Annotated in this window: 48 protein-coding genes and 1 pseudogene (2 of these 49 only partly in view); 19 read left to right on the top strand and 30 right to left on the bottom strand. The window is 61.0% G+C overall.

Annotated elements, in window-relative coordinates; all coding sequences use genetic code 11:
- The 4 genes from leuB to leuC form a co-directional block, all read right to left on the bottom strand.
- Nucleotides 1-619, bottom strand: partial view of a 3-isopropylmalate dehydrogenase gene (gene leuB, locus AYM40_RS22145; protein ID WP_063498413.1) — the 5' portion only. 449 nt of this gene lie to the left of the window's left edge; 619 of the gene's 1068 nt are visible here — the first part of the coding sequence; the start codon lies at nucleotides 617-619; its stop codon lies beyond the left edge, outside the window.
- A 78-nt stretch (nucleotides 620-697) separates the two neighbouring features.
- Complete coding sequence (gene leuD, locus AYM40_RS22140; RefSeq protein WP_063498412.1) at nucleotides 698-1351, bottom strand: 3-isopropylmalate dehydratase small subunit; 654 nt, start codon at nucleotides 1349-1351, stop codon at nucleotides 698-700.
- 86 nt (nucleotides 1352-1437) lie between these two features.
- Nucleotides 1438-1596: an entericidin A/B family lipoprotein gene (locus AYM40_RS22135; protein ID WP_028196115.1), complete on the bottom strand. Its 159-nt coding sequence runs from the start codon at nucleotides 1594-1596 to the stop codon at nucleotides 1438-1440.
- 6 nt (nucleotides 1597-1602) lie between these two features.
- The gene (leuC, locus tag AYM40_RS22130) at nucleotides 1603-3012 is read right to left on the bottom strand and encodes a 3-isopropylmalate dehydratase large subunit (protein ID WP_063498411.1); all 1410 of its coding nucleotides are present in this window, start codon (nucleotides 3010-3012) and stop codon (nucleotides 1603-1605) included.
- A 179-nt stretch (nucleotides 3013-3191) separates the two neighbouring features.
- On the opposite strand from leuC, the gene AYM40_RS22125 reads away from it, so the two are divergent.
- Nucleotides 3192-3386: a hypothetical protein gene (locus tag AYM40_RS22125; protein ID WP_063498410.1), complete on the top strand. Its 195-nt coding sequence runs from the start codon at nucleotides 3192-3194 to the stop codon at nucleotides 3384-3386.
- A 407-nt stretch (nucleotides 3387-3793) separates the two neighbouring features.
- Here the strand turns inward: AYM40_RS22125 and gltA are convergent, their stop codons facing one another.
- The 7 genes from gltA to AYM40_RS22090 form a co-directional block, all read right to left on the bottom strand.
- Entirely contained in the window at nucleotides 3794-5095 is a 1302-nt protein-coding gene (gene gltA / locus AYM40_RS22120) for a citrate synthase (RefSeq protein WP_063498409.1), read from the bottom strand.
- 92 nt (nucleotides 5096-5187) lie between these two features.
- Nucleotides 5188-5463 (bottom strand): succinate dehydrogenase assembly factor 2, encoded by a 276-nt coding sequence (locus AYM40_RS22115; RefSeq protein WP_063498408.1) that lies wholly within the window; start codon nucleotides 5461-5463, stop codon nucleotides 5188-5190.
- A gap of 84 nt (nucleotides 5464-5547) precedes the next feature.
- A complete protein-coding gene (locus tag AYM40_RS22110; protein WP_054034792.1) occupies nucleotides 5548-6252 on the bottom strand; it encodes a succinate dehydrogenase iron-sulfur subunit in 705 nt (234 codons plus the stop codon).
- A gap of 24 nt (nucleotides 6253-6276) precedes the next feature.
- Nucleotides 6277-8052: a succinate dehydrogenase flavoprotein subunit gene (gene sdhA, locus AYM40_RS22105; protein WP_063498407.1), complete on the bottom strand. Its 1776-nt coding sequence runs from the start codon at nucleotides 8050-8052 to the stop codon at nucleotides 6277-6279.
- A 4-nt stretch (nucleotides 8053-8056) separates the two neighbouring features.
- Nucleotides 8057-8425 carry a succinate dehydrogenase, hydrophobic membrane anchor protein gene (gene sdhD, locus AYM40_RS22100; protein ID WP_063498406.1) on the bottom strand — a complete coding sequence of 123 codons (369 nt, stop codon included), beginning with the start codon at nucleotides 8423-8425 and terminating at the stop codon, nucleotides 8057-8059.
- 3 nt (nucleotides 8426-8428) lie between these two features.
- Complete coding sequence (gene sdhC / locus AYM40_RS22095; protein WP_063498405.1) at nucleotides 8429-8845, bottom strand: succinate dehydrogenase, cytochrome b556 subunit; 417 nt, start codon at nucleotides 8843-8845, stop codon at nucleotides 8429-8431.
- 123 nt (nucleotides 8846-8968) lie between these two features.
- Entirely contained in the window at nucleotides 8969-9769 is an 801-nt protein-coding gene (locus AYM40_RS22090; RefSeq protein WP_063500623.1) for a GntR family transcriptional regulator, read from the bottom strand.
- 515 nt (nucleotides 9770-10284) lie between these two features.
- On the opposite strand from AYM40_RS22090, the gene AYM40_RS22085 reads away from it, so the two are divergent.
- The 6 genes from AYM40_RS22085 to acnA all read left to right on the top strand — a co-directional run bounded on the left by AYM40_RS22085 (nucleotide 10285) and on the right by acnA (nucleotide 18724).
- Nucleotides 10285-11268 carry a malate dehydrogenase gene (locus tag AYM40_RS22085; protein ID WP_063498404.1) on the top strand — a complete coding sequence of 328 codons (984 nt, stop codon included), beginning with the start codon at nucleotides 10285-10287 and terminating at the stop codon, nucleotides 11266-11268.
- Nucleotides 11269-11497: 229 nt separating this feature from the next.
- Nucleotides 11498-12511 carry an HpcH/HpaI aldolase/citrate lyase family protein gene (locus AYM40_RS22080; RefSeq protein ID WP_063500622.1) on the top strand — a complete coding sequence of 338 codons (1014 nt, stop codon included), beginning with the start codon at nucleotides 11498-11500 and terminating at the stop codon, nucleotides 12509-12511.
- Between the two features lie 163 nt (nucleotides 12512-12674).
- Entirely contained in the window at nucleotides 12675-13862 is a 1188-nt protein-coding gene (gene prpC, locus AYM40_RS22075) for a bifunctional 2-methylcitrate synthase/citrate synthase (protein ID WP_063498403.1), read from the top strand.
- A 105-nt stretch (nucleotides 13863-13967) separates the two neighbouring features.
- Nucleotides 13968-14483 carry a hypothetical protein gene (locus tag AYM40_RS22070; protein ID WP_063498402.1) on the top strand — a complete coding sequence of 172 codons (516 nt, stop codon included), beginning with the start codon at nucleotides 13968-13970 and terminating at the stop codon, nucleotides 14481-14483.
- 25 nt (nucleotides 14484-14508) lie between these two features.
- Entirely contained in the window at nucleotides 14509-15960 is a 1452-nt protein-coding gene (locus tag AYM40_RS22065; RefSeq protein WP_063498401.1) for a bifunctional 2-methylcitrate dehydratase/aconitate hydratase, read from the top strand.
- Between the two features lie 46 nt (nucleotides 15961-16006).
- Nucleotides 16007-18724, top strand: a complete 2718-nt coding sequence (gene acnA, locus AYM40_RS22060) for an aconitate hydratase AcnA (RefSeq protein ID WP_063498400.1) — start codon at nucleotides 16007-16009, stop codon at nucleotides 18722-18724.
- A 233-nt stretch (nucleotides 18725-18957) separates the two neighbouring features.
- Here acnA and AYM40_RS22055 read toward each other — a convergent pair whose 3' ends face one another.
- From AYM40_RS22055 to AYM40_RS22030, 6 genes are all read right to left on the bottom strand, one after another.
- Nucleotides 18958-19818 carry a prolyl hydroxylase family protein gene (locus AYM40_RS22055; protein ID WP_063500621.1) on the bottom strand — a complete coding sequence of 287 codons (861 nt, stop codon included), beginning with the start codon at nucleotides 19816-19818 and terminating at the stop codon, nucleotides 18958-18960.
- A gap of 273 nt (nucleotides 19819-20091) precedes the next feature.
- Nucleotides 20092-21726 (bottom strand): methyltransferase regulatory domain-containing protein, encoded by a 1635-nt coding sequence (locus AYM40_RS22050; RefSeq protein ID WP_063498399.1) that lies wholly within the window; start codon nucleotides 21724-21726, stop codon nucleotides 20092-20094.
- Nucleotides 21727-21764: 38 nt separating this feature from the next.
- The gene (locus tag AYM40_RS22045) at nucleotides 21765-22868 is read right to left on the bottom strand and encodes a hypothetical protein (protein WP_063498398.1); all 1104 of its coding nucleotides are present in this window, start codon (nucleotides 22866-22868) and stop codon (nucleotides 21765-21767) included.
- Nucleotides 22865-24571 carry a sensor histidine kinase gene (locus AYM40_RS38825; protein WP_158515307.1) on the bottom strand — a complete coding sequence of 569 codons (1707 nt, stop codon included), beginning with the start codon at nucleotides 24569-24571 and terminating at the stop codon, nucleotides 22865-22867. Before AYM40_RS38825 ends, AYM40_RS22045 begins: the two co-directional genes overlap by 4 nt.
- A gap of 18 nt (nucleotides 24572-24589) precedes the next feature.
- Entirely contained in the window at nucleotides 24590-25219 is a 630-nt protein-coding gene (locus AYM40_RS22035; RefSeq protein WP_063498397.1) for a response regulator transcription factor, read from the bottom strand.
- A gap of 114 nt (nucleotides 25220-25333) precedes the next feature.
- Nucleotides 25334-26380 (bottom strand): OmpA family protein, encoded by a 1047-nt coding sequence (locus AYM40_RS22030; RefSeq protein ID WP_063498396.1) that lies wholly within the window; start codon nucleotides 26378-26380, stop codon nucleotides 25334-25336.
- Nucleotides 26381-26557: 177 nt separating this feature from the next.
- On the opposite strand from AYM40_RS22030, the gene AYM40_RS22025 reads away from it, so the two are divergent.
- From AYM40_RS22025 to AYM40_RS22000, 6 genes are all read left to right on the top strand, one after another.
- Nucleotides 26558-27328: a TetR/AcrR family transcriptional regulator gene (locus AYM40_RS22025; protein ID WP_063498395.1), complete on the top strand. Its 771-nt coding sequence runs from the start codon at nucleotides 26558-26560 to the stop codon at nucleotides 27326-27328.
- Entirely contained in the window at nucleotides 27325-28284 is a 960-nt protein-coding gene (locus tag AYM40_RS22020) for an HlyD family secretion protein (protein WP_063498394.1), read from the top strand. The genes AYM40_RS22025 and AYM40_RS22020 overlap by 4 nt, the downstream gene beginning before the upstream one ends.
- Nucleotides 28281-29234 (top strand): ABC transporter ATP-binding protein, encoded by a 954-nt coding sequence (locus tag AYM40_RS22015; protein ID WP_063498393.1) that lies wholly within the window; start codon nucleotides 28281-28283, stop codon nucleotides 29232-29234. The genes AYM40_RS22020 and AYM40_RS22015 overlap by 4 nt, the downstream gene beginning before the upstream one ends.
- Nucleotides 29231-30373, top strand: coding sequence for an ABC transporter permease (locus AYM40_RS22010; RefSeq protein ID WP_063498392.1), 1143 nt, complete (start codon nucleotides 29231-29233; stop codon nucleotides 30371-30373). The genes AYM40_RS22015 and AYM40_RS22010 overlap by 4 nt, the downstream gene beginning before the upstream one ends.
- 12 nt (nucleotides 30374-30385) lie before the next feature.
- Nucleotides 30386-31837 carry an efflux transporter outer membrane subunit gene (locus AYM40_RS22005; RefSeq protein WP_063498391.1) on the top strand — a complete coding sequence of 484 codons (1452 nt, stop codon included), beginning with the start codon at nucleotides 30386-30388 and terminating at the stop codon, nucleotides 31835-31837.
- Between the two features lie 346 nt (nucleotides 31838-32183).
- Nucleotides 32184-33794 (top strand): tetratricopeptide repeat protein, encoded by a 1611-nt coding sequence (locus AYM40_RS22000; RefSeq protein ID WP_063498390.1) that lies wholly within the window; start codon nucleotides 32184-32186, stop codon nucleotides 33792-33794.
- Between the two features lie 23 nt (nucleotides 33795-33817).
- Here the strand turns inward: AYM40_RS22000 and AYM40_RS21995 are convergent, their stop codons facing one another.
- The 4 genes from AYM40_RS21995 to AYM40_RS21980 all read right to left on the bottom strand — a co-directional run bounded on the left by AYM40_RS21995 (nucleotide 33818) and on the right by AYM40_RS21980 (nucleotide 38538).
- Nucleotides 33818-34657 (bottom strand): ABC transporter permease, encoded by an 840-nt coding sequence (locus tag AYM40_RS21995; RefSeq protein ID WP_063498389.1) that lies wholly within the window; start codon nucleotides 34655-34657, stop codon nucleotides 33818-33820.
- 24 nt (nucleotides 34658-34681) lie between these two features.
- The gene (locus AYM40_RS21990) at nucleotides 34682-35950 is read right to left on the bottom strand and encodes an ABC transporter permease (protein ID WP_181448468.1); all 1269 of its coding nucleotides are present in this window, start codon (nucleotides 35948-35950) and stop codon (nucleotides 34682-34684) included.
- Nucleotides 35951-36266: 316 nt separating this feature from the next.
- Entirely contained in the window at nucleotides 36267-37316 is a 1050-nt protein-coding gene (locus AYM40_RS21985; RefSeq protein WP_063498387.1) for an ABC transporter substrate-binding protein, read from the bottom strand.
- A gap of 124 nt (nucleotides 37317-37440) precedes the next feature.
- Complete coding sequence (locus tag AYM40_RS21980) at nucleotides 37441-38538, bottom strand: ABC transporter ATP-binding protein (protein WP_063498386.1); 1098 nt, start codon at nucleotides 38536-38538, stop codon at nucleotides 37441-37443.
- A gap of 129 nt (nucleotides 38539-38667) precedes the next feature.
- Between AYM40_RS21980 and AYM40_RS21975 the strand changes: the two genes are divergently transcribed.
- Complete coding sequence (locus tag AYM40_RS21975; protein ID WP_063498385.1) at nucleotides 38668-40221, top strand: PLP-dependent aminotransferase family protein; 1554 nt, start codon at nucleotides 38668-38670, stop codon at nucleotides 40219-40221.
- A gap of 5 nt (nucleotides 40222-40226) precedes the next feature.
- Here the strand turns inward: AYM40_RS21975 and AYM40_RS21970 are convergent, their stop codons facing one another.
- Both AYM40_RS21970 and AYM40_RS21965 read right to left on the bottom strand, forming a co-directional pair.
- Entirely contained in the window at nucleotides 40227-44036 is a 3810-nt protein-coding gene (locus AYM40_RS21970; protein WP_063498384.1) for a DUF748 domain-containing protein, read from the bottom strand.
- Between the two features lie 303 nt (nucleotides 44037-44339).
- Nucleotides 44340-45764, bottom strand: a complete 1425-nt coding sequence (locus AYM40_RS21965; protein ID WP_063498383.1) for a DUF1254 domain-containing protein — start codon at nucleotides 45762-45764, stop codon at nucleotides 44340-44342.
- Nucleotides 45765-46058: 294 nt separating this feature from the next.
- Between AYM40_RS21965 and AYM40_RS21960 the strand changes: the two genes are divergently transcribed.
- Nucleotides 46059-46754, top strand: coding sequence for an FMN-binding negative transcriptional regulator (locus AYM40_RS21960; RefSeq protein ID WP_063498382.1), 696 nt, complete (start codon nucleotides 46059-46061; stop codon nucleotides 46752-46754).
- Between the two features lie 329 nt (nucleotides 46755-47083).
- Nucleotides 47084-49501 (top strand): heavy metal translocating P-type ATPase, encoded by a 2418-nt coding sequence (locus tag AYM40_RS21955; protein WP_236721057.1) that lies wholly within the window; start codon nucleotides 47084-47086, stop codon nucleotides 49499-49501.
- Between the two features lie 57 nt (nucleotides 49502-49558).
- Here the strand turns inward: AYM40_RS21955 and AYM40_RS21950 are convergent, their stop codons facing one another.
- The gene (locus AYM40_RS21950; protein ID WP_063498380.1) at nucleotides 49559-50212 is read right to left on the bottom strand and encodes a glutathione S-transferase family protein; all 654 of its coding nucleotides are present in this window, start codon (nucleotides 50210-50212) and stop codon (nucleotides 49559-49561) included.
- A 219-nt stretch (nucleotides 50213-50431) separates the two neighbouring features.
- On the opposite strand from AYM40_RS21950, the gene AYM40_RS21945 reads away from it, so the two are divergent.
- Complete coding sequence (locus tag AYM40_RS21945) at nucleotides 50432-51904, top strand: polyhydroxyalkanoate depolymerase (protein ID WP_063498379.1); 1473 nt, start codon at nucleotides 50432-50434, stop codon at nucleotides 51902-51904.
- Nucleotides 51905-51951: 47 nt separating this feature from the next.
- Here AYM40_RS21945 and AYM40_RS21940 read toward each other — a convergent pair whose 3' ends face one another.
- Both AYM40_RS21940 and AYM40_RS42595 read right to left on the bottom strand, forming a co-directional pair.
- A complete protein-coding gene (locus AYM40_RS21940) occupies nucleotides 51952-52386 on the bottom strand; it encodes a cupin domain-containing protein (protein WP_063498378.1) in 435 nt (144 codons plus the stop codon).
- A gap of 160 nt (nucleotides 52387-52546) precedes the next feature.
- Nucleotides 52547-52704 (bottom strand): annotated as a pseudogene (locus AYM40_RS42595) (flavin reductase family protein); the annotation flags it as partial.
- Nucleotides 52705-52964: 260 nt separating this feature from the next.
- On the opposite strand from AYM40_RS42595, the gene AYM40_RS21935 reads away from it, so the two are divergent.
- A complete protein-coding gene (locus AYM40_RS21935; RefSeq protein ID WP_063498377.1) occupies nucleotides 52965-53360 on the top strand; it encodes a helix-turn-helix transcriptional regulator in 396 nt (131 codons plus the stop codon).
- A complete protein-coding gene (locus AYM40_RS21930; RefSeq protein ID WP_201788184.1) occupies nucleotides 53360-54730 on the top strand; it encodes a type II toxin-antitoxin system HipA family toxin in 1371 nt (456 codons plus the stop codon). The genes AYM40_RS21935 and AYM40_RS21930 overlap by 1 nt, the downstream gene beginning before the upstream one ends.
- A 5-nt stretch (nucleotides 54731-54735) precedes the next feature.
- On the opposite strand, the gene AYM40_RS21925 is transcribed toward AYM40_RS21930, so the two are convergent.
- From AYM40_RS21925 to AYM40_RS21915, 4 genes are all read right to left on the bottom strand, one after another.
- Entirely contained in the window at nucleotides 54736-55689 is a 954-nt protein-coding gene (locus tag AYM40_RS21925; RefSeq protein WP_181448453.1) for a 3-hydroxyacyl-CoA dehydrogenase family protein, read from the bottom strand.
- A gap of 109 nt (nucleotides 55690-55798) precedes the next feature.
- The gene (locus AYM40_RS21920; RefSeq protein WP_063498375.1) at nucleotides 55799-56110 is read right to left on the bottom strand and encodes a hypothetical protein; all 312 of its coding nucleotides are present in this window, start codon (nucleotides 56108-56110) and stop codon (nucleotides 55799-55801) included.
- Between the two features lie 435 nt (nucleotides 56111-56545).
- Entirely contained in the window at nucleotides 56546-56704 is a 159-nt protein-coding gene (locus AYM40_RS41960; RefSeq protein WP_181448452.1) for a hypothetical protein, read from the bottom strand.
- A gap of 286 nt (nucleotides 56705-56990) precedes the next feature.
- Nucleotides 56991-57671, bottom strand: the 3' portion of a protein-coding gene (locus AYM40_RS21915) for a hypothetical protein (RefSeq protein ID WP_063500618.1). The gene runs 678 nt beyond the window's last position; 681 of the gene's 1359 nt are visible here — the last part of the coding sequence; its start codon lies beyond the right edge, outside the window; its stop codon occupies nucleotides 56991-56993.

Raw genomic sequence — 57671 nt, 5'->3', positions numbered from 1 at the left:
CGTCGATCATCACGTCGCGCCAGAACTGCGACGTTTCGAGCACATTGGCCTTGTCCACGCTCGTCAGCTTCTTCTGGCGCTTTTGCGCAGCCTGAAACGCGACATGCGCAATACGGCGCACTTCGGGTTCCGAATAACGCATCGTGTCGAAGCCTTCCTTCGCGCCTTCGAACAGCCCATCCGGCGACGAACGCACGCCGCGCGGCGCGCCGAAGTAGATGTCGCCGTTCAGTTCGCGCACGATCAGGATGTCGAGACCCGAAACGATTTCTTCCTTCAACGACGAAGCGCCCGTCAGTTGCGGATAGCAGATTGCCGGGCGGAAGTTCGCGAACAATTGCAGGTGCTTGCGCAGACCGAGAATGGCCTGCTCCGGGCGCAGTGCGCGTTCGAGCGAGTCGTACTTCCAGTCGCCAACAGCACCGAACAGGATCGCATCGGCTTCTTTCGCCAGCGCCAGCGTCGAATCGGGCAGCGGATGGCCCTTTGCTTCGTAGCCCGCGCCGCCAACCGGCGCTTGTTCGAGTTCGAACTTTTCGCCGAGTACGTTCAGTACCTTGACGGCTTCCTTGACGATTTCGGGACCGATGCCATCGCCCGGCAAGACTGCGATCTTCATGCGAATTTCCTTGATGATTTTCTTCGAGACTTTTGAGCGTGAATCAACGAGCCACCGGGCTCGTGGGCCTGTAAGCCCTTACCCGACGATGCGGTGATTCAACCACGGCTGCTTCGCGATCCGCTCGGCTTCGAACTGGCGAATCTTGTCAGCGTGACGCAGGGTGAGGCCGATATCGTCGAAGCCATTCAGCAGGCAGTACTTGCGGAAGCCCGCGACTTCAAACGGATACTCAGCGCCGCCGTCCGACGTGCGCACGACTTGCGCCTCAAGGTCGATGGTCAGCTTGAAGCCGTTGAACGCGTAGGTTTCGTTGAACAGGTGATCGACTTGCTGTTCGGTCAGCACGATCGGCAGCAGGCCGTTCTTGAAGCAGTTGTTGTAGAAGATATCGGCGAAGCTCGACGCAATGATCGCGCGGAAGCCATATTGCTGCAGCGCCCACGGTGCATGCTCACGCGAGCTGCCGCAACCGAAGTTCTTGCGCGCCAGCAGCACCGACGCGCCCTGATAGCGCGGCTGATTCAGCACGAAATCCGGATTCAGCGGACGCTTCGAGTTGTCCTGGCCCGGCTCGCCGTGGTCGAGGTAACGCCATTCGTCGAACGCGTTCGGACCGAAGCCCGTGCGCTTGATCGACTTCAGAAATTGCTTCGGAATAATCGCGTCCGTGTCGACGTTCTCGCGATCGAGCGGCGCCACGACGCCGGTGTGTACGATGAATTTATCCATGACGCTTGCGCCTGTTTCAAGACCGGGCGATGCGCGTGGCGGCCGGAAAGCCGCTCGCCGCATCGCCGGCAAAAATCAAAAACCGCTCATTTGTCAGCGTGATTGCTGATCGAATTGCCGAGGTGCGACATGTCCTCGCCGAATCCGTGCACCGTATTGCAGCCGGCCAGACCGAGCAACAGCCCGGCCAGGGTCCCGAGTGCGAAGCGGCGCAATAGAGTGGTGCGATTCATGTTCTTCATCATGCGTATTTATCCAAGCTTGCGAATATCGACGAAATGCCCTTCGATAGCCGCGGCGGCAGCCATCGCGGGGCTCACGAGGTGGGTACGGCCACCGGCGCCCTGACGACCTTCGAAATTACGATTCGACGTGGACGCGCAACGCTCGCCCGGATCCAACCGGTCGGCGTTCATGGCGAGACACATCGAGCAACCGGGCTCACGCCATTCGAAACCGGCATCGGTAAAGACCTTGTCGAGGCCTTCGCGTTCCGCTTGCGCCTTCACCAGACCCGAACCCGGCACGACCATGGCCAGACGGATGTTCGGTGCGACGCGGCGGCCGAGCTTCTTCACGACGTATGCCGCAGCGCGAATGTCTTCAATGCGCGCGTTGGTGCACGACCCGATGAATATTTTATCCGGCTTGATGGATTCGATCGGTGCATTCGGTTCGAGCGCCATGTACTTCAGCGCGCGTTCCATTGCATCGCGCTTGACCGGGTCTTTTTCGCGTTCCGGATCCGGCACGCGGCCGTCTACGGCCGTGACCATTTCCGGCGACGTGCCCCACGTGACTTGCGGCACGATTTCCGCGGCGTTCAACTCGACCACGCGGTCGAATTGCGCGCCTTCGTCCGACTTGAACTGCTTCCAGTACTCGACCGCGTGATCCCACTCGACGCCTGACGGCGAGAAGGGACGGCCTTTCAAATATTCGATCGTGGTGTCGTCCACGGCGACCATGCCGGCGCGCGCGCCTGCTTCGATCGCCATGTTGCAAACCGTCATGCGGCCTTCCATGGACAGCGCGCGAATCGTCGAACCGCCGAATTCGATCGCGTAGCCGGTGCCGCCCGCCGTGCCGATCTTGCCGATGATCGCGAGCACGATGTCTTTCGCGGTACAACCACGCGGCAACGGACCTTCGACCTTCACCAGCATGTTCTCGCTCTTCTTCTGCAAGAGCGTTTGCGTAGCCAGCACGTGTTCGACTTCCGACGTGCCGATGCCGTGCGCCAGCGCGCCGAACGCGCCGTGCGTGGACGTGTGCGAGTCGCCGCAGACGATGGTCATGCCCGGCAGCGTAGCGCCCTGTTCCGGCCCGATGATGTGCACGATGCCCTGGCGCAGGTCGTTCATCTTGAACTGCGTGATGCCGTAGGCGTCGCAGTTCGAGTCGAGCGTGTCGACTTGCAGCTTGGAGACTGGATCGGCAATGCCGTGGCTGCGATCCGTGGTAGGGACGTTGTGATCCGACACCGCCAGATTCGCGCTGATACGCCACACCGGACGCTCAGCCAGTTTCAGGCCTTCGAACGCTTGAGGGCTGGTGACTTCGTGCAGCAGGTGACGGTCGATATAGAGAATCGTCGTGCCGTCTTCTTCCGTATGGACCACGTGTGTGTTCCACAATTTGTCGTAGAGAGTCTGTGCCATGGTATGCGGGGTAGTAATGACTGCGGGCTGACTGTGTCGGTCGATTATGCCACGCAGAACCCCGCCCAGGGCCCTTCAATCACGGAGAAAACCGATAAAAAACAGGGAGTTGGGTGGTAGTGACGATACCTGTATGGGAGTTACCCGGCAAGAATAGATGGAGCAATGCGAAGCTTGAAATGCGACTCTTCGCCCGGGAATTTCTGACCGTTGGCACCCGCGAACAAGCGATTCAACTTCGCCAAGCCTTTGTATTCGCGGTGTGTTTGGCCTTCTCCGAGAGCAACCGCGAGCTGGTAAAAAAATTTGCGAGAAAGAGGGATTTCGAACAAAAAACTTGTTGGAATACAAAAAAAACGTCGAACTGCGCCTGAACGACAAATTTTCGCCAGTGCGACTGGCAGCACCTCAGCGTAAAAAAATCTTCGGCCACGGTCAACTTCAACGGCCTTGGTTCAATGCGTTATTGCGCAACGGTCGCACGCACACCAACGATTACTCAACTCCTCGAGTCAGACGTTCTCACGCGCGCGCGCGAGTTCATGGCGTCACTGCCAGCAGGAATGCAAGACCGGGCGCTCAGCTGGGCATATTTCCACGAGACACAAGACAACACTTAGTTCGCAGCTTGCGGGCTTCGTCCTCAACGCCTGGCGCTCGAGATCTAACGCCGCAAGACAAAACGCCCCAACAGTGAACCCGTTGGGGCGTTTCTTATCAGCTGATTCCGCATTGGCTCGCAGCAATCATCACACTACGAACCACACAGACTCGAACCCGATCAACGTTGCGCAATCGGCTTCGCTTCACGCGGCGTATCGCCGACGAACAGCTGACGCGGACGGCCAATCTTCTGTTCCGGATCGGCGATCATTTCGTTCCACTGTGCAATCCAGCCGACCGTACGTGCCATCGCGAAGATACACGTGAACATCGACGTCGGGATGCCCAGCGCGCGCTGCACGATGCCCGAGTAGAAGTCGACGTTCGGGTACAGCTTGCGCGACACGAAGTATTCGTCTTCCAGCGCGATCTTTTCCAGTGCCATGGCCAGCTTGAACAGCGGGTCGTCGTGCAGGCCCAGCTCTTCCAGCACTTCGTGGCAGGTTTCGCGCATCAGCTTCGCACGCGGATCGTAGTTCTTGTAGACGCGGTGACCAAAGCCCATCAGCTTCACGCCCGAGTTCTTGTCCTTCACCTGCTTGATGAACTCAGGAATGTTGTCGACCGAGCCGATTTCTTCCAGCATGTTCAGTGCGGCTTCGTTCGCACCACCGTGCGCCGGGCCCCACAGGCAAGCGATACCGGCCGCGATACACGCGAACGGGTTAGCGCCCGACGAACCCGCCAGACGAACCGTCGACGTCGACGCATTCTGTTCGTGGTCAGCGTGCAGGATCAGGATACGGTCGAGCGCGCGCACCAGCACGTCGTTGACCTTGTACTCTTCGCACGGGTTCGAGAACATCATGTGCATGAAGTTCGCGCTGTACGACAGGTCGTTCTTCGGGTACGCAAACGGCTGACCGATGCTGTACTTGTACGCCATCGCGACGAGCGTAGGCAGCTTCGCGATCATGCGAATGGCCGACACTTCACGGTGACGCGGATTGTTGATGTCGAGCGAGTCGTGGTAGAACGCCGACAGCGCGCCGACTGCAGCGACCAGAATCGCCATCGGGTGCGCGTCGCGACGGAAGCCACGGAAGAAGAAGTGCATTTGCTCATGCACCATCGTGTGCTTCGTGACGGTGTTCACGAACTCGTCTTTCTGCTGCGCGTTCGGCAGTTCGCCCTTCAGCAGCAGATAGCAGGTTTCGAGGAAGTCGGCGTTTTGCGCGAGGTTGTCGATCGGGTAGCCGCGATACAGCAGCTCGCCCTTGTCACCGTCGATGTACGTGATCGCCGAATTGCACGCCGCCGTCGACATAAAGCCCGGGTCGTACGTGAACTTGCCGGTCTGGCCGTACAGTTTGCGGATGTCGATCACGTCCGGGCCGAGAGTGCCCTTATAAATCGGCATTTCAACGCTCGGCGAATTGTCGCTGAACGATAGCGTGGCTTTAACATCTGACGGGGTCATAGCACATCCTCAATCGAAGTATGGAAACAGGGTTTCGATAATTTGCACGCCTGGGAACAACGGACAAGCGGCGCCCAAAAAGTTCGCGGCGCTCAAGCGTTGCGCAACAGCGCCAGCACCCGGATCACATCCGGGTCGGCAAGGTCGCCTTCCGGTTCCTTGCGCGCGAGCAGCAAGTCCATCAGGTCGTTATCGCTAAGCTCGAGCAGGCGCGTGAGAGCGCCTACATCGGCATCGCTGAGGTCATGCTCATATCGGCCGAAAAAACGTTCAAAGATCAGATCGTTTTCCAGCAGGCCCCGCCGCGCGCGCCAGCGAAGGCGCGCGCGGCGGAGAGGGTCGGACTGATGCGATGTTTCGTTGTTCATGTCAGTACGCGCCGGGCCGCTCCCAAGCGCACTGACCGCCCCCCTTGGGGGCAGCGAACGATAGGGAGCGCGGGGTGGTTCATATCAAACAGCGCGGCGAACCATCAATTCCTTGATCTTGCCAATCGCCTTGGTCGGGTTCAGGCCCTTCGGGCAGACGTCGACGCAATTCATGATGGTATGGCAACGGAACAGACGGTACGGATCTTCCAGGTTGTCAAGGCGCTCACCCGTCGCTTCATCACGGCTGTCCGCGATGAAACGATAGGCTTGCAACAGGCCAGCCGGGCCGACGAACTTGTCCGGATTCCACCAGAAGCTCGGGCACGACGTGGAGCAGCTAGCACACAGGATACATTCGTACAGGCCGTCGAGTTCGTCGCGTTCTTCCGGCGACTGCAGACGTTCCTTTTCCGGCGGCGGCGTATCGTTGATCAGGTACGGCTTGATCGAGTGATACTGATTGAAGAACTGCGTGAAGTCGCAGATCAGGTCGCGCACGACGGGCAGGCCCGGCAACGGACGCAGCACGATCTTTTGCGGCAGGTCGTTCATGTTCTGCAAGCAGGCCAGACCATTCTTGCCATTGATGTTCATTGCGTCCGAACCGCACACGCCTTCGCGGCACGAACGGCGGAACGACAAGGTTTCGTCCATCGCCTTCAGCTTGAGCAGCGCGTCGAGCAGCATCCGTTCGTGCGAGTCGATTTCGATCTCGTACGTTTGCATGCGCGGCGCCGCGTCCTTATCCGGATCGTAGCGGTAAATTTCAAATGTACGCTTAGCCATTTCTGAATTCCTTTGACTTGTGCCTTAGAAGGTACGCGCTTTCGGCGGTACCGATTCGACCGTCAGCGGTTGCATCTGAACCGGCTTGTAGTCGAGGCGATCGCCTTCGCTAAACCACAGCGTATGGCGCAGCCAGTTTTCGTCGTCGCGATGTTCGAAGTCGTCTTGCGCGTGCGCGCCGCGGCTTTCCTTGCGCGCTTCGGCGGAAACCATCGTGGCGCGTGCCACTTCGATCAGGTTCTCCACTTCCAACGCTTCAATACGTGCCGTGTTGAACACCTTCGACTTGTCTTTCAGGTAGATGTTGTCCACACGTGCAGCTACTTCGCGAATCCGCTCGACGCCTTCGGCCAGCAGCTTCGACGTGCGGAACACGCCGGCGTGCGCCTGCATCGTGGAACGGATGTCGGCCGCAACGGTTTGCGAGTATTCGCCCGACGTGGATTTGTCCAGCTTGTTCAGACGAGCCAGCGAGAAATCGCCCGCGTCGGCCGGCAGCGGCTTGTGCTCCTTGATGTCCTTCACGTGCTTGACGATGTGGTTGCCGGCCGCACGGCCGAACACTACCAGGTCGAGCAGCGAGTTCGTGCCGAGACGGTTTGCGCCGTGCACCGACACGCACGAGCATTCGCCCACTGCGTAGAAACCGTTGACGACTTCTTTGTGATCCCGCGACGTGCCAACAACCTGGCCGTTGATGTTCGTCGGGATACCACCCATCTGATAGTGGATGGTCGGCACAACCGGAATCGGCTCTTTAATACAGTCGACGTTCGCGAACTTCATGGCGATTTCGCGGATCGACGGCAGACGCTTCATGATCGTCTCGGCGCCGATGTGCGACAGGTCGAGCAGCACGTGATCCTTGTTCGGACCCACACCACGGCCTTCCTTGATTTCCTGGTCCATCGAACGCGAGACGAAGTCGCGCGGCGCCAGGTCTTTCAGCGTCGGCGCGTAGCGTTCCATGAAACGCTCGCCGTTCGAGTTACGCAAAATGCCGCCTTCGCCGCGCACGCCTTCGGTAATCAGCACGCCCGCGCCGGCCACGCCGGTGGGATGGAATTGCCAGAATTCCATGTCTTGCAGCGCGATGCCCGAGCGCGCAGCCATGCCGAGGCCGTCACCGGTGTTGATGAACGCGTTCGTGGATGCCGCGAAGATCCGGCCCGCGCCGCCCGTAGCGAACAGCGTGGTCTTGCCTTCGAGGATATAAACGTCGCCGGTTTCCATTTCCAGCGCGGTCACGCCGAGCACGTCGCCGTCGGCGTCGCGGATCAGGTCCAGCGCCATCCATTCGACGAAGAACTGCGTCTTGGCAGCCACGTTTTGCTGATACAGCGTGTGCAGCAGCGCGTGACCGGTACGGTCAGCCGCCGCGCAAGCGCGTTGCACCGGCTTTTCGCCATAGTTGGCGGTGTGGCCGCCGAACGGGCGTTGGTAAATCGTGCCGTCAGCGTTGCGGTCGAACGGCATGCCGAAGTGTTCGAGCTCGTACACGGCATTCGGTGCTTCACGGCACATGAACTCGATCGCGTCCTGGTCGCCGAGCCAGTCGGAACCCTTGATCGTGTCGTAGAAGTGATAGTGCCAGTTGTCTTCGCTCATGTTGCCGAGCGATGCGCCGATGCCGCCTTGGGCAGCCACCGTGTGCGAACGCGTCGGGAACACCTTGGACAGCACGCAAACCGACAGACCGGCACGCGCGAGTTGCAGCGAAGCGCGCATCCCCGAGCCGCCTGCGCCGACGATAACCACGTCAAACTTGCGACGCGGCAGAGAATTTTTGATTGCAGCCATTCTTTTACACTCTCCAGAGAATCTGCGCAGCGTAGCCCGCACAGGCGAGCAGCCAGACGATCGTCAGCGCTTGAAGAAACAGACGCATGCCAACGGGCTTCACATAGTCCATCCAGATGTCGCGGATACCCACCCACGCGTGATAGAACAGCGACAGCAGCGTGACAAACGTGGCGAGCTTCATCCATTGCGTCGCAAAGATCGACGCCCAGCCGTCATATGAGAAATCGCGCGCGCCGAAGAACCACGCGAGCAGGATCACCGTGTAGACCGCCATGATGCAGGCGGTAATGCGCTGGGCGAGCCAGTCGCGCAGACCGTAGTGCGCGCCGACGACGAGACGCTTCGGACCGATTCGGTTGTTAGCTGCCATTTTTTAGAATGCTCCGAAGAGTTTGAGCGCAAAAGCAATCGTCAGAAGCGACGAGACGACCAGAACGACGATCGACGTTTGCTTGCCCTTTTCCTTGGTGACCGCGCTGTGGTTGGTGTCCATCACCAGGTGGCGGATGCCGGCGCAGAAGTGAAACAGAAAGGCCCACGCGAGAACGAGCGTGATGAGCTTGACGATGATGTTGGAAAGGAAACCTTTGAAGACTTCGAAACTCAGTTCGGAAGTCAGGCTCTGATCAAAGAGGTACAGCAGGAACGGAAGAAAAACAAAAAGCAGACCACCGCTCAAGCGGTGCAAGATCGACACTCGCCCCGCTAGCGGAAGACGGTATGCCGTCAAAATCTGCCCGATACCGATGTTCCGGAATTCCGGCCTCGGTTTTTTTACGGTTTCAGCCATGCTAGACCCCTACTATGTAGTCACACTAATCCGCAATTTTAGCGCCTTTTTATATCGCGCTGCAGCGAAAACCACCACAGGTCCTTTACAGCGTGCGCGATAAAGGCGCCTTCTTCATCCGACTCAGCTCAAATCGTTCTGATAGTAATACCCGGTTGTGACATACCAACCACGGCGCACCTCAACCGGCCGGTCTCCATATGTATAGGAGACGCGCTCCACCGAGAGAAGTGGAAAACCCGCCGGCACATGCAACAGGTCAGCCACTGAAGGCTCAGCCGCGACCGCGCGGATCTTCTCCGTTGCGCGAATCATGCGGGTGCCGAATTCAGTCTCGAACATCGCGTAGAGGGGACCTTTATACTCCGACAGCCGCTCGAGCGTGAGTCCGCGGAACACCGCGCCGGGCAGCCAGATTTCGTCGAGTACGGTGACTTCGCCGTCGAACTGCAGCAAGCGCTTGATCAGCACCACCGGATCGGCAGGCTTCAGATCGAGTTGCCGGGCGATGTCAGCCGAAGCGCGCAAGCGCCGGCATTCAAGCAGGCGGCTGACGTGCGGGTGCTCCGCGCCGTCATCGGCCAGCAATCTGAGGAAGCGAAATTGGGCGCGGTCTTCGTTGTGCGTTGCAACAAAAGTACCCTTGCCCTGGCGGCGCACCAGCAGATTGTCGGCGGCAAGCTCGTCGATCGCTTTGCGCACTGTTCCCTGACTGACCTTGTATCTTGCCGCCAATTCGACTTCACTAGGAATGATCTCGCCAGGTTTCCACTCGCCGGTTTCGAGGCTCTGCGTAATCAAGCCCTTGATCTGCTGATACAAAGGACTGAAAGTGGGCGACGTGGCGGGCATGGCAGCGGATACACCTTCGCCCGCGGCCACCTGGCCGGTCGGATTCGCGGTGTTCGCCTGGTTCGAAGTCATCCACATATTTCATCATAAAGGGCCCGCCCGCGTCTAGGGTTTCCCCCGCAATAGATATGTCTTATATAAGACATAAGATAATGTTGACTTTGCGCCTAACGGCTCCTACACTCCTTGTCGAGCAAGGGTTTGCGGGTTTTCCGGCGACTGTTTTGCACTACGCAATGCAGCGCCGCAGCGCACCGGCAGCCACTCTGCACCATGCTGTTCCCACGCAGTCCAGGTTTCGATTCGCCGCCATTCGTTGGCCAGACGCTTGCCGAAACGCGCTGTTTGCAGGAGCCCGCGCCGTGCAGCGGCTACCCGGCGCCAACATGCCTCGCTCCCCGCTCTCTCAAGCAGAGCAGTACAGGTTTCCGGCATGGCGGTCTTGCCGTAGCGCGCCGTACAGCCTCGGCACATTCCGAGGCTGTACGCGAACAGTGAATTCCGCCGTGTTTCACAACGCTTCGTTGAAGGCGCATATAGAATGGCGTTTTCCCTAGCGTCTAACGCATCGTCCTGGAGATTTCTCAATGGCTAAGCCCGCAAAGCGCGTTGCCGTCACCGGCGCCGCAGGTCAAATCGCTTACTCCCTACTGTTCCGCATCGCCAATGGCGACCTGCTCGGTAAGGATCAGCCGGTTATCCTGCAACTGCTCGACCTGCCGCAAGCGCAAGGCGCCGTCAAAGGCGTCGTGATGGAACTGGATGATTGCGCATTCCCGCTGCTGTCGGGTGTCGTGATCACTGACGACCCGAAGGTTGCATTCAAGGATGCAGACGTTGCCCTGCTGGTCGGCGCACGTCCGCGTTCGAAAGGCATGGAGCGTAAGGATTTGCTGTCGGCAAACGCCGAAATCTTCACGGTTCAGGGCAAGGCGCTGAACGAAGTCGCCAGCCGCGACGTGAAGGTGCTGGTGGTCGGCAACCCGGCCAACACCAACGCATACATCGCGATGAAGTCGGCGCCGGATCTGCCGAAGAAGAACTTCACCGCCATGCTGCGCCTCGACCACAACCGCGCGCTGTCGCAACTGGCGGCCAAGTCGGGCAAGCCGGTCGCTTCGATCGAAAAACTGGCTGTGTGGGGCAACCACTCGCCGACCATGTACCCGGATTTCCGCGTTGCAACAGCAGAAGGTCAGGACCTGACCAAGCTGATCAACGACGAAGAGTGGAACCGCAACACGTTCATCCCGACCGTCGGCAAGCGCGGTGCGGCGATCATCGAGGCACGCGGCCTGTCGTCGGCAGCGTCGGCAGCGAACGCGGCGATCGACCACGTGCGTGACTGGGTGCTCGGCACGAACGGCAAGTGGGTCACCATGGGTATCCCGTCGGACGGTTCGTATGGTATTCCGGAAGACATCATCTACGGTGTGCCGGTTACGTGCGAAAACGGCGAGTACAAGCGTGTTGAAGGTCTGGCAATCGACGCGTTCTCGCGCGAAAAGATGGACGGCACGCTGAACGAGCTGCTGGAAGAACGCGACGGCGTTCAACACCTGCTCGGCTAAGCGCCTTTGATGCAGACGAACCGGAACTCCGTAGCTTTATCGCAGCGGGTTCCGGTTTTTTACGTGCGAATGCAGGTACGTCGCTCCATTTTGCAGTTCACTCTGCAATTTGTCGTGCCAGTATCCGCATCTGATTCGAACGCGCTTTGCGCGGCTGCCTGACCATGGCCGAACAGAGCGGATCCGCATCAGATTTCCCTAACGACCACCCACGCCCTTGACGCCGAAGATGCGCGCCCTCACACCCGCCGAAGTGCTGTTTGACGGCGAAGTGCCGCCCGCTGTGCTGCCTGCCTGCGATCACTACGCCGGCAGCGAGAAGCTGATGCTGAAATCACTCGCATTGCAGCAGCAACTTGGCCCGGTGTTCGACATCACACTTGATTGTGAAGACGGCGCACAGGTCGGTCGCGAAGCCGAACATGCGGAGCTGGTCGCGTCGCTGCTTGGCAGCGAGCATGACCGCTTCGGCCGCGTCGGCGTGCGGATTCACGACTTCGATCACGCGCACTGGCGTGACGACGTCCGCCTCATTCTGCGCGCTGCAAAGCGAGCGCCTGCTTACATCACCCTCCCGAAGATCCGCAACGTCGCCGATGCTGCCGAAATGGTCGCGTTCATCGAAGCGACGCGTTGCGAGCTCGGCATTGCGCAGCCGGTGCCGGTGCAATTGCTGGTCGAAACGCATGGCGCGCTGACGCGCGTGTTCGATCTGGCGGCGCTCCCCGGCGTCGAGGCGCTGAGCTTCGGCCTGATGGACTTCGTTTCCGCACACGATGGCGCGATTCCCGATACCGCCATGCGCTCGCCCGGTCAGTTCGATCACCCGCTCGTCCGGCGCGCGAAGCTTGAGATTTCGGCGGCCTGCCATGCGTATGGCAAGGTGCCGTCGCATAACGTCAGCACGGAAGTGCGCGACATGAGTGTGGTCGCGAACGACGCCGCCCGCGCCCGCAACGAGTTCGGCTACACGCGCATGTGGAGCATCCACCCGGCGCAGATCGAGGCGATCGTGGCCGCGTTTGCACCGCGCGACGAAGAAATCGTCACCGCTACCGAAATTCTGCTGGCCGCGCAGTCCGCGCAATGGGGACCGACGCGCCATCACGACACGCTGCACGACCGGGCGAGCTATCGCTATTACTGGTCGGTGCTGCGTCGCGCTCAATCCACTGGCCGCGCCGTCCCGCAAGACGCCGCGCCGCTCTTCACGAAAGTGGGCACTAACGGGCAAGCTGCATGATGAGCATGATGGTCAACGCAGCCGCCGGCGTGGCGGCGCTGAACGGCACCCTCGCGTGGAGCCGTGCAAGCGAATCACAGCAGCGTCTCGCGCAGCGGGGAACAGACGTCGAATGCGCGGTTCAATCAGAAGCAACGAGCAGGCACAAAGGAGATTGCGGGAGATGAGCGAGACGACGCAAACCGCCGGTGCACAAGGCGAGAACGATCCTAAAAGCGGCTTCAAACCGAAGAAATCCGTTGCCCTGTCCGGCGTGACGGCTGGCAATACCGCGCTGTGCACGGTCGGCAAGACCGGCAACGATCTGCACTACCGCGGCTACGACATTCTCGACATCGCCGGTGCATGCGAATTCGAAGAGATCGCGTATCTGCTGGTCCACGAAAAGCTGCCGACGCAAGCCGAACTGACCGCCTACAAGACCAGGCTCAAGGCGCTGCGCGGTCTGCCCGCGAACGTCAAAGCCGCGCTGGAATGGATTCCGGCCGCCGCGCACCCGATGGACGTGATGCGCACCGGCGTGTCGGTGCTCGGCACGGTGCTGCCGGAGAAAGACGACCACAACCTGCCGGGCGCACGCGACATCGCCGACAAGCTGATGGCCTCACTCGGGTCGATGCTGCTGTACTGGTACCACTACTCGCACAACGGCAAGCGCATCGAAGTCGAAACCGACGACGATTCGATCGGCGGCCACTTCCTGCACCTGCTGCACGGCGTGGAACCGTCGAAAGAATGGGTCGACGCGATGCATGTGTCGCTGAACCTGTACGCCGAGCATGAATTCAACGCCTCGACGTTCACCGGCCGCGTGATCGCGGGTACGGGCTCGGACATCTACTCGGCGATCACCGGCGCAATTGGCGCGCTGCGCGGCCCGAAGCACGGCGGCGCGAACGAAGTTGCGTTTGAAATCCAGTCGCGCTATCAGACGCCTGACGAAGCCGAAGCCGATATCCGCAAGCGTGTTGAAAACAAGGAAGTGGTGATCGGTTTCGGTCACCCGGTGTACACGATTTCCGATCCGCGCAACAAGGTCATCAAGGAAGTCGCGAAGAAGCTCTCGAAGGAAGCGGGCAACCTGAAGCTGTTCAACATCGCCGAACGACTTGAAACAGTGATGGCAGATGTGAAAAAGATGTTTCCAAATCTCGACTGGTTTAGCGCGGTGTCGTATCACATGATGGGCGTGCCGACGGCGATGTTCACCCCGCTGTTCGTGATCGCCCGCACTGCAGGCTGGAGCGCGCACATCATCGAGCAGCGGATCGACAACAAGATCATCCGTCCGAGCGCAAATTACACCGGTCCCGAGAATTTGAGGTACGTGCCGCTAAATAGGAGAAAATAGCGGTCGCTGTGCGCTTTCATAGCGCGTGCAGTTCAACCCTCGCGGTCGCCAGGACCGGTAGCCCGCGTACTGTTCAACTGAAATTAGATAGAAAGGTTCTCCACCATGAAAAAGCTGATGATCGCCGCCGTGATTGGCGCCCTGTCCACGACGATGCTGACCGTCGCGACTGACGCCGCTGCGCAGACGGCGACCACCGCCACCACGACCACGAAGCCGGCTGCCAAGGCTGTGGCGAAGCGCCCGCAGCCGAAGCGCCTGATCAAGCGCAAGTCGAATCCGGCCAAGGAAGCGAAGGTCGATCCGGTGCCGGAAGGCTCGGAAAAGTGGTCATGCGACGAAGGTCTCGCATTCGACCTGAAGGGCGACATGAAGCGTGACCAGATCGTCACGGTTCACTGGGCGAACAAAAACTACAATCTGCCGCGCGAAACGACCACCACGGGCGCAGACCGTTTCCACGACGCCGCATCGGGCATGGACCTGGTCGTGATCCCGACGAAGGCGATGTTGTTCTCGGATAAGGACAGCTCACGTCTGGCCGACGAGTGCAAGACGGCAGCCATGGGGCAAGGCGCACCGGCTCCGACGCAATCGAACGCGGTCAACAAGACCAACTAATCCGTTACATCAGGAAGGCACCCCGATGTCCGCTCCGATTTCCAACGTGCGACCCGACCCGGACCCAGTCCTGGTCGATATCGTCGACTACGCGCTGGACTATCAGATCGACAGCACGGTCGCGCTGGACACTGCGCGTAACTGCCTGATCGATACGCTCGGTTGCGGACTCGAGGCGCTCACCTACCCGGCCTGCACCAAGCTGTTGGGACCGATCGTGCCCGGCACGATCGTCCCCAACGGCGCGAAGGTGCCGGGCACGTCGTTCCAGCTGGACCCGGTTCAGGCCGCCTTCAACATCGGCGCGATGATCCGCTGGCTGGACTTCAACGACACATGGCTGGCTGCCGAATGGGGCCACCCGTCGGATAACCTCGGCGGAATTCTGGCGACGGCCGACTGGCTCTCGCGCAGTGCCATCGCAGCGGGCAAACAGCCGCTGACGATGAAAGACGTGTTGATCGGCATGATCAAGGCGCACGAAATTCAAGGCTGTATCGCGCTCGAGAACTCGTTCAACAAGGTCGGACTCGATCATGTGCTGCTGGTAAAGCTGGCGTCGACCGCGGTGGTCGGCCAGTTGATCGGCTTGACGCGCGACGAACTGATTAACGCGGTATCGCAGGCGTTTGTCGATGGGCACGCGTTGCGCACGTACCGCCACGCGCCGAATACCGGCTCGCGCAAGTCATGGGCCGCTGGCGATGCAACGTCGCGCGCCGTGCGGCTCGCGCTGATTTCGAAGACCGGCGAGATGGGCTATCCGTCGGTGCTGACCGCGAAGACGTGGGGCTTCTACGACGTGCTATTCAACGGCAACGCGTTCTGGTTCCAGCGTCCATACGGCTCGTACGTGATGGAAAACGTGCTGTTCAAGATCTCGTTTCCGGCTGAATTCCATGCGCAGACGGCGGTGGAAGCGGCGATGACTTTGCACGCGCAACTCGCCGCAGCAGGCAAACGCGTGGAAGACATCAAGAAGATCACGATCCGCACGCACGAAGCCGCGATCCGCATCATCGACAAGAAAGGCCCCCTGAACAACCCGGCCGACCGCGATCATTGCATTCAGTACATGATCGCCGTGCCGTTGATCCATGGCCGTCTGACGGCCGCGGATTATGAAGATTCGATCGCGCAGGATGCGCGTATCGATGTGCTGCGCGCCAGGATGGAATGTGTCGAAGACGCGCAGTTCACGAAGGATTACCACGATCCTGAGAAGCGTTCGATCGCCAATGCACTGACGATCGAATTCAACGACGGGTCGACGTTCGACGAAGTTGTAGTCGAATACCCGATCGGTCATAAGCGTCGTCGCGAAGACGGGATTCCGTTGCTGGTCGAGAAGTTCAAGACCAACCTCGCGCGCCGCTTTCCGGTCAAGCAACAACTGGCGATTCTCGACGTGTCGCTGGATCAGGCACGGCTCGAAGCCATGCCGGTCAATGAATACGTCGATCTGTACGTCATCTAGTTCAAGTTAAGTACTGTAGTTCCGCGATCAAACCAAGGAAAACACCATGGCCCACAACCTCCACAAAACGCTCAAGGAATTCGACAGCGGTTCCGGCAAAGGCAAGTTCTACTCCCTGCCGCAACTCGGCAAGGCACTGAACATCAAGATCGACCGCCTGCCGGTTTCGATCCGTATCGTGCTGGAATCGGTGCTGCGTAACTACGACGGCAAGAAGATCGCCGAAGAACACATCGAGCAGCTCGCGAACTGGAAGCCGACCGCTGCGCGCGTCGACGAAATCCCGTTCGTCGTGTCGCGCGTCGTGCTGCAAGACTTTACCGGCGTGCCGCTGCTCGCCGACATCGCTGCAATGCGCGGTGTCGCGAAACACATGGGCAAGGATCCGAAGTCGATCGAACCGCTGGTCCCGGTCGATCTGGTGGTCGACCACTCGGTGCAGATCGATCACTTCCGCGAAAAGAACGCGCTCGACCTGAACATGAAACTGGAATTCCAGCGCAACAACGAGCGCTACCAGTTCATGAAGTGGGGCATGCAGGCATTCGACACGTTCAAGGTCGTGCCGCCGGGCGTCGGTATCGTTCACCAGGTGAACCTGGAATACCTCGCACGCGGTGTGCACAAGAAGGCTGAAGGCGCGGACACCGTGTACTACCCGGATTCGCTGGTCGGCACCGACAGCCACACCACCATGATCAACGGTATCGGCGTGGTGGGCTGGGGCGTGGGCGGTATCGAAGCTGAAGCCGGCATGCTCGGCCAGCCGGTGTACTTCCTGACGCCGGACGTGGTTGGCGTCGAACTGAAGGGCAAACTGCGCGAAGGCCTGACGGCGACCGACCTGGTCCTGACCGTGACCGAACTGCTGCGTAAGGAAAAGGTTGTCGGCAAGTTCGTCGAGTTCTTCGGCGAAGGCACGAAGTCGCTGTCGCTGCCGGACCGCGCGACGATCGGCAACATGGCGCCGGAATACGGCGCAACCATGGGCTTCTTCCCGGTCGACGAAAAAACCATCGACTACTTCAAGGGCACGGGCCGCACCGACGCAGAAATCTCCGCCTTCGAAAACTACTTCAAGGCGCAGGGTCTGTTCGGCATTCCGAAGGCTGGCCAGATCGACTACACCAAGGTCGTCACGCTGGACCTCGGCACGGTGACGCCGTCGCTGGCAGGTCCGAAGCGCCCGCAAGACCGTATCGAAATCGGTCAGGTGAAGTCGACCTTCAGCGACCTGTTCTCGAAGCCGGTGGCAGAAAACGGCTTTGCGAAGAAGGAAGCCGATCTGGACGCGCAATACACGACGAGCAACGGCGTCGATGTGAAGAACGGCGACATCCTGATCGCCGCGATCACGTCGTGCACGAACACGTCGAACCCGAGCGTGCTGCTGGCTGCTGGTTTGCTGGCGAAGAAGGCTGTCGAAGCCGGCCTGACGGTCGCTCCGCACATCAAGACCTCGCTGGCGCCGGGATCGCGCATCGTCACGGAATACCTGACGAAGACCGACTTGATGAAGTACCTCGACAAGCTCGGTTTCACGCTGGCCGCTTACGGTTGCACGACTTGTATCGGTAACGCGGGCGATCTGACGCCGGAACTGAACGAAGCGATCACGAAGAACGACATCGTTGCGGCAGCTGTGCTGTCGGGCAACCGTAACTTCGAAGCGCGTATTCACCCGAACATCCGCGCGAACTTCCTGGCGTCGCCGCCGCTGGTTGTGGCTTACGCGATCGCCGGCAACATCACGCGCGACCTGATGACCGAACCGGTCGGCAAGGGCAAGGGCGGCAAGGACATCTACCTGGGCGACATTTGGCCGACCAGCGAAGAAGTCAACGACCTGCTCAAGTTTGCGCTGGACGCAGATGCGTTCCGCAAGAACTACGCGTCGCTGACCAAGAAGGGCGACCTGTGGAGCAAGATCGAAGGCGAAGAAGGTCAAGTCTACGACTGGCCGAAGTCGACCTACATCGCTGAGCCGCCGTTCTTCGGCAAGGACTTCTCGATGACGCCGGCCGACAGCATCGCTCCGGTCAAGAACGCACGCGCACTGGGCATTTTCGGTGACTCGGTCACGACCGACCACATCAGCCCGGCTGGCTCGATCAAGGAAGACTCGCCGGCAGGCAAGTGGCTGAAGGCAAACGGCGTGCAAAAGGCCGACTTCAACAGCTACGGCTCGCGCCGCGGCAACCACGACGTGATGATGCGCGGCACGTTCGCGAACGTCCGGATCAAGAACCTGATGATCCCGGCGAAGGCAGACGGCACGCGTGTGGAAGGCGGCCTGACGATTCACCAGCCGAGCGGCGAACAAGAGTCGATCTATGACGCAGCGATGAAGTACATCGACGCGGGCACGCCGACGGTTGTGTTCGCGGGTGAAGAGTACGGCACGGGCTCGTCGCGTGACTGGGCTGCGAAGGGCACGCAACTGCTGGGCGTGAAGGCTGTGGTTGCTCGCAGCTTCGAGCGGATTCACCGTTCGAACCTGGTGGGTATGGGCGTGCTGCCGCTGCAGTTCAAGGGCTCGGATAGCGTGCAATCGCTCGGTATCACCGGCGAGGAAACGTACGACATCGAAGGCCTGGGTTCGGACTTCAAGCCGCAACAGGAAGTGACGCTGGTGATTCGCGGCAAGGACGGCAAGGAGAAGCGTGTTGCCGTGCTGCTGCGTATCGATACGCCGATCGAAGTGGACTACTACAAGCACGGCGGGATTCTGCCGTTCGTGCTGCGTTCGCTGCTGGCTGCTTAAGGTATCAGGTAACGCATGCGGTAACTGCAAGCTGTTTTGCAGGTGCTGCGTCCTTGTGGAAGGACGCAGCCGATTTGAGAGCCCGGCTTTTTGGCCGGGCTTTTTTTATTTGCTGCCGAGGTCGGTGTGGGCTTGGTTAATCACGACTCGCCCTTGCTGGATTAGGCATGGGGGTGTGAAGGTGGCGGATAAGCGGCCTATCCTCAACTACGCTGCTGATTGACGCTCACTCGTTAGCGCCTCGCGCGACTTTCCAGCGGTCGCTCAGTGACCCACTTTGTTACGATCCACTTCTCTCCTGCGAGTACTGGCGCCCCCGCATGCAAGGTCAATGCATCCAGTTGCCGCTGCCCGTTCATATAGCGGAAATACAACGCTCCACCTTGCTTTGCGGTAATCGATAGTCCCAGTAGAGGAAATTGAGTGGCGCCTCCTTGGGGCACATCGTTTAGGTAGACGATCAGCGTCGCAACCCGTTGGCCGCCATCTTTACCGCGAACTATCGCACCCGGTTGTTGTGGCGAGTAGTAGTCGTGATGCGGCTTATATTCGCCCGTGACCTTGTAGCGCTGGACTTGCAAGGGCTCACCATTCTCCACGGGCCAATTCATCAGGCTGGCGAAACGCTGCTCCAGGCGCTGGATGAATGCATCTTCACCGGGAAGGAACCCAGCCGTATCGCTAGTGCGAATGCTGTTGTAGACACCAACGCCAGTGACCGAACGTTTTAGGCGAGGTCGCGAGCGCTCAATCACCTCGGCGCACTCCTCTGCGGAAAGAACGTTGTCAAATGCGATGATTTGCGGACGTTCGCAGCGCATCGACACGGTGACGTCACGGTCGAAGGTGCGAATGACGTTGTCCGCAGCGACAGGGCACGCGTCATAAAGATACTCGCCCTGCCGGAGGGCTTCTATACCCATCGGCAGCGGATCTTTTGACTGAATTCCTTTGAAAGTTGCGTCAATAACGCCAGCCGCCCTCTCCGGTTCAAAGCCGACCTTGAGCATGGCATCAAACATGGACTGGCGATTACAACCGCGGCTTGCGTGGTCGGTGAGCCATTCCTCGACGGCAGCGTTGATGTCCAGCATAGATATTTCTTCCAACATTGAATTGTGTCGTCCAGCGGGGAGCCCTACAAGCAGACCGCTGCAAGGGATTAGATAGTAGGTCTCGCTTTTGTCGTCGACTATGAGACGATTCCCAAAGGCACCGAGCGCTTTGCACACGCACGGAGCGATTGCAAGAAGCTCACAGGCCAAGCAAACTGGCGCGACGGGCCAGCGCGAGGCGATGTCCTGCGCCACACCGCGCCTTACAACGATCCCGGCACCTTCCGTAACATTTCATGCAATCGCCCTCTGTTAGTGTTCCTTTCGGACACGCTGTTTCGAAGCCGGCTTGCCGGCAGACGCAGTTTCGCTGCGTGCCGCAAGCATCGCGCTATCGGCAAACCATTGCACAGCGCGCCGGACGTTTTCTTCGATCGCTGCGGCGATCTCCGCAGGCTGCGTCAATACCTCTCCATCGCGCTTGAAATGCAGCTCGCCGTTTGCCACGCCACGGCCGATGATCTCCGCCAGCGCGTCAAGATTGCGGCTACCGTCCAGCAGGGGCAAGAGCTTTTGCTCGACCGGCCCAAGTGTCACCACACATTCGTGCCACGCAGTAAACAGCGTCAGTGACGCCTCGCCGCCGGCGCGCAGCTCAGCAAGCCGACGCAACACTGACGGCGCCTCCGGGTGCGCGATCGGACGAGGCGGCGCGATTACAGGCTCTAGCCGAAACTGCACGGCGTTACGGATAACCAGGCTCCGAACAAAATCCAGCACCCTGGATTCGATCTCCTCACCCGCTTGCCCGGAAACGCTTGTCACCCACCGCACCAGTTCCTCGACAGCGACCGTTGCAGGCCATGCCTCGTTGAGCGCATCGATCACCTGCTGAGTGTCCGGCCCGGTAGCGATAGTCCGACCGCTACGAACGTCCTGCCAACGACCGTCGCCATCCGGCTGGCGCGCGTAGCGGCCGGCGAGGTGGAGGCCGACGAGCCGCTTTAGGTCGAATCCATAGCGTATCTGTTCAGCGCGTTTATCATGAACCAGCAAAGTCTGGCGGAAGGTCCGGTTATTGAGGAAATCCATCAATTGCTCAAGTACCACCTGTTCGCCGGCACACTCCTTCAGCAACAATTCCGCAGTATGCCGTCCGTGGTTGCCGGCAAACATCCTCCCGATCTCCGCCTCGGCCAGGTAGCTCAGACCACGGCGTTCCGCCCTCGCAAGAAACTCGCGGAAGTAGCAGGGACTGTTGCATACCTCAAGATACTCATGATTGAGGTAGCTGGCATCGCCATGACGGACCATCTGGATGTTGTCATCCATGATCTTTTTCAGCAGGCTGCCGGGCTGCGCCGTGTCATGCAGGAAATCAATCATGCCGCGCGCGTAAGCCAGTCCCTCTTCGGGCGAAGCACGACCGCCGCCGCGCAGCATCATGGCGTCACGCACCACTTCCTTCGCCTTCCAGCCGGGATAGGTGTTGTAGCTGATGTAGGCAATGCCTTCCGGGCTCAAACATTCGTTCGCAACACGCAGAATGGCTTCGCGGACGTCGTCTGGGACCCAACTGTAAACTCCGTGGCAAATGATGTAGTCGAATTGCCCAAGGCTTGCGTCGAGATCCGCAATGCTCCCCTGCCTCAGCGCGATGTTGCTCAGCCCAAGCGTCTCGATCGCACGCCGGCCAGCCTCGATCTGCACAACGGAGAGATCCACCCCGACCACCGTGGCCCGCGGATAGCGAGTCGCAAAGGGAATGATGTTGCCGCCGGCGGCGCAGCCGAGCTCCAGCACACGCGCCTTTTGCAACGGTGGAACGTCGAGCCCGAACAGATAGGCAACGGCCCGGAGGTGCTCGGGGGCGCTCTCTGGGTAGCACCCCGATATATAGGGTAAATCGTCGTACGTTTTGGCAATGCGTTCAGTCTGGGCATTCATGCGAAGGTAAATCCATGGTTGTTGTTCCGTACACGAGACTACTTTCCGCTTCCGCCGGTGTGGAAGGCCGCTGGATCGTCGGTGATCCGGCGCTGGGTCATACGGTCATTCCAGTTGTTGTCAGCAGGCACGGTCGCGCGCATGGCCGCGGGGGGGCGGTGCTGCTGCGAGGCCCAACCCAGCCACGGCGCCTGATCGACCGAGTCGTCATCATGCGACGAACGGGCGCTCCATTCGGGCTGCGTCGATACGGTGGGCTGTGCCGCCGGACGGACCGTGCGGCTCAGTGTCAGACGCCCACTCACGTGAGCCTCCGTCAGGCGTGCCATCCTGGTCCCGCTCGCAGCCTTGACCGGTGCCTTTGAGTTGTCGTCACTGGCGGCAATTTGCGTGGTTTGCTTCAGCGTAACTTGAGGCAACGACGCGGCCTGCTTTTGAATAACCGGAGACGGCGCAGCAGTCGGCCTTGGCTCAGCCTGAGACAAGGACACGGACTGCTTCGGAGCATCCGGCAAAGATCCGGCCTGCGCGATTGGGTTCGTTGGCACCGCTACTGGCTCGGCATAGCGCGCCGGAGTAGCTGGAGCGGCGCTCCCAATGGACGCGATGGTCTGCAGCGGCGCGGGTGTGCTTGCCAGCGCCGCCGCCCGCGTCGCATCAACGGCCGGTTCAACAGGCTGTTGCGAATGATCGAGTGGCGAATCGGTGGCCTTGGCGGACGACTGAACCGCAGACGCGACAGCCAGCGGCTTTGCCTTCTCCGCTTCCTTCATGGAGCACGTTACGAGCAACCATGTCAGTGCGATGGTGCAACCAGCGAAAATCGACGCCGCGAGCAGGTGATCCGAGCGCGAAGAGCGCGGGCGGGTATTGCTCATTTCCAGATAACGCCTCGCCTCCGCCATTGATGCGTCCCACCGCGTGGTATCCACGCGTTGTGGCGACGCCCTGTAGGACAGAATGTGCGTCACGCCCGGCGGAAACCGCGGAGCTCGTGCCGGCCTGGCAACTTGCTCCACGGCCTTTTGTACGGCCTCGCGCAGCATGCGCCGGTGCGCGCCAAACGGCGGCGGCAGACCGTCGAACGGCCGTGGCAGCGGTATCGTCAGATCGCCCTCGATCAAGGCTAGCGGTCGAGTCATGACAGCTTGCTCCGATGTGGGTCGATCGTCTGGTCGTCAAGTTGCATCATCAACGCCTCGGCGCGCTTCAAAAGCGCGTCAATCGCGTCTGTTTCCGGTTCCGTCGGGGCGGCGCTGACTTGCCGCAATGCGTCCATCAAACTCGATGCCCCGACGAGTGCCACCGCGCCGCTGAGCCGGTGCAGCGTGGCGCGCAAACCAGCGAGGTCAAGCCGGTCACGCCCGTCGCGCAAGCTACGCAATCTATCCAGGTCGTCGAGCATCGAACGCCGCCAGCCCGCTATAAACGTGTGCAAATCGATGCCCTCGTTTGATAGCGCGCCAAGATAGCTTCGGTCAAATGATTCGGCTTGAGCGCCGGCCGCTCCCCCCACCAACCGCGCGGAGATCGCCAGTGCATTGCCGTTGGCAGGTTCGACGAACGGCCGCAGGGACTCGATAGGGAACGGCGCAGTAAACGTCGCGCATGTGCCGAACCCCGGCTGAATCTCGACTGTGAGTTCGCCGCCCATGCGCTGCGTAAGCAGCCGGCATAGTGCGAACCCAGCATCACCGTCGCTGTGAGACTCGTCGCCCATCGGTTCGCCGGTGACAAATAACCCGGGAAGCGGCGGCTGCGCCGAAGGTGCAGCCTTCGCACCGACATCCCTCACGCTGATGAAAATGCGCTGCGAACCAGCGTTCAGCGGTTGTGCCCGCACCGCGATCGTGATCTGTCCGTGCTCGGTCGCCCGCACAGCCTTGCTCAGCAAATGGAAGACTATCTGACCCAGCCGCGCGCTGTCGGTGAGAACGCGCGCGGCCACCGACTGGTCGATGCTCACGCTCAGACGTAGACCCCGTTGTGCTGCGGCGGGTGAAAACAACGCGACGACGCCATCAATCAATTCGCGGAAATCCGTCGAATCTTCGTCGAGCACGATCGCATGCGGTTCAATTGGGGAGGGCGACAGCATGTCCTCCAGCGCGCGAACGCATGTCCGCACTGCTGATTGGATCTTGCCTGCCAAGGCTCTCTGAACGGGCGTCAGCGAAGCTGTGTCGAGTCCGGCCAACAGACCGGCTAGCGCGGACAATGGCCCGCCAACAAAATGACGCATGGTTCTCAGGATACGGTCACGCTCCTGCTTCGCAGCGGCGGTCGCCTGCGTGCCTGCAGCGATGCGCGCGGCCTGCTCCCGTGCTTCGGCCGCGGTATGCCGGCGTTGCCAGTCACTTTCGATAACCTGTAGTTTCCTGGAGGTGAGCTTTAGCCCAGCGCGCGCCCGGCACCAACCGCCCAACGCGACAATCGCCAGACCCGTGAGGGCAACTAGCACCGCAAACAGCGCAGGCCATGCCGGAGCGGAGCTGTGTTCGGCAACAGCGAACCCGTCCTGCGAGGAACTATTTTCACTGGCCGGCGCGGCACCAACGGCATGGATATCGACGCCTTGCCCACGAACATAAGCGCCGCCACCCGCTTGGGCGTCACCCACCGGGCCGCGCGCTGCCAGCGCGGCAACCGGGCGCGGATTGCCGGCGAGCGAGCTTGCTTCCGCTAACGGCGCCGCATTGGCGCGCACCGACACGACGCACAATAGCGTGAATGCGAAGAGACTACCCAACACGGTCGCGTAGCGGATCGATGCCGTACGTGCTGAGGGAGAGAAGCGGCGAGCGCGACCCTGCGCGCCCACCGGAGAACCAAACAGGCTCATCATGTTCATAGCCTGCGAAACTCAGTCGATCAGTCTTTGCAACGCCGCAAATTCAATCAGCGCCGCCAACGAAGATAGCCCCAGCTTTTCCTGGATGCGGCTCTTGTACGTACTCACCGTTTTGTCGCTAATGAAGAGCGAGTCGCCAATAGTCTTGTTCGACATACCCTTGGCCAGCATTTGCAGGATGACGAGCTCCTTATCGGACAACAACTTGAGCTTCTCTTCTTCGCTGGCTGCGGACGCCCCCACGCCGGCGCCACCTGCCGACATAGGAAAAACCGTGTACCCCGCCAGCACGGCCTCGACGCCGCGCAAGATCTCCTTCATGTCCTGCGACTTGCCGACGAAACCCTGCGCGCCTGTACGCATCGCGCGCGGCGCGAAGGTCGACGGATCGTGACCTGACAGAACGAGCACTCGAATCGAGGGATGCACCAGCTTTAAACGAGGAATGACATCGAGCCCGTTGATACGCGGAATATCGAGGTCGAGAATAGCGAGATCCGGCGTGTGCTGCCGGGCCAACTCGACTGCGGTCTGTCCATTATCGGTTTCGATAATTTCAGTGATGCCGAGCAGTTGTGAAAGATGAGTCTTGATCACCAGCCGCAACGCGGGATGATCGTCCACGATCAAGATAGTAGTCATTATTTTGTTTTCCTAATGAGTTTACAAATACCTGTCAATCACAGTACGCGGACAGGTTGACTTGATGAGCGTACGCTTGGGATTGAAAACGATAATGGCGCGTCAATCGCCGGATTAGCCCTGATCGCGCACGAAATCGATTTCGACACGCCGGTTCGGCGCCAGGCATTGCACCAGTTCATCGCGCTTCGTCTGCGAGCATTCCGCCAGCGGATTTGCCTTACCGTGCCCCTGCGCCGTTATTGGCAACGTCACGCCGCGGTTGCGCAGATATTCCCGCACAGTTTGCGCACGCTGCAACGAGAGCTTCTGGTTGTACGCGTCGCTGCCAAGGCGGTCGGTGTAACCGTTGATGTGTAACTGGCGAATGCCCTTCACCTGCTGCAGACCCGCGACCACTTCGTCGAGTTGCGCCTTGCCGCCCGGCAGCATGCCGGTTTCGTCGCCGCTGTCGAAGCGGAATGCCGAATCGGCTCTGAGCGTGATCGTTTGCACAGCCGCCGACTCGGCCTTCTGCGGTTTGGCGCATTGCAACGCCGCTTCCGCCGATTTCTGCAATTCGCTTTGGATGCCGGGCAGCGCTTTCTCAGCGGCAGGGAAATTGCGTCTCCATGCGTAATGTCCTGCATGGATCAGTTCTACCTCAGCACAGGCGAGCGGCTGTTGTGCCTCCGGGCAACGGGCCGTGGCTGGATCGCTCTTGATCACATTGACGATCTTCCACAAGTCGGGACGCACCGTCGACACCGTGCGCAATTCCTGATTAGCAGCGGACAACGCCGTGCCGTTTTGCAGGCCGATCGTGATCATCGCCGCCTGACCGATGGCTTCCTGGACGAAACCCCATTGGTCACGGGCGCGCCACTCCTCCTGTCCGGCATTAATCCAGCACTGAGCCTTTGCGTGAAAATAACTGTTCTTGTCACCGGGCAATTTGTCCAACTGCTGTTGCAGGCCAGCAAGCGCCTCGCCGCCGCTTGTGATTGGCGCATAGGTGCTAAACCATTGAGGCGTCGGCGCGCCAGCGGCCGCGTCTTGTGCCACGCCGATGCCAGTCTTCAGAACGGTCGGGTCTTCGATACCGAGTCGGTCTCGTGCGGCCTGCCCCGCGCAACCCGACAAAGCCAGCGCACATGCCAGCAGCGTTAACTGAAATTTCATGAAATCCTTGCGAAGAACGCATTCACTTTTAAGAAGTTTTGAGTATGAACAGACGCAAAGCGGCATGGAATGGGAAGATTCCTAGAGTTCTGTCAGACGGACAGGCCGTCGATAATGCGGACCGCATACGGCAACGCCCTTCTTGAATTTAACTAACTCATCAATTAGTCTGGATTGATGAACCCGAGGCGTTCTCCCGTAAAACCACTCGGCCGCCGCCCGGCCGTCGGGGACTTCGATGTGCGCGAACATCTGCTCGATACCGCGACGCGGCTTTTTTCCGAACGCGGCATCGCGGCCACGACGGTCGCGCAGATCGCGAGCGAAGCGGGCGTCACGTCGGCACTGGTCCATTACTACTTCACGAATCGCGAAAAGCTGCTCGACGCAGTGGCTGACGAGCGGCTCGCCCCTGCGGCGAAATTCGTCTGGCGCCCGGCCGTTGAAGACGCCGTGAGCGATCCCTTCGCACTGGTTCACGAATTCGTCGCGCGCCTGTTTGACGTGACGGACCGCATGCCGTGGTTGCCGCCACTCTGGCTGCGGGAGATCGTCAACGAAGGTGGCCTGCTGCGTGAACGAATGATCCAGCGCATCCCGTTCGACAACATCAAGCGCTTCAGCAGCCGCGTTTCACACGCTCAGCAGGACGGCACAGTCAATGGCGACCTGGAAGCGATGTTGCTATTCAACTCAATTCTGGCGCTCGTGATGCTGCCGCTCGCCACGGCGAAGATCTGGCAAAGCGCGCGTGGCCTGCCCGTCATAGAGCGTGACGCGTTGCGTCGGCATGTGACCACACTGCTGATCGGCGGCATGCAGCCAGCGCCACATATGGCATCGGTGCGAGTGCATACACAAACACAAACACAATCGCGAGCGCAGGCGCAACAGCCGAAGCCTTCATCAGTACGCCGCAACCGCAAAGACACCGGGAGCCAGTCATGAGTCGTCCTTGCAGCGCCTGCGTTTGTCTGCTGCTCGCGGCGACGGTCCTCGCAGCCTGTTCGCATCGCGACAACAACGTCTATCAGGGCTATATCGAGGGCGAGTTCGTGTATCTCGGCTCGTCGCAATCCGGCAAGCTCACGCAGTTGACGGTCGCACGAGGACAGACCGTCGACGCAAGCGCACCGGTATTCACGCTCGAATCTGTCGACGAAACCGCCGCTTTGCAGCAGGCCCAACGGCAACTCGCCGCGGCACGCGCACAGCTAGCCGATATCCAAACCGGCAAGCGCCGTCCAGAAGTGAACGTCACCAAAGCGCAACTCGCGCAAGCGGTCGCCAATGCGCGCAAGGCAGCGCTGCAACTCACGCGCGATGAAGCGCAGTACCGCGCGGGTGGCATCCCGAAAGCACAACTCGACGATTCGCGCGCCAACGCAGACGCCACCGCCGCGCAAGTGCGGGAACTGAGCAACCAGGTCGACGTCGCGCAGCTCCCCGGCCGTTCGCAGCAAATCACTGCGCAGAGCGCGCAAGTCGAAGCCGCCCAGGCCGCCGTCGCCCAGGCGCAATGGAAGCTCGACCAGAAGCGCGTCAACGCACCGGCGGCAGGACTCGTCTACGACACGCTGTATCGCGTCGGAGAGTGGGTACAAGCGGGCAATCCGGTCGTACAGATGCTGCCGCCGCAGAACGTGAAAGTGCGCTTCTTCGTACCGGAGACCGTGGTCGGCAAGCTCGCGCCAGGCCGTGCGCTTTCCATTCATTGCGACGGATGCGCCGCCGACGTCCCAGCGAAAATCACGTACATATCGAGCGAGGCCGAATACACACCGCCGGTGATCTACAGCAATGAGAACCGCGCGAAGCTGATGTTCATGGTCGAAGCCCGCTCTTCCGCCGCCGACGCAGTCAAGCTGCACCCCGGCCAACCCGTTGCCGTGAACCTGCAATGAAACCGCCCGCGCCGCAATATGCGCAATACGCGATCGACGTGCACAAGCTCAACAAGCACTTCGGCGATAAACATGTCGTGAACGACGTGACATTGCAGGTCGCGCACGGCGAGATTTTCGGCTTTCTCGGACCGAACGGCAGCGGCAAGACCACCTCGATCCGTTTGATGTGCGGACTGCTCACACCGGATTCGGGCAGCGGCACCTGTCTCGGTTACGACATCGTGCGCGAGAGCGCACAGATCAAACGCAACGTCGGCTATATGACGCAACGCTTCTCGTATTGGGACGACCTGACGATCCGCGAGAACCTCGACTTCGTCGCCCGCATCTATCAGATGGCGAACCGGCGCGAGGCGGTTGACCGTTCGCTCGAATCGCTGGGTCTGCAAAGTCGCGCGGATCAGCTGACCGGTGCGTTGTCCGGCGGCTGGAAGCAGCGGCTCGCGCTTGCAGCCTGCATGCTGCACGAGCCTCAGCTCCTGTTACTCGACGAACCGACTGCAGGCGTCGATCCGAACGCACGCCGTGAATTCTGGGAGGAATTGCATCGCCTCGCCGCGCGCGGCATTTCGGTACTGGTCAGCACGCATTACATGGATGAAGCCGAGCGCTGCCATAAGCTCGCGTACATCGCGTACGGCAAGCTGCTTGCGCAAGGCACTTCGAAGGACGTGATCGAATCGCAGAATCTCGCGACCTGGACCATCTACGGCGAGCACCTGAGCAAACTGTCGGAACAATTGCGCAAGACACCTGGCGTCGATCAGACCGTCGTATTCGGCTCGGCGTTGCACGTCAGCGGCATCGACCATGCCGCGCTCGAAGCTGCGATCAGGCACGCAACCGAGGGCACTGCGCTGCGCGCCGAGCGCATCGAAACCCGGCTTGAAGACGTGTTCATCTACCTGATGGGCCACTCCACCGACAACTACGGGGCGCAACCGTGAGCACGCGCGTCCTGTTTTCGCTGTCGCGCTGGTGGAGCATCGTGCTCAAAGAATTTCTGCAGTTAAAGCGCGACCGCATCACGTTCGCGATGATCGTCGGCCTGCCGGTCATTCAGCTCACGCTGTTCGGCTTCGCGATCAATACCGACCCGAAGCATCTGCCAACGGCTGTCATCATCGGCGACGACAGCACGTTTTCGCGCAGCTTCATCGCCGCGATGAAAAACTCCGCTTATTTCGACATCGTCGAATCCTTGCCCAACGAGGAGGCCGGCCGCCGCGCTCTTGCCCAAGGCCGGGTGCAGTTCGTGTTGTCGGTGCCGGTGGATTTTTCGAAGCGTCTGCTGCGCGGTGAACGTCCTTCGCTGCTGGTCGAAGCCGATGCGACCGACCCCACCGCGACGAACACCGCGCTCGCCGCGCTGCCAGGCCTTGTGCAACCGGTCGCGGACAAGGACATCACCGGGGTGCTCGCCCATCTGAACGGTACTCCGGCCGCTTTCGACGTCCAGGTGCACCGCCTCTACAACCCCGAAGGCATCACGCAATACAACGTCGTGCCGGGTCTGATGGGTGTGATCCTGACGATGACGATGGTGATGATGACCGGCCTCGCCATCACCCGCGAGCGCGAGCGCGGCACGATGGAAAACCTGCTCGCCACGCCCGTGCTACCGATCGAAGTAATGACCGGCAAAATCGTGCCTTACGTGATGATCGGGCTGGTGCAGGCATCGATCATTCTGACCGCGGCGCGCTTCGTGTTTGGGGTGCCATTTGCCGGCAGCCTGTTGGCAATCTATCTGGCTGCGTTGCTGTTTATCGCGGCGAATCTGACGGTCGGCATCACGCTTTCGTCGATTGCGCAGAATCAGTTGCAGGCGATGCAACTGACCGTGTTCTATTTTCTGCCGAGTCTGTTGCTATCCGGTTTCATGTTCCCGTTCGCGGGCATGCCACGCTGGGCGCAATTCATCGGCAATCTGCTGCCGCTCACCTATTTCAACAGGCTGGTTCGCGGCATCCTGCTCAAAGGAAACGACTGGGCCGACCTGTGGCCGTCGGTGTGGCCCGTGGCGCTGTTCATGGTCGTCGTGATGGGCGTCGCGCTGCGTTTCTACCGGCGCACGCTCGACTAGGAGGATCGATCGATGAAGCCGCTCGCTTACTTGTCCGTCGTCGCGCTGTGCGGTTGCGCGGTGGGGCCGGATTTTCAGCCGCCGGCGGCGCCTGACACGCAAACCTATACACATGAAGCGCAACCCGCCAGGACCGTCACGGCCAGCGGTGTGGCTGGCGCATCGCAGACATTTGTCGCGGCTGAGCATGCGACACCGATGTGGTGGAAGCAGTTTCAGTCCGATGCGCTCAATCGTCTCGTCGAGCAGGCCCTGCAACAAAGCCCCACGCTCACGCAAGCCCGCGCGAAGCTGATCGAGGCACGCGAAAACTACAACGCGCAATTCGGCGCGACCGCATTCCCCGCTGTCGACGCGACCGTATCCGGCGTGCGGCAGCGGGTCGATATCGCGGCGTTCGGCATTCCGAATGTGCCCAACCAGGGGCCGTTTACGCTTTACAACGCGTCGGTGAGCGTGTCCTACGCGCTCGATATTTTCGGCGGCAATCGCCGGGCGCTGGAAGCGCTTATGGCGCAAGTCGACTATCAGTCGTTCGAGTTCGAAGCGGCGCGGCTCTCGCTCGCCGGCAATGTGGTTTCGACTGTGGTTCGGCGCGCGTCTTTAAAGCAGCAGATCGCCTTGACGCAGCGCCTCGCGGACACCCAGGCGCAGCAACTCAAGATCACCGAGGGGCGGTTCGCAGCAGGCGGCGTCTCGCAACTCGATGTGCGCAGCCAGCGCACGCTGCTCGCGCAGACCCGTGCGTCGTTGCCGCCACTCGCGACACAACTTGCGCAGACCGACCACCAACTCGCTATCCTGCGTGGCATGCCGCCCTCGAAGGCGGACTTCGCAGACCTGACGCTCGATTCGCTGCATCTGCCGGATACGTTGCCGCTCACATTGCCATCGACGCTCGCGCGCGAACGGCCTGATATCCGCGCATCGGAGGCGTTGTTACATCAAGCGAGCGCGAATGTCGGCGTGGCAACGGCGAACCTGTTTCCGCAATTTTCCATTTCGGCTGGGATCGGTTCGGAACGCACGAACATTCAGGACGTGGTCAGCGGGCTGAATATCTGGAATTTCGGCCTGAATCTCACCCAACCGATTTTCCGCGGCGGCGAACTGCGCGCAAAGAAGCGCTCCGCGCAAGCGGCTTATGATGCGGCTCTAGCTGATTATCAGCAGACGGTGCTGCAGGCGCTGCAGCAGGTTGCTGACACGCTGACAGCGCTACAGGACGATGCGCACGAACTGCGGGCTCGCGACGAGGCCGCGCAGCAGGCGCAAGCGAGTCTGCTTATCGCACAAGCGCAGTATTCGGCGGGCGGCGTCAGTCAGTTCAGCCTGCTCGATACGCAGCGCCAGGTGTTGCAAACCGCGCTCGACCGGACCCGCGCACAGGCCGACCGGTTTGCCGATACGGCTGCGTTGTTTCAGTCGCTGGGAGGTGAATGGCAGGTATCGGCCGCGCCGTAGGGCTCCGATATCCGCACGGTCATGGCAGTCAGATCCGTCGCATTTCGGGGCGCGCACCGCTGCTCAAGCTCGATACAAACACAAAAGCAGGACTGAAGATACGCCGCCTCAAGGCTCGCGCCAACGATCCATATCGTGCCAGCCTGCTGGGCCTATGAGCTTCATGCAATCGCCCTGAGCGTAGCCATAATACGTCGCGTATCTCGGAAAGGTCCTAAAGACTATCCGTTCAGCTGCCTACAAAATTGAAGCTTGCTTACCCTCCCGCGTGATGGCGTGTCTGCGCAAACGAGGGGAGCGTCTACCTCTCATTCAAGTTCGAAGCGCCGAACCGACGTTCCCAATCATGAAAACTCTCGCTCACGCGTCGTCCGACGACGTTGCGACCTTATACAACGAGGCCTTGCAGGCCCACAATGCCGGACACTTCGACACTGCGGCGACAATCCTCAATCTGATCCTGAGCCAACACCCAAGTCACGCCGACTCCCTGCATTTAGGCGGCCTCGTCACGCTGGCATCAGGCCATACCGAGGCTGCGTCAGAGTGGGTTGAGCGTGCGATCGAGGCCCGACCCGATCCCGTCTTCTACAACACCCTGGCTGTGATTCAGTGCAGATTGCGCGCGTTTGCCCGTTCAGCTCAAAGTGCCTCGCGAGGTTTGGCGCTACAGCCAGACTTGCCGGTACTCCACTACAACCATGCGTTGGCGCTGCAGTACCAGGATCGCGTTGAGGAGTCGGCCATCAGCTATCGCCGGGCGCTCGAACTCGACCCAGGCAACTCGGCAGCACACAACAACCTGGGCCTCATCTCCAAGGCATTGGGCGCACTTGACGAGGCGGAGCTGCGCTTCCGTTGTGCTATCGCACTCGCTCCTGACAACCTCAGCGCGCGCAGCAATCTTGGCCATACCCTGCTTGCGGCAGAGCGCTATGAAGAGGCGTGGCCGTTCTTCGAAGATCGCCGGGCCAGTTTCGAGGACTCCAATGGGACGCCGCAAGCCGCACGGCCACAGTTACCGTTGCCGCAATGGAAGGGCGAGAGCCCGGAAATAACAGATGTTGAGCACAGAAAATCCGCACGGAACACGCGCCTGCTCATCATTCACGAACAAGGGTACGGTGACAGCCTCCAGTTTGTGCGTTATCTCCCACTGGCGCTCGAACGATTTTCGCAAGTAGCCTATGTTTGCCCTTCCTCCTTGCAGCGTCTCTACGAACGATCATTTTCTTCCTGCTGGCCGGGTCTCGTGCTGATCGATGCATTACCTGAGGATCTGAGCGACTGGGACTGGTACTGCCCTCTGATGTCATTGCCAATGGCGTTCGGCGCTCGATTCCACAATGTTCCAGCCACCATCCCCTATCTGTTCGCCGACGCTGACCGCGCCGGCGAGTGGCGCGCGCGACTCACCGCCCTGCCGAATCCCGGATTGCCGCGCGTCGGCATAGTTTGGGCGGGCGGTCATTCAGGCATAGATGTTGACCGGCTACGCAGTCTGAGTCCCGCGCAAATCGCGCCGCTGCTAGCGTTGCCGCACGTACGCTGGGTCAGCCTGCAAAAGACTGATGACCCGACGAAGCGCCTCGGTGAGGCAAGCCGCGGGCATCTAATTGACTGGACGGATGAGCTCACCGACTTTGCCGACACCGCAGCCCTGTTAGAAAACCTCGATTTAGTCATCTCCGCCGACACCTCAGTAGCGCATCTCGCTGCGGCGATGGGAAAACGCGTCTGGTTGCTCAACCGCTTCGCAGGATGCTGGCGCTGGGGGTGCGGTCGGGATGACAGCCCCTGGTATCCCAGCTTGCGCATCTTCACCCAGTCGCAGCGAGGCAACTGGGACGACGTGCTGGCAAGGGTTGCCGTGGCTCTGCAGCAGAGCTTCTTGCTACATGACGCGCATCGTGGCGAAGAACGCGGTCTCCCCCACGCAGAACATCAGACGCCTTAATCTTGCCGCTCAACTCGTGACGCTTACGCTGCCACCGCCCGTGCCGCATTCCTTCCCCGCAGCCATTCCAACGCAAGCAACAGACACGTCGAAAACACGATCAAAATCGTCGCCAACGCCGCGATAGTCGGGCTGATGTTCTCGCGAATACCGGTGAACATCTGACGCGGCAGGGTGGTTTGATCCGCTCCAGCCAGGAACAGCGTCACGACCACTTCGTCAAACGAGGTAGCAAACGCGAACAGCGCGCCCGAAATCACGCCCGGCGCAATCACTGGCAACGTGATGCGGAAGAACGTCTTCACAGGATTCGCACCCAGCGACAAACTCGCACGCACCAGGTTGTAATTGAAGCCTTGCAACGTCGCCGCCACCGTCGTCACCACGAACGGCACGCCGAGCGACGCATGCGCAAGAATCAACCCGATATACGTATTCGCCAGCCCAAGCGGCGCAAAAAACAGATACATGCCGACGCCGACCACCACCACCGGCACGATCATCGGCGAAATCAGAACCGCCATCAGTAGGGCCTTGCCGCGGAAATTCGCTTTGGTCAGGCCGATCGCAGCCAACGTGCCGAGCACCGTCGCCACGACAGTCGCCGAAGGCGCAACGATAAAGCTGTTTTTGGCCGCCATGCGCCATTCATCGGAGCCAATCAGGTTCTCATACCAGCGCAGCGACCAGCCCGGAATCGGATACACCAGAAACGTGCTGGAAGAAAACGACAACGGCACAATCGCCAGCACCGGCAGGATCAAATACAGCAGCGTCAGCACGGCAAGCGCGCGCAACGCGAAATACCACACGCGTTCAATCAAGGACGTATGCGGCGCAAACAAGGGCTTGGCAAGTTTCATCGCGAGTAAGCTCCGTTCAGGCGATCAGCCGAGGCTCAGGGACGAACGCGTGAAGCGCCCGTAGATGACATACAGCACGAGCGTCGCGGCGAGCAGCAAGCCGCCGAGCGCACACGCCATACCCCAGTTGATCGTCACGTTGGTGAAGTACGCGACGTAGTAGCTGACCATCTGATCGTTCGGTCCGCCGAGCAAGGCCGGCGTGATGTAGTAGCCGATTGCCAGAATGAACACCAGCAACGCACCCGCGCCGATGCCCGGATAAGTCTGCGGCACATACACGCGCCAGAACGCGGCGAACGGATGACTGCCAAGCGAGATCGCGGCGCGCTGATAGGTCGGCGGGATCGACTTCATCACGCTATACAGCGGCAGGATCATGAACGGCAGCAGAATGTGCGTCATCGAGATGTACACGCCCGTGCGGTTGAACAGCAGCGACAACGGATCGTGCAGAAGCCCGCTGGCGATCAGCGCCTTGTTCACCAACCCTTCGCTTTGCAGAATCACGATCCATGCGGCCACGCGTACGAGGATCGAGGTCCAGAACGGAATCAGCACGAGGATCATCACCAGATTCGCGCGGCGATCGGAGAGCGTCGAAATCCAGTAAGCGAGCGGGTAACCGAGCAGCAGCGCAAAGAATGTCACGACCGCGCCGATCACGAAAGTGCGGCTGAATACGTGGAGATAAATCTGTTGGTCCGGATCCGTCTCGATGATGTGACCAAATCCATCCTGCTTGTGGTCCAAAGAGGCCAGCAGATAAAACGGCGAATATGCACCGGAATTCTTCGCGATCGCCTGCCAGTACGCGATGTTGTTCCAGCGTTCGTCGAGTTCGACGAACTTCGCGTGCATCTGGGCCGGCGTGAGCGTCAATGGCTTGCTGTTGTCGTCGACGAACGGCATGGCGTGAGCCGATTTTGCGACCAACGAGCGATAGCCTGGAATTTCCACGTTCAGCCGTCGCGCCAGCGCGCCCATGCCATCGCTATCGGCAATCGCCGCCAAGTCCACGGCCAGCGCGGAGTACGCGGCATCGGGCGGCAGCGCCTTGCGATCCCAACCGCTCAACGCATTGAGCGTATGCGGCAGGGCGTTCACCACTTCCGGATTCTGCGCGGCCCGCGTCAATAGCGCGCCGATCGGCACGACAAAAATCAGCAGCAGAAAAATGGCGAGCGGCGCAATCAGCAGCAGCGCCATTGCGCGCTTCTTCGCCTCCGCTGCCTTTAGTTCCCGCTTAAGTCGAACATTCGACTCAGGCGTCGAATCGGCGGCGATCGTCATCGTAGTCACACCTCGTCTCCTCGATCCTGAGTTAGCGCTTCAGCTGTCGGCAGGAGTTAGCGTGTCGGGTAGAGTTAGCGTGTCGGCTAGAAGTTAGCACTTTAGCGCTTACTCTAGCCCAATAGCGCTTACTCTAGCCCAATAGCGCTTACTCTAGCCCCATAGCGCTTACTCCTGCCCCATGCAAAAGCCCTTACTCCGGTCTCATGCATCCGGCCGCTCGCGCACATCGCGAAGACATGCGTTTGCGTTTGTTTCATTGCATTGATACGGCGCGGCTTCACCATAAAAGCCGCGCCTTCTCACACCTAGCTAATTACTTCGAAGCCCAAGACGAAAAACGTTGCTCCAGCTCATCGCCATGATCGGTCCAGAACGAGAGGTTCTGCAGCACGGCGTTCTTGCCGTTAGCCGGCGAGTTCGGCAGATTGGACAGCGTCTTCGGATCGAGCGCCTTGATGGCCGCCACGTTCACCGGACCGTACGCGATGTTGTGCGCGTAATCCTGCTGCGGCTTCGACGAAATCGAATACGCGATGTACTTCTCGGCCAGCGCCTTGTTCGGCGTGCCCTTCGGAATCGCCCAGTAGTCGAGGTCGTAAATGCTGCCGTTCCACACCACCTTGAGGTTCTTTCCTTCCTTCTGCGCGGCGTCGATACGACCGTTGTACGCAGTCGACATCACCACGTCACCCGCGACAAGGAATTGCGGCGGCTGCGCGCCCGCTTCCCACCACTGGATATTTGGCTTCAGCTCGTCGAGCTTCTTGAACGCACGGTCCTGACCTTCCTTGGTGGCGAGCACCTTGTAGACGTCCTTCGGCGGCACGCCGTCGGCCATCAGTGCGAATTCGAGGTTGTAACGCGCCCCCTTGCGCATCGCGCGCTTACCCGGGAATTTCTTCACGTCCCAGAAGTCGGCCCAGCCGGTCGGCGCGGTTTTCAGCTTGTCGGCGTTGTACGCGAGTGCCGTCGACCATACGAAGAAACCGACGCCACAAGTTTGCGGCGCTTCCGGAATCAGATCCGACTTCTTGCCAATCTTCGACCAGTCGAGCTTCTCGTACAGCCCTTCGTCACAGCCGCGGCCGATGTCACCCGACTCAACTTCCACCACGTCCCAATTCACGTGCTTCGCTTCGACCATCGCCTTCACTTTGGCCTGCTCACCGTTGTATTCGACGGCGGTCACTTTATTGCTGGTTTGCGTTTCGAACGGCTGGTTGAATGCGACCTTTTGCGCGTCGCCATTCGCACCGCCGAAATTGACGACCGTCAGTTCGGCTGCATTGACTTGCGCGGCGCCCAGCGCGAGCGCCACAGCACCGACAGCGATGGCGCAGCGCGATTTCCCGATCTTGCTCATGGTGTGTTGCTCTCCTTTGGTGGTGTACTTCAAGCTAAGTACAGTGCGACTTGTTATGTGCTGCTTAGGTGAACTGCCTCTTTGGCCTGCATCGAACGACCTACGCTCCACGCCTCCAACAACTTCACGCGCCTGCAAACACCCGCAGATGCTCGGGCGCAAACTCGAGCGCGATGGGCGCGCCAGGTGCGAAGGTTTCGAGTGCGTCGGTGCCGAGCGGCACCTTCACGAAACACTCGTCCTGTTCCGGCAGACCACAGCGCATACGCACGTGGTCGCCGAAATAAATCAGCCCGCGCGCCTCACCGCTCAGCGCGTTGGCGCCGGGCCGAGACACGCCGTTAGCGAGCTTCATGCGCTCGGGCCGGATACACGCGACCGCCGGCGTGCCCGCCTGCGCGCCGCCGATATTACGTCCCGTAAGTCGCGTGCCGTCAATCAGATGAAACTCGCAGTACTCGCCGTCGACGTTCGCGATCGTGCCGCGCAGCTTGTTGCTGTCGCCGATGAAGTTCGCGACGAACTCGTTGCACGGCGATTCGTAAAGACGGTCCACGGTATCGAGTTGCTGCACGATACCTTTATCGAACACGGCGACGCGGTCGGACATGGTCAGCGCTTCGCCCTGGTCGTGCGTGACATACACGAACGTGACGCCGAGTTTCTCGTGCAATGATTTAAGTTCGTACTGCATGTGTTCGCGCAACTGCTTGTCGAGTGCGCCGAGTGGCTCGTCCATCAGCACAAGCTTCGGCTCGAACACGAGCGCCCGCGCCAACGCGATACGTTGCTGCTGACCGCCGGAAAGCTGCGCGGGGTAACGCTTGGCGAAACTCTCCATACGCACCATCTTCAGCGCGTTATTCGTGCGATGCGCGCGCTCTTGCGCCGAGAGCTTGCGCACCGTAAGCGGATACGCGACGTTCTGCTCAACCGTCAGATGAGGAAACAGCGCGTAGTTCTGAAACACCATGCCGATGTTGCGCTTGTGCGGCGGCACGGTATTGAGCAGGGTGCCGTCGAGCCAGATCTCGCCGCCGGTGGGGAATTCGAAGCCCGCCAGCATCATCAGACACGTGGTTTTCCCTGATCCCGACGGTCCGAGCAGCGTCAGGAATTCGCCCTGATAGATATCCAGATCGAGTTGTTTGACGACCAGCGTTTCGCCGTCGTAAGTCTTGCGCACACCTCGAAAGCTGACGATCACGTCATCGGTTTTCATGCCCTCGTCTCCTCTGCGGTCCGGCTGACTCCCTCGTCGAAACGGAGGGATAGCAACATTTGCGTAGCTCACTATAGTCCCATACGGTTCTACAATATGGAACCATTTCATTATTCTGGATAGAACCACTTGGACACCGTGATCTTGTCGGATTGGCTCGCCGCGCGGCTCGACCGCACGGCCGCCGAACCGGTCTACAGGCAGACGTTGCGGCTGATGCAGCAGGCGATCCTGACCGGCCAGCTGCCGCCCGGCACCAAGCTGCCCAGTTCGCGCACGCTCGCCGAAGACCTCGGTATCGCGCGCAATACGGTGCTGCACGTCTACGATCAGTTGACCGCCGAAGGCTACGTGATCTCGACCACCGGCAGCGGCACCTATGTCGCCGACACGCGGCCGGACACGGCAGCAGTGAATACGCGCAAGAAGCCGGCGGTGACGAGCGTCGATGCGGACGGTGCCGATCAAGCCGCCGAGGGCTCGAAACCGCCCAAACGCGATCTACGCGATCTCTCCACGCGCGGACGCAGGCTCATCGATCAGGCCGGCGTCTCCGCCAAACAGTGGGGCGCGTTCATGCCTGGCGTGCCCGACGTCGCCGAATTTCCGGCGCGTACCTGGAGCCGTTTGCAGGCAAGGCTCTGGAAGGAAGCCAATCCCGATCTGCTGACCTATGCGCCGGGCGGCGGCTATCGGCCTTTAAGGCGCGCGCTGTCCGATTACCTGCGCGTCGCGCGCTCGGTGAATTGCACGCCCGATCAGATCATCATCACGACGGGCATTCATCAGTCGATCGATCTGGCCGTGCGTCTATTGACCGACGTCGGCGATCGCGCGTGGGTGGAGGAGCCGTGCTATTGGGGCGCGCGAAGCGTGCTGCAATCGTCAGGGATTACGCTGGTGCCGGTGCCGGTGGATGACGAGGGCCTCAATCCGCGCGAGCAGGATCTGCAACAGCCGCCGCGGTTGGCGCTCGTCACGCCGTCGCATCAATATCCGCTCGGCATGGTGATGAGTCTCGCGCGCCGCCGCACGTTGCTCGAATACGCACGCCAGCACAACGTCTGGATCATCGAGGACGACTACGACAGCGAGTTCCGCTACGGCAGCCGTCCGCTCGCGTCGCTGCAAGGGCTCGACGACGCCGGCCAGGTAATCTATGTGGGGAGTTTGGGGAAGATGCTGTTTCCGGGTTTGCGGATCGGCTACATGATCGCACCGGAGCATCTGGTGGATACGTTCCGCACGGGCGTGGCCGAGCTATATCGCGAGGGGCAGTTGATGCAGCAGGCGGTGATGACCGACTTCATCATGGACGGCCATCTCACCTCACATGTTCGCCGTATGCGCGCACTTTACGGAGAACGCAGGCAGATTCTGATCGATGCGATCACCGCGCGTTTCGGCGACGAACTGCCGGTGATGGGCGACGAGGCCGGCCTGCATCTGGTGCTCGGCCTGCCCGATCATGCGAACGATCGCGCGGTAACGGCAGCCGCTTACGATGCCGGCGTGATCGTGCGGCCGCTCGCCGCCTACTACAGCAGCGAGACGCCCGCGCGACGTGGGCTATTGCTGGGATACGCCTGCGTGACGAACGAGAAGATCGGCCCGGCGTTCGACACGCTCGCGCGCGTGATCGAGCAGACGGTGTTGAAGAAAAAGCCTACGCGCGCCGCCTGAACGCATCACTTCAGTCCGAAGTCCACCCGCGTCGTCGCACCCTTGTCCTTGATGCCATCTGCGTTCAACTTGGGCGCGACTATAAACACACGGCTGCTATCGATCTTGCCTTCGAAATACTGCTGCACCGCTTGCGCCCGTTGCTGCGCAAGCTGACGCAAGCTGGCGTCGTCGATCGGAGCATTGGCGGCCATCGCCGCCTTCATCTCGTCATCGGGCAGGCTCTTGGTCAAGCCGACAAAATTGCGTGGTTTCTTGAAGTCGGCTGCCTTGTAGGCCTTGGTCAAGTACTTGTCGTATTCCTTCGGATCCACGGTAACGGTTGACAGATCGACGCTCTCGCCATTGCCCACCACGTCCTTGATCTTCTGTTGCTTGACCTCACGTTCGACGTATTGGGCACGCAGGCCCGGCCCGTCGACCGCCGGATCGACGCGGCCAATCAGATCGATACGGATCGACGTCTTGTCGGCCAGCGCTGTCACGATGGAGTCGAGCTTCTTGTCCGCAGCGTCCGAAAGCGTCGCCGAACCCGGATCGAATTCGACATAGCCCATTTCTTCGCCACTGCCGCCGAATGCATTGGCGATCAGCGAGAACGGCGCGGTCACAGCTTTCTCCAGGAGGTTGAGCACGGCATGCCAGATGAGCCCGCCAATGCTGAACTCCGGATTCGACAACGAACCCGATACCGGAAGGTTCACGTCGATTTCACCACGCGAATTTTTCAGCAGCGAGATCGCGAGACGCACCGGCAGCTTGGTCGCCGTATCGTTTTCGACGTGATCGCCGAACGTGAGCTGATCGATGAAAATATGATTGTTCGCGTTCAACTGATCGTTATCGAGCTGGTAGTGCAGATCGACGTTCAGCTTGCCCTTGGTGATCGGATACCCGGCGTATTTCGCCGAATACGGCGTGAGATTGGTGAGTTCGATATCGTGTGCGCTCGCAGTCAGATCGAGCGCCGGCTTTGCAATCAGCGGATTGACCGTACCGCGAATCGACAGCGGACCATTGGCCGCCAGTTTCGCGGCAATGTCCACGGGCGCGGAGGTGGTCGATTGTGTGCCGAACGCGCCGACCGTGCCTTGAATGCCGACCAGGTTCGCCGTGAAGTTCGGCTTGATGAAGTTGTCGGTGTACGTCACGCGGCCCTGTTGCAGCACCAGTTGGCCGAAGTGCAGTTTGACGGGGCTTTGCGGCGGCGTGGCGGCAGTGACCGTGGCGGGCGTAGCAGACGACGCCGTTACCGGCGCGGAAGCCAGTTCGGGCGCCGATGCGGCCTGCGGCGTCAAGGGCACCGGCTCGTGGCCACCGCTCTTGTCGCGTGTCAGCGATTGCGCGGCGCCGCTTTCATGCGCGACCACGTCCTTGAGATTCAGCTTGCCTTGCGCGTCGAGCAGTACACGCCCATAGAACTTCGTGAACGTGACGCGGCCCGCGTCGACCACGGTGCCGTGTTCGTCGTAGTCGGCCTTCAGGTTGGTCAGCGCGAGCGAACCCCATCCTGCGAACGGGTCCGAGGTCGCCTTGTCAATCATTCGCACGTCAACGAGCGCTACGTCGCCGCGGTACGTCGCTTTGAGCGCCTTCGCCTGACTCAGCGCGAGATCGCCGTTCGCGTTGAGCAACGCGCTCGCGATCAGCGCATTCAACTTGCTGCCGAAGTACGGTTCGAAGGCCGCCGCATCCAGGCGGCTCGCATTCACCTTGACGGCCACCCTGAGCGGCGTCGCCGTGACATCGCCTTTTACGCCGAGCGTGCCCTTCTTGTTGAACGTCGCCTGCAGATCAATCGGCAGCGGCTTACTCAAATCGTCGCTGATCTGCTGCACCTTCAACTGCAACGGCGTCACGCTCAGCTTCACTGGATTCGGCGTGGTGTTGTCGGTGAAATTGGCGGTCGCGTCTTTCAGGTTGAGTTCGCCGATCTTGTAGTGCCACGCGGGCCCTTCCGCCTCCGCCTTCTTCACCGCATGGATCGCCGTGCGCTGCTGCTCGGCCTGATGCGGACCGGCGAGCGCGGCGAGGTCGATGCTGCCGTCTTTCAGACGTTGCGCATTGACCACCAGGCCGGTCGTGTCAACACCGGTGATATCGGCCGTGCGTCCCGCCACGTCCACCTGCTTAACCGTCACCTGGCCTTGCGCGAGCGAGACGACCGGCTCCTTGCTGCCGCGCGCCGCGAGTTTGAGCGATTGCAGATCCAGCTGCGTATCGGTGACCATCACAGCCGCTGGCGACTTCGACCAGTTCGCCCCGATGTTCGCGTTGGCGGACAGCGCGCCATCGACCACTTGCGCCGCCGTCGCCGTGTCGAGGTACGGCTGCAGCAGCGGCAAGGGCAGTGACTTCAGATCGAGCTTTGCGTTAGCGGTCTTCGCGACAAGGCCGAACGCACCAGCCACGCCGAGCGAGCCGGCGGCGTCCTTGAAGCCGGTATTGAGCGTGTAGTGCGCGGGGGTAGTCGCGAGCGTCGAGAAATCGGTCAGCGTGACGGCCAGTTTTTGCAGGCCAAGATCGACCGGACGCGAGGTGGCTTCGTCGTGAACGTTGACGGTGCCGTCGTTGAGCGCGAAACGCTTGATCGACAGATCCAGAGGCTGCGCGGCCTTTTCCGTGGCGCTTGCACCGGATGCCGCGACAGGTGCACTCGCTGCGTTTTGAGCCGTCATGGACGACGACGCGCCCTTCGCGGATGCCGGTGCAGAAGCAGACGCCGGTGCCGAAGCGCCCGCAGCAGGCGCAGCCGCGAATATCCGCTCGACACTTAACACGCCTTCCTTATCACGCGCAAGATTGGCGCTGGGCGCGTCGATGCGGATATCGTCGAAGTGATACAGGCTCTTCAATGGCTCAAGCGTCGCGGCAGCCACGTGCACCGCGCGCACGGCGAAAAATGGCGCGTTGCCCCGATCGCGCATATCCACATCGTTCAAATCGACCGTGCCCGCCACGCGCAACGAAGGCGCATCGTTGGCCATCACGAAGTTAAGCTTGAGATCGGTGGACAGCTTGCCGCTCTGCACAATCACCGGCAGCCTGGTCGGCGCGTAGGAGATCAGTTGCGGCACATCGAGCCCGTCGAAGCGCAGCGACACTTCCGATTCGCGCGACGCTGCAAACGGCTTGGTCTTGCCGTCGATAGCGAGCGGACTGCCGTCAATGCGTGCACGGAGCAACGGCTCGACGAAGATGTCGGTTTTCGAAGGCAGTGTGGCGATGAACGGAATGCCGAGCTTCCATTGATCGATCACATGCGTGACGCCGAGTAGCTTGTCGTCGAACGTGATCTGGCCGTTTTCGAGGCGAATGTTCGACACCGAAAAGAGCGTTGGCTTGTTATCGGGCTTGGCGGGCTGCTTCGAGAACTTTTCGATCAGGTCGGTGAAATTGAAGCGCTGCGCATCATAGCGAACGATATGAAAACGCGGTGAATCGAGTTGCACTTCGTCGACGATCGGCGCCGCGCGAAACAGCGAGCTCCATGACGGCTGCACGATGAGCCGCGAAATATCGACGAAGTCGCCCGCACCGCCCCGCTCGCCGATATGCACGCGATCGGCTTCGAGTTTGAGCGTGTACGGATTGAGCGCAATGCGGCCGATCGTAGCGGGCCGGTCAAGTTGCTTGCTGAGTTGCTGCTCGGCAATGTGGCGAATCAACGGCGGCGCCGCAAAAAAGCCCAGCAGACCGAACAATACGAGGAAGATCAGCAGACCCGCGATGACACGCCGGGTGCGGCGTGACTGCGCGACGTCGCGCATGGTCTGCATGGAAGAGGCGAGTGACGCTTTATTGAGGCTTGCCATGCTCGGTCTTGGGTAATGCGGCGGCAAGCCCGCCGCGAAACGAAAATCCCGCAAGCGGCAGTATAAGTGGTGAATCTTACGCGGGATAGCAATGTGAGCCGTGGCTTACACATTGTTGCACGCTACAGCAGCGCATGTCCGCCGGCAGGAAGCGGCGGATATGCGCTAATTTATGCGTCACTCATGTATTGCTGTCACAGTCGTGACGCATATCAGTAATGCATTTCCATGTCGCACTTCATTGAGGCACTTCATTGAGGCACTTCACCGACGCATTTCATTGGCGAACTTCATTGCCGCAATTCATTGACGCACAACGGCCGGCGGTTGCCAGCTGCCGTCGGTAGCTTGCGGCTTCGGCGCGTACAGACGCAGCACCAGTTGCAGATCGGTGCGCGGCGCCGGCAGCCAGTTGCCGCCCTTGCCGCGCGCCGACGACACTGTCACGTCGAGCGAACCATCGCGATTGCGGCGCGCGCCATTGCGATCGCCGACCGCCAGACGGCCCGGCGCACTTTCTCCTAACGCACCGTCTTTCGTGTAAGCGGTGATCGACCAGAAGCCACGCACCGGCGGCAACTGGTTCGGTGCGAAATGGATCACGTAGCGGTTTGCGCCGTTGAGTGCATGACCTTCGCTGTCCTGCGTGACGACCGCGCGCATTTCATCGTCCTTCGTGCCGATTCCCGGTTGGGTCGCCGCAGCATAAGCGCGCATCGCGTAATCGAGGCCGTAGTTGCCCACGCCGTCGCCGAACCAGCTCCAGCCATTGCCGGTCAGCAGATTGGACGGCGGTGTGACGACGCGCTCGTGGCCGTCAGCAAGACCCGCGGCGATCGCCTCGGGCGCGCTCGGCAGATTCACCGGATCGCCGGGCGTCACGCCGAAGTCGGAAAGGATTTTCAGTGCATGCGGATCGGCCGGCGTCGGCGGGTTGTCCGGCAAGGCCTGCGCGAGCTGGCTGAAGAAGCCGTTCGCGTCGAGCGCGGCAACTTGCGCGGCGGGTGTGCCGGAAGCCGCCGCGGCGGCGGCGGCATCGGCCGCATTGCTGCGCGGTGGCGTAATCGACGCCGAGCGCGTCTCGCCGGTGTAGACACTCAGCGGCGCGACACGGACGGCGCGCTGCAGCTTCTTCACCGCCGTCAGGTCGCGGGTGCCGTTCGACTGGATGCGCACGCTCATCCATGCGTTGCGGGTCGGCACGTCGACGCGCAACGCGCCCTTGGGCAGATCGCCCTGCCAGCCCGGGCCAACGAAGGCAATCGTTTGCGTCTTGATGCCAGCGGTGCGGGTCGTGAACTGTGAACTGGTCGACCACAGCACGTTGGTCCACATGTCGAGCACGCGGGCGTCGACGTAGCGGCCATGCGAGTCGGGCAGCGACACGATTACCGGCTCGCTGCCGACGTCGAGCCAGCCGATCGAATCGAGCGTATCGAGACTCGCCAGCAGCGGATTGGCTGCGCCGATCGGCGGCAAAGCCTGCGCGTGGCGCAGCGTATTGACCGGCGCCTGGCCCGGACCGGTGCCAACCGCCGCATCGCGCGCAACGCCCATCAGCACCAGCGGATAGCCGAATACATACGAATCGGCGACTTCGTCTTTGATCCAGCCAGTGGTTTTTTGCGTCGCGGAGGGAGTCGACGCACAACCAGCCAGAAATGCGAGGCCTGCGAGCGATGCGCAGGTCCAGTGAAGCGAAAACAGTTCTTGGCGATTTTTTATCATTCGTTCAGGTGGCGGAACGTGCGGTCCTAAGGGAAACGTCGGTGCGCGGCGGAACCTGTATGCGTGGCCTCCCGGCGCCGAGCGCAGTCTGTCCGCCGCTCGCGTGCCGACAACATCGGGTTGTATCGTATCCTTGCTCACCAGGCAAGCACAAAGGTAGGAATAGCGCTTTGCAATGCGCGCGCGGACACCATTTGCAGTAAGGTTCACGATTTCTGTTAGTCCCGCGCCGGTTCTTGCCTTGTTGGCCGCCCTTCCCGATTACTCGCCGCCCTTTTGTATCTGGAGCGCTTTATGTATATGCCCGCCCATTTTGAAGAGAACCGTCCAGAGGTTCTCCACCGCCTGATCGCCGAGCAGCCGTTCGGTGCGCTGATTACCCATGGGCCGAATGGGCTCGATGCGAATCATTTGCCATTTGAATTCGACGCGAAGCTAGTCGCCGGAGGGGGTGACGCGAAGCACGCTTCCACAGGAAGCGACGCGGCCGCCCAAACCCACGGCATCCTCCGCGCCCATGTCGCCCGGGCCAACCCTGTCTGGCAGGAGGTTGCCGCCAACCCGGAGGCCCTCGTCATTTTCCAGGGCCCCACCGCTTATATCTCGCCGACCTGGTATCCGAGCAAGCACGAGACGCATCGCCAGGTGCCGACTTATAACTATATGGTGGTGCACGCGCACGGCCGGATAGTCGTGCGCGACGACGAGGCATTCGTGCGCGGCCTGGTCGCGCGGCTCACCCGCAAGATGGAAGCAGGCGAACCCGTGCCCTGGAAGATGGGCGACGCGCCCGCCGACTACATCGCCCAGATGCTGGGGGCGATCGTCGGTCTCGAGATCGAAGTCACGCGACTGGTCGGCAAATGGAAACTCAGCCAGAACAAGGAAGCCGCCGACCGGCGCGGCGCGGCTGAAGCCCTCTTGGCGCGCACCAGCGACGAACAGAAGGCCGTCGGCCAGGCGATGCTGGACGCGCCGCCGGCATTCTGAGCTTCTTTGCGCGTCAACCGTTGCGCGACGCAAGCGCCAGTGCCCTGGTTCCGCAGCTTGTGACACGAGCCCGATCGACTGGCGGACATTCCGGGTGCTGTCGGTAACGCATTTGGGTGGCCCGTTGGATGGCCCGTTGGATGGCCCGTTGGATGGCCCGTTTGACGGCCGGTTGGACGGCCGGTTGGACGGCCGGTTGGATGACCGGTTGGACGGCCCGTTTGACGGCGCTTCAGCGCGCCACCAAAAACATCCTTGACCTTCCCATGATGGGAAGGTCAATACTTGGCTCATGATGCGGCCCAATGCCGCGACGAGCCTTGCCTGCCATGACTGCACTTGCCACGCCGCTGCGTCCCGCGGACGCTACGCCCTCCGGAACCACCGAACTCGACATCGGCGGGATGACCTGCGCCTCATGCGCGATGCGCGTGGAGAAGGCGCTGGCGAAAGTGCCGGGCGTCACGCGCGTGTCGGTGAATCTGGCGACTGAAACGGCGACCGTCAATCTAAGCGACGTGGCCTCAGGCGCGGGTTCTGACACCGACGCGCTAATCGCAGCGGTCAAGAAGGCCGGCTACGACGCGACACTGACGGCGCCGCCAGCCGCACCGGCGTCCGCCGCCGACACTGCCGCCCTCGCCTCCGCCGCAAACAGCAAACGCAACCAGACCCGCCGCGAACTGGCGGCTGTGCTCGCCTCCGCCGCGCTGACGCTGCCGCTCGTCCTGCCGATGATCGGCGAATGGTTCGGCTTGCACGCAATGCTTTCCCCCTGGCTGCAATTCGGCCTCGCCTCGATCGTGCAGTTCGTGTTCGGCGCGCGCTTCTATCGCGCGGCCTACCGTGCGGTGCGAGCCGGCGCCGGGAACATGGACTTGCTGGTGGCGCTCGGCACGTCGGCGGCTTATGGAATCAGCGTCTACGAACTGGCGACCCATCCGGGCGACATGACGCGTCTGTATTTCGAAGCGTCGGCGGTAGTGATCACGCTGGTGCGTTTCGGCAAATGGCTCGAAGCGCGCGCCAAGCGCCAGACCACGGATGCGATCCGCGCGCTCAACGCGCTGCGACCTGACCGCGCGCGCATCCGCGTCGGCGCGGACGAACACGAAGTACCGCTCGCGCAAGTGCGGGTCGGCACGGTGGTGATCGTGCGTCCCGGCGAACGCGTGCCGGTTGACGGCGCAGTGCTCGAAGGCCGCACCCATATCGACGAATCGCTGATTACCGGCGAGAGCCTCCCCGTGCCGAAGCAGGCAGCCGATCCGGTTACCGCCGGATCGATCAACGGCGAAGGCGCGATTGCGGTGGCGACCACCGCAATCGGCGCGGAAACGACCCTCGCGCGAATCATCCGCCTCGTGGAAAGCGCGCAGGCCGAGAAGGCGCCGATCCAACGTCTGGTCGACCGCGTCAGCGAGATCTTTGTGCCGGCGATCCTGGCGATTGCGGCGCTCACGCTCGTGGGCTGGCTGATGACGGGCGTGGGTTGGGAAACCGCGATTCTGAATGCGGTTGCCGTGCTGGTGATTGCGTGCCCGTGCGCGCTCGGACTGGCGACGCCTGCGGCCATCATGGCCGGCACCGGCGTCGCTGCGCGGCGGGGCGTGCTGATCAAGGACGCCGAGGCGCTGGAAACCGCGCATCGGGTGAATATCGTTGCGTTTGATAAAACCGGTACGCTGACCGTCGGGCAACCATCGGTGACGACTTTCGAGGCAATCGGCGGCATCGGGCGCGACGAGGCGTTGGCGCTCGCCGCAGCCGTGCAGCGGCATAGCGATCACCCGTTGGCGCGGGCCGTGGTGAAGGCGTATGAAGCGGCACAGGCGGGCAATCTGCGAAACGGCATCGTGGTTGAGGACTCGCCAGCGAATGGTGGCGCTGCGGCACTGGTAGATAGCGCGCTGGGTGAGCGCACGCTGGACACTCCAGATTCTGTTGCGCTCACGAAAGTTGCGACACTCACAGCCAGCGCCGCACGCGCGGTGCCCGGCCGCGGCGTGGAGGCCGACATAAATGGCCATACCCTGGCGCTTGGCAGCACGCGCTGGCTCGACGAACTCGGCATCCCATTGCCGCCGCAACTCGCCGAGCGCGCAAAGCAGCTCGAAGCCGCCGGCAACACCGTCTCCTGGCTGATGCAGCGCGCACCGCTTGCGCCCGCCGCGCTGGCGCTGATCGCCTTCGGCGACACCGTCAAACCGACCGCCCGCGCGGCTGTCGAACGGCTCGCCCAAATGGGCGTCAAAAGCGTGCTCGTCACCGGCGACAACTACGGCAGCGCGGCGAGCGTCGCCCAAGCGCTAGGCATCGCCGAATTCCACGCCGAAGTCCTGCCCGACGACAAGGCACGCGTGATTCACGATTTGAAGATCCGCAGCGCCGGCATCGTCGCGATGGTGGGCGACGGCATCAACGACGCCCCTGCGCTTGCCGCCGCCGACATCGGCATCGCGATGGCGACCGGCACCGACGTCGCTATGCAAGCGGCCAGCATCACGCTGATGCGCGGCGAGCCGGCGCTGGTGGCCGACGCCATCGACATTTCGCGCAGGACCTGGCGCAAGATCCAGCAGAACCTGTTCTGGGCCTTCGTCTACAACCTGATCGGCATTCCGCTGGCCGCCTGCGGCTTGCTGAACCCAATGCTGGCCGGCGCGGCGATGGCGTTTTCGAGCGTAAGCGTCGTCACCAACGCGCTACTGCTGCGCACGTGGCGTGGTGGTGCGTCGGCGCGTTGACAGCAATATGCGTCGCCATATTACTCAAGGCTTTCGAAAGGCGGCACCGCGCCGTCATCAAAACTCCACATCCAGTTCGTCGATCTCTTCCACTTCCTGCTGCGCGTCCGCGATCCACTGCTGCATTTCAGGCAGCGCCATGATGCGCTGCCCGTAGTCGACGATCTCCGGATCCAGCTTGACGTCGTAGGTCACGAAACGCGTCACCACCGGCGCGTACATCGCATCCGCCGCGCTACGCTCGCCGAACAGAAACGGCCCGCCGTACTGCTTCAGGCACTCGCTCCAGATCGTCACGATGCGGTCGATATCCGATTGCGCCCGGGCCCACACCTTGAAGCCCGGAAAATGCGCTTTCAGATTCATCGGCAATGCCGAGCGCAGCGAACCAAAACCCGAATGCATCTCACCGCAAATCGAACGGCAATGTGCTCGCGCGCGGACGTCCTGCGGCAACAGCGCCGCTTCCGGTTTCAACTCGTTCAGATACTCGGCAATCGCCATGGTGTCCCAGACCTTGATGCCGTCGTGAAAGAGACACGGCACCAGAATTGATGGCGACAGCAGCAGCAATTCGGCACGCGCGGCGGGGTCGTCGATCGGCATCACGATCTCTTCGAAAGGCAGGCCGCTGAATTTGGTCAGCAGCCAGCCGCGCAGCGACCACGACGAATAGTTCTTGCTGCTAATGGTGAGCATGGTATTCGCCATACGATTCTCCTCCAGATGAAGCGTTCGTCCGGCGCCTGACGATGCGCGTGCACGTTGCCGTGCGCGGGCGCACCAAAGCGCGGCAATTCCGGCCCGTTCCCATGACTCGCGCAAATGCCATGCCAACCTGCAACGACGGCCGCGCCGGTGCGACTGCATGATTGGCACATGACTTGCGTCTATTCGGGCTCCTTCCTTTCCTGCACTCGTGCGAAGGTTATGAACCTGCTCGCATATCCCGCATACCAGGCTTTCGCCGACATGATGCTGCCGATGCGCCACGGCGCAGCGCTGGTGAATCATTCGCTCGACGCGTGGCCCGCGCTCGGCGACACGTCGCATGGACGCTCGATACGCGCGGCCTGCGGATTATTGACGCTCGCCGGCCTTACGCCGGTCAGGCCGCCGTTCGACATCGATAGCGTGGTGACGGAAGGCAAACCCGTGCAGATCGTCGAGGAAGTGGCAACGCACACGCCGTTCTGTTCGCTGTTGCATTTCCGTAAGGACACCACGCTTTCGCATCCGCAGCCACGCGTGCTGGTGATCGCGCCCATGTCCGGCCACTTCGCGACGCTGCTGCGCGGCACCGTGCGCACAATGCTGGCCGAGCACGACGTCTACGTCACCGATTGGCACAACCCGCGCGATGTGCCGCTGAGCCAAGGCCGTTTCGGCTTCGACGAATTCGTGCAGCATGTGATGGGCTTTACCGAGACGATTGGGCCGGGTGCGCATCTGCTGGCGGTGTGTCAGCCGACAGTCGCCGCGTTGGCCGCAGTCGCGCTGATGGCCGCCGATGACAACCCCGCGCAGCCCGCCAGCATGACGCTGATGGCGGGCCCGCTCGACACGCGCATCAACCCGACGCGTGTCAACGAACTGGCGAAGAGCAAGCCGATCGAGTGGTTCGAGGAGAACCTGATCGGCGCGGTGCCGTTTGGTTTTGCGGGGGCGCACCGTCGCGTGTATCCCGGCTTCGTGCAGCTGAGCGCGTTTATGTCGATGAACCTCAGCCGCCATCTCGACTCGTTCGAGACCATGTACTGCGAACGCGCCAAGGGCGATCCGGCGAAGGCCGACACGATCCACACTTTCTACGAAGAATACTTCGCGACGATGGATCTGACTGCCGATTTCTATCTGGAGACCGTCGATACTGTTTTTCAGCGGCATGCGCTGCCGTTGCATGAGCTCGAGGTGGAGGGGCGGCTTGTGGAGCCTTCGAAGATTCGCCGTACTGCGCTGCTGACCGTGGAAGGCGAGAAGGACGATATCTGCGCGGTCGGGCAGACGCTCGCTGCGCAGGATATGTGCGACAAGTTGCGGCCGTATCTGAAGACGCATCATGTGCAAACCGGTGTCGGGCACTATGGCGTGTTCAATGGACATCGGTGGGAGCGGCAAATTTATCCGCGCGTGCGGGCGGTGATTTACGACAACGAACCGCGTGCGGTGGTGGTGAGTTCGCGGGCGCGCACGATCCAGCCGGTGTCGGTGGCGGTGGCTTCCGAGGTGATTGCGGCAGCGCCGGCCGCGGCGGCGGTGGTCGAGGTTGTAGTGGATAACAATGTGACCGCTGTCGAGTCGAATGGAGCCGGCTCCGCTGCCGAGTCGACTGGAACCGGCTCCGCCGCCAAGCCGCAGCAGGCGTCACAGGCACCGCGCCGGCGGCCACCCGCGACGCAATAATCTGTTCGTTCACGTAGCCGCGTTGTGCAAACAACGCGGCGGCTCGTTCAAGCCGCGACGCTCTTCCACGGCTGCACCGCCGGTACTTCGCACGGACCTTCGACTTCAATCGACTTGAAATCGGCCGGCGACACGATTTCGATGTACTCCATATCTTCTGAGTAATCGAACAGATAGTGGACGATGCCCGGCGCCTGATGCACACAATCGCCGGCGGCGACGCGTGTCTCCTTGTCGCCGTACATGAAGCGCGCCCAGCCCTTCAGCATGATCACAATGTGGAAATCGGCCTCATGGCGGTGCCAACCCGTGCCTTGCTCTGGTGCGTGATTCGCCTTGACGAGTTGCGCGAGCACCTTGCCGCCGGTTGCCTGCGCGATGCCTAAATCGCGGTATAGAAAAAAGTCGCGTAGGCCCTGATCCACGTAGGGCGTGTCTTGCGGGCGGACATGGCTGAACTGCGTGGCGAATTCGGTGGACATGATCGCGCTCCTGGGGAGTGAGCCGACGGTTGAAAACGACGCGTTGGAGCGTCGGTTGCAAGCATCAAGCGGGCCAGTTTGCGCGGGGCTTTGCGTCGCGGGAAGGACCGTTATGCGGTCGTGCGGAAGCAGCTTGCATTCGAGCGCGACCGGTGATTCAGCTGGCGAACGCGCCGAAGAAGCTGTAGGGCGCGAGCTTCAGGGTGCCATCGGTGGCGCGCGAAGAAATCCAGCCGATCAGGCGCGGAGCGACGATGGCCTTGAACGGATCATGTGGAGACCGTGACCGGCAGCAGGGTCGTAAAAGTAGTGGGACATGGTTTGTCGTGGGGTTTGGGGGTGAGGCGGGCGCTATTTATACCGCAGACTCGCTGGGACTGCTGGGAGCGGAATTGAAGCGGACTGCGGCTATTCGCCCTTCCGTGGATTCCGGTTCATCGATTGACTTCGCGGCCGTCTTAACAGGCTTAAAGCTGTAAATTTAATTTACAGCCTATAACCTGTTAATCTGATTTACAGCCTATTTCCTGTATTTGCGTGATACAGTCCAGAGACTGTACGAGCCTGAAGAAAATCCAATGGATTACGCCATCAAGACGCTAAGTCAGCTCCGCCCCATTCTGCTGGGCTTCCGCAAGTCCGCAGGGCTCACACAAGCTGCAGTGGCCGAACTGCTAGGCATCACCCAGCAAAGCTACGCGCAACTGGAGGCCAATCCGGCATCGGCGAGTGTCGAGCGGCTTTTTAAAGTCATGCGTTTGCTGAACGTGGAATTGCGTATGAGCCAAGCGTCGTCCGCGCCAGGCAGTGGACCGGCGCAGACCGATACGTCGAAGCTTCAACGGCAGATCCCCGCCGCCAGGAAAGTGAAACCTCCGTCGGCCCCCAACCGCGCAGACCGAGCTCCGAAGGCGTCGAGCTCGAAACAACCTCTTGGGGCAATCACAACCAAAAAGAAACGGGAAAACTGGTAATCATGGCGCGCCGCTCTCAGACGCAACGACTCGACATCTGGATGAACGGCCTGCCCGTCGGCTACTGGGAAAAGGCACGGGAAGGGGACCGCCTGAGTTATCTCGACGAGTGGATCGAAGATGAACAGGGCCGCCCTCTTTCCCTATCGATGCCGTTCACGCCCGGGAATCAACCGTACCGTGGAGACGTGGTCAGCGCATTTTTCGACAATTTGCTTCCCGATAGCGATGCGATCCGCCGGCGATTAGCCCAACGGCATCGCGCGGGCAGCACGAATGCTTTTGACCTGCTGGTAGCGCTTGGCCGCGACTGCGTCGGCGCGATCCAACTACTCCCACCTGATGAGCAACCCACCGATCTATACGGCATCTCCGGAACACCGTTATCCGAGTTGCAGATTGCGCAGCTGCTGCGCAATGCCACTTCAGCGGCGCCGCTCGGCCAATACGATAGTGGTGCGGATCTGAGGTTATCGATTGCTGGCGCACAGGAGAAAACGGCGCTGCTGCGCCACGATGAACAGTGGATCTACCCGACCGGCAGCACGCCGACCACGCATATCTTCAAGCTCCCGCTCGGCCTGGTTGGCAATATGCAGGCGGACATGCGGACCTCGATCGAAAACGAATGGCTGTGCTCAAAAATCGTATCGGCGTATGGACTCCCCGCGGCGAACTGCGAGATTGCAACGTTCGAGGATCAGAAAGCGCTCGTGGTCGAGCGCTTCGACCGCAGGCTGTCGAGGGACGCGAGCTGGATTGTGCGCCTTCCGCAGGAAGACATGTGCCAGGCCACCGGAAAGCCCTCACATCTGAAGTATCAAGCCGACGGTGGACCAGGCATCGCTGAGATCATGGATGTATTGCTAGGCTCGGAAACCGCGGATCAGGATCGGCGACAGTTCTTCAAGGCTCAACTCGTGTTCTGGCTACTCGCAGCAACGGATGGGCATGCGAAGAACTTCAGCATTTTTCATCTGCCCGGGGGGTTGTACCGGTCGACGCCACTTTACGACGTGCTATCCGCACATCCGATCATTGGTCCTGGGCGCAATCAGATTGCGCGTCAGAAGGCGAAGATGGCAATGGCTATTCGTGGCAGTACCAATCACTATCTGATCGACAAGGTCCAGCGGCGGCACTGGATCGAACAGGCCCGGCAGGTTGGGTTGGGTAGCGAGACCTCGCAGGACATTATTGCTGAAGTGGTTAACGCGACTGATCATGTGATCAGCGCGGTGGATGCGGTGGTGCCCTCGGGATTTCCGGACGGGCTGGCCGAATCGATTCTGGGTGGGGTTGGGAAGCAGCGGGACAAGTTGGTCGCGGCGTCGAGACTCCGGGAAAATGCCCGGTCGACGCGCAACTGATAGTTTTAACCGCGGCTAATCACCCGCTTGCGGCCTTCCCTGACTCGCGCCAGATGCGCCTCGTCCCATTCATAGAAACCAGCGCCGCTGCGTACGCCGACACGCCCCGCATCGACCTGCTCACGCAGCAGATCGAGCACGTCTTCGTCTTTCGCGAGTTCCGGCATCAGATGCGTGGAGATGTCGAGGAAAGTGTCGAGGCCGCCCATGTCCGCGCCTTCGAGCGGCCCGACGATGCCCCACCGGCGTCCGAGCGACGCCTTCATGACGCGATCGACCACATCCGGCGTCGCCGCCCCCGAGCGCACGATGTTCAACGCCTCGCGCAGCACCGCGAACTGCAACCGGTTGCCGACAAAACCCGGAATCGCTTTCGCCAGCACCACCGGCTCCATGCCGATCGCGCTCATCAACGCAGCGGTGCGTTCGGTGACTTCCGGCGCGGTCGCGGTACCCGGCACGACTTCGACGAGCGGGATCATGTGCGGCGGATTCCAGAAATGTGCGATCAGAAAACGCTCCTTCGCGCGCAACGGAGCAACCAGTTGATCCGGCGGAAAACCGCTGGTATTGCTCGCGAGAATCGCGTCGTCTGCCATCAACTCAGCCAGCGACGCATACAGGCGATGCTTCAGTTCGAGCACCTCGGGAATCGCCTCAATCACGAATTGCGCCGACGCCATGACGTCGAGTTGCGCATGCGTCTCGATGCGCGCGAGCGCTGCCTGTTTGGCAACGCGGTCGATGCGTCCGGCGTCGATCAGTTCGTCGAGCACCGCTTCCGCTTTCGGCGCAACGCTCGCGAGACGCGCCGGGTCGACGTCGTGAACGATCGTCCGATGCCCGTGCAATGCGCTTTGCGTCGCAATGCCGACGCCCATCAATCCCGTGCCCACTACGCCTATGACTGCCTTGTCCACGCCGCTCTCCTGCTGCCGTCGATGAAAGCTTTGAAGCATAGCGCAGCGCGCCGTTTTCCAAGACCGAACGTGACAAAGCCGGTCTTCCGTGAGGAAGGACCGGCTTTGCGGACTTCACGCTGCGACCTGCGGCGCCGTCATGCGCGCATTAATAGCGCGGGGGCGGCGGGCGATGGTCGTCGTGATCGCCGTGGTGATGCGGATCGTAGTCGTGCGGATGATGACGCATCCAGTCGTCGTGCGCCCAGTAGCGATGGCCGTCCCAGTAACGATCGCCATGCCAGCCGAGGTTGATCGACACATCCACCGGCATCATGTGCGGCTGACCGTAAACCGCCGGTCCTGGACCATTCTCGACGATCACCCGTTCCTGGGCGAAAGCACTGCCGGCTGCGAGCAACGCGCCGCCCGCCAGCAAGGTTGCAACAATCGAACGCGACGTCTTGTTAAAAGTTTTCATCGTGACCTCCCATACAAAGTTTTGTGTCAAGCCAGCGCCCGTGTTCGGCCAACATCGAACCGCGATTTTGGGTTCGGACCAGACGCCGTACGCTTGAGACCAACTTTAGCGGTGCAAACCACATGAAGACGTGAGCACTTGTAAGCGCACATTTCATGGAAAGGGACTGATGAATGGCAGCTTTTCGGCGTTCGCCGCCCGTCTATAGCGCATGCACGGTGCATGGGCGAAATGGCACGACGGCACCCTGTGAGGCGTCGTTACATTCATTTCGGCCAGGAAATATTCAGAAAAACTGGGAATTAGGCGGCGACCACCCAAAAAACAAAAGCCACGGCACGCGTTTCGCGGGCGGTGGCTTCAATGATGCAAGGCACACTCGACGTGCGCGCCCATTGCGCGGCGGTCCGCGCTCAGGCCATGCAACCTTGCTTTTCAGTCGCTCAGCTTGATGCCGAACAACGTAGATTGCGCTTTGCGCACGCGCTCTGCTTCGCGGCTACGCGCTGCATACGAGTAGTCCGAATCCAGCGGCAGATGGGGCGACGCAAAGAGGTCGCTGACCTTTTGGAACAATGCAAAAATGAAGCTCATGGCGACTCCCGGTTGGTTACTGCATTTACTAGGGTTTTCCCTTAAGAAGAATTATAGGGTTTTCCCTAATCCAAAGCTAGTGCGATGCAGCAATTTCTCGGGTGTGGTTTGTTGCCGCAGAGTTTTATCCATGGTGCGTTGCACCATGACAACATCCCTGTTTTTTGCTATTTCGGGGTCAAAACTTCCGCCTATTGAAGCGTATAGCGCGAAGTTCGGCTTGCGATGAGCCGGCGGCGAAACAAACCACTGCAACCGGCTTTCGCCGGCGCGGCGGCGCCGAAGTTCACTGCGAGTTGGCGGCTTTCGGCGTGTGCGCGTGCTGCGCGCGCACGCCGCGTTTGCCATGAGCAGGCGTGGCCGCGGCTGGCTGGGACGCTGCGGATGCGGCTGCGTCAGAAGCGGCAGTGGCCGCCGCCGCGTTGGCCATCGCCATGTGGGTGTCGAGCAAGTTGGCCATGGCGGCCTGCTGGTTCTGCATCAGCTGTTCGATGCGATGCTGCTGGGCGGTGGTTTCACGCGTCAGACGCATCAGAAGCACCGTCTGCGTAATGCCGATCGCGACCGTCATCAGCAACGCGCCCACCACGATCGACAGCATCCATTTCATACGGCGCGAGTGGTCGGAGGCGGCGCGGCGCTGATCGGAGATCACACCATATAGGGCATCGACCGTATCGGCGAAGGCCGTCGCACGCGCGCGGTCGAGTTCAGGCGCAACACGCAGCGCTGCCGCGGCGGCTTCGGCACGCTGGGCTTCCCGGAAGGAGGGCGCAGCGAAAGCACCGCTTGTGTGCGCGGATGCAGATGTGGATGCAGATGCGGACACCTCGCCCGACTGCCTGGCGGCCGGCTTCGAAACAGTCGGCTCCACGCCGGCCTCGGATTCCGCCGAAGACGACGCGCGCTCCGCTCCCGCATTCGCGGCTTCGGCGCCGGCTGCTTCTCGCGAAGCCGTCGTCACCTT

Origin of the sequence: Paraburkholderia phytofirmans OLGA172, from assembly GCF_001634365.1 — a bacterium.
Taxonomy (GTDB): domain Bacteria; phylum Pseudomonadota; class Gammaproteobacteria; order Burkholderiales; family Burkholderiaceae; genus Paraburkholderia.
This window is presented reverse-complemented; position numbering and strand designations above follow the sequence as displayed.

What these genes read in the sequence shown, in the direction of transcription:
- leuD (WP_063498412.1), bottom strand. Translation starts at nt 1,351, where the DNA reads ATGGATAAATTCATCGTACACACCGGCGTCGTGGCGCCGCTCGATCGC.
- AYM40_RS22135 (WP_028196115.1), bottom strand. Translation starts at nt 1,596, where the DNA reads ATGATGAAGAACATGAATCGCACCACTCTATTGCGCCGCTTCGCACTC.
- leuC (WP_063498411.1), bottom strand. Translation starts at nt 3,012, where the DNA reads ATGGCACAGACTCTCTACGACAAATTGTGGAACACACACGTGGTCCAT.
- AYM40_RS22125 (WP_063498410.1), top strand. Translation starts at nt 3,192, where the DNA reads ATGCGACTCTTCGCCCGGGAATTTCTGACCGTTGGCACCCGCGAACAA.
- gltA (WP_063498409.1), bottom strand. Translation starts at nt 5,095, where the DNA reads ATGACCCCGTCAGATGTTAAAGCCACGCTATCGTTCAGCGACAATTCG.
- AYM40_RS22115 (WP_063498408.1), bottom strand. Translation starts at nt 5,463, where the DNA reads ATGAACAACGAAACATCGCATCAGTCCGACCCTCTCCGCCGCGCGCGC.
- AYM40_RS22110 (WP_054034792.1), bottom strand. Translation starts at nt 6,252, where the DNA reads ATGGCTAAGCGTACATTTGAAATTTACCGCTACGATCCGGATAAGGAC.
- sdhA (WP_063498407.1), bottom strand. Translation starts at nt 8,052, where the DNA reads ATGGCTGCAATCAAAAATTCTCTGCCGCGTCGCAAGTTTGACGTGGTT.
- sdhD (WP_063498406.1), bottom strand. Translation starts at nt 8,425, where the DNA reads ATGGCAGCTAACAACCGAATCGGTCCGAAGCGTCTCGTCGTCGGCGCG.
- sdhC (WP_063498405.1), bottom strand. Translation starts at nt 8,845, where the DNA reads ATGGCTGAAACCGTAAAAAAACCGAGGCCGGAATTCCGGAACATCGGT.
- AYM40_RS22090 (WP_063500623.1), bottom strand. Translation starts at nt 9,769, where the DNA reads ATGACTTCGAACCAGGCGAACACCGCGAATCCGACCGGCCAGGTGGCC.
- AYM40_RS22085 (WP_063498404.1), top strand. Translation starts at nt 10,285, where the DNA reads ATGGCTAAGCCCGCAAAGCGCGTTGCCGTCACCGGCGCCGCAGGTCAA.
- AYM40_RS22080 (WP_063500622.1), top strand. Translation starts at nt 11,498, where the DNA reads ATGCGCGCCCTCACACCCGCCGAAGTGCTGTTTGACGGCGAAGTGCCG.
- prpC (WP_063498403.1), top strand. Translation starts at nt 12,675, where the DNA reads ATGAGCGAGACGACGCAAACCGCCGGTGCACAAGGCGAGAACGATCCT.
- AYM40_RS22070 (WP_063498402.1), top strand. Translation starts at nt 13,968, where the DNA reads ATGAAAAAGCTGATGATCGCCGCCGTGATTGGCGCCCTGTCCACGACG.
- AYM40_RS22065 (WP_063498401.1), top strand. Translation starts at nt 14,509, where the DNA reads ATGTCCGCTCCGATTTCCAACGTGCGACCCGACCCGGACCCAGTCCTG.
- acnA (WP_063498400.1), top strand. Translation starts at nt 16,007, where the DNA reads ATGGCCCACAACCTCCACAAAACGCTCAAGGAATTCGACAGCGGTTCC.
- AYM40_RS22055 (WP_063500621.1), bottom strand. Translation starts at nt 19,818, where the DNA reads ATGCTGGACATCAACGCTGCCGTCGAGGAATGGCTCACCGACCACGCA.
- AYM40_RS22050 (WP_063498399.1), bottom strand. Translation starts at nt 21,726, where the DNA reads ATGAATGCCCAGACTGAACGCATTGCCAAAACGTACGACGATTTACCC.
- AYM40_RS22045 (WP_063498398.1), bottom strand. Translation starts at nt 22,868, where the DNA reads ATGACTCGACCGCTAGCCTTGATCGAGGGCGATCTGACGATACCGCTG.
- AYM40_RS38825 (WP_158515307.1), bottom strand. Translation starts at nt 24,571, where the DNA reads ATGATGAGCCTGTTTGGTTCTCCGGTGGGCGCGCAGGGTCGCGCTCGC.
- AYM40_RS22035 (WP_063498397.1), bottom strand. Translation starts at nt 25,219, where the DNA reads ATGACTACTATCTTGATCGTGGACGATCATCCCGCGTTGCGGCTGGTG.
- AYM40_RS22030 (WP_063498396.1), bottom strand. Translation starts at nt 26,380, where the DNA reads ATGAAATTTCAGTTAACGCTGCTGGCATGTGCGCTGGCTTTGTCGGGT.
- AYM40_RS22025 (WP_063498395.1), top strand. Translation starts at nt 26,558, where the DNA reads ATGAACCCGAGGCGTTCTCCCGTAAAACCACTCGGCCGCCGCCCGGCC.
- AYM40_RS22020 (WP_063498394.1), top strand. Translation starts at nt 27,325, where the DNA reads ATGAGTCGTCCTTGCAGCGCCTGCGTTTGTCTGCTGCTCGCGGCGACG.
- AYM40_RS22015 (WP_063498393.1), top strand. Translation starts at nt 28,281, where the DNA reads ATGAAACCGCCCGCGCCGCAATATGCGCAATACGCGATCGACGTGCAC.
- AYM40_RS22005 (WP_063498391.1), top strand. Translation starts at nt 30,386, where the DNA reads ATGAAGCCGCTCGCTTACTTGTCCGTCGTCGCGCTGTGCGGTTGCGCG.
- AYM40_RS22000 (WP_063498390.1), top strand. Translation starts at nt 32,184, where the DNA reads ATGAAAACTCTCGCTCACGCGTCGTCCGACGACGTTGCGACCTTATAC.
- AYM40_RS21995 (WP_063498389.1), bottom strand. Translation starts at nt 34,657, where the DNA reads ATGAAACTTGCCAAGCCCTTGTTTGCGCCGCATACGTCCTTGATTGAA.
- AYM40_RS21990 (WP_181448468.1), bottom strand. Translation starts at nt 35,950, where the DNA reads ATGACGATCGCCGCCGATTCGACGCCTGAGTCGAATGTTCGACTTAAG.
- AYM40_RS21985 (WP_063498387.1), bottom strand. Translation starts at nt 37,316, where the DNA reads ATGAGCAAGATCGGGAAATCGCGCTGCGCCATCGCTGTCGGTGCTGTG.
- AYM40_RS21980 (WP_063498386.1), bottom strand. Translation starts at nt 38,538, where the DNA reads ATGAAAACCGATGACGTGATCGTCAGCTTTCGAGGTGTGCGCAAGACT.
- AYM40_RS21970 (WP_063498384.1), bottom strand. Translation starts at nt 44,036, where the DNA reads ATGGCAAGCCTCAATAAAGCGTCACTCGCCTCTTCCATGCAGACCATG.
- AYM40_RS21965 (WP_063498383.1), bottom strand. Translation starts at nt 45,764, where the DNA reads ATGATAAAAAATCGCCAAGAACTGTTTTCGCTTCACTGGACCTGCGCA.
- AYM40_RS21960 (WP_063498382.1), top strand. Translation starts at nt 46,059, where the DNA reads ATGTATATGCCCGCCCATTTTGAAGAGAACCGTCCAGAGGTTCTCCAC.
- AYM40_RS21955 (WP_236721057.1), top strand. Translation starts at nt 47,084, where the DNA reads ATGACTGCACTTGCCACGCCGCTGCGTCCCGCGGACGCTACGCCCTCC.
- AYM40_RS21950 (WP_063498380.1), bottom strand. Translation starts at nt 50,212, where the DNA reads ATGGCGAATACCATGCTCACCATTAGCAGCAAGAACTATTCGTCGTGG.
- AYM40_RS21945 (WP_063498379.1), top strand. Translation starts at nt 50,432, where the DNA reads ATGAACCTGCTCGCATATCCCGCATACCAGGCTTTCGCCGACATGATG.
- AYM40_RS21940 (WP_063498378.1), bottom strand. Translation starts at nt 52,386, where the DNA reads ATGTCCACCGAATTCGCCACGCAGTTCAGCCATGTCCGCCCGCAAGAC.
- AYM40_RS21935 (WP_063498377.1), top strand. Translation starts at nt 52,965, where the DNA reads ATGGATTACGCCATCAAGACGCTAAGTCAGCTCCGCCCCATTCTGCTG.
- AYM40_RS21925 (WP_181448453.1), bottom strand. Translation starts at nt 55,689, where the DNA reads ATGCTTCAAAGCTTTCATCGACGGCAGCAGGAGAGCGGCGTGGACAAG.
- AYM40_RS21920 (WP_063498375.1), bottom strand. Translation starts at nt 56,110, where the DNA reads ATGAAAACTTTTAACAAGACGTCGCGTTCGATTGTTGCAACCTTGCTG.
- AYM40_RS41960 (WP_181448452.1), bottom strand. Translation starts at nt 56,704, where the DNA reads ATGAGCTTCATTTTTGCATTGTTCCAAAAGGTCAGCGACCTCTTTGCG.